This is a genomic window from Providencia sp. PROV109 (genome assembly GCF_033681625.1).
GTDB lineage: Bacteria > Pseudomonadota > Gammaproteobacteria > Enterobacterales > Enterobacteriaceae > Providencia > Providencia hangzhouensis.
In genome coordinates this window covers 173,014-230,684 of record NZ_CP096320.1, presented here as the reverse complement: position 1 = coordinate 230,684, position 57,671 = coordinate 173,014, and the positions used below count along the sequence as shown (strand labels likewise).

The window sequence follows — 57,671 nt, the reverse complement described above, 5'->3', positions numbered from 1 at the left end:
TTGTAGATACCAACTACTTTCTGAACCTCTTCCCCGTAGACGTTCACGTCATTAGTCTCACGAGCTACGCGGATCGTTTCTAATTTGCGTGGAATGCATGGACCACCTTGTGACATGACATACTCAAAAAAGTCACCGTCATCAGCCGCCGCGCGAACACGCTCCGCGATATCACCAAGGCTGTCAGCAATAGAAACTCCGCGCAATCGACGACACTCGCGATACGCACCTTTGGATGGGAGTTTGTAGAATTTGAATTGGGGGATACGCCATGTTGAAGCCCACGCAGTTACCGCCGCAGCCATGCTTTTTAAGTCCTTGCCGGTTTCATGATCAATTTCACCGTCAAGGGCGTAACCGTCGATATTTTTAGCGATATACTTCGCAATATATCCAACAGCTCCACCGCGGTTCATATGCTTACATTCGAATCGGAATTTTTGTGCCCCTGCTTCGTTCCCGTCCTCTTTCAAAGCTCGCTTGCGCATAACATCAATCGCTTCCGCGCGTTTCGCTTTATCAACAAATAGCAACATGTGCCAATGCGGTGTCCCGTCATGATGTGGCTCGACAACACGGACACCGTAAATATTGATATTTTTATCATTGAACGCTGAGCGAATACGTGACCAAACTTTGACTAAATAGCGCTGCCCGTCCTTTGGCGTAAAAGCCTCATCTTTCCACTTGTGATTGAGCACCGCGTAAAAATCATCTTTACCGGTTTCCTTGTTTTTTTCTTTGCGCTGCTTTGTCGGATGGTATTTGGACGGGCAAGTTAATGTAATAAACATGCCGATATCGCCACGCTCTTTCGCTACGCGTTCAATGCCCGCCATCTGAGCCATTAACTCCATGCGACGTATTTCAGGGTTCGAAATACTCGCCATGACTTTCTCAAACAGATCAAACCGCTCGCCCGTTTCAACATCTTGAATATCCATACCTTGCAGATATTGCATATTAGATAAACGCTGAGCTTGTACCTCGCGAATAGCTTGCTTACTAGCATAAGGCTGGCGATTTACACACACGTCCATATTCGCAATCATGATCGCCTCAATCCATTGGGTACGGTGAGCTTTCAGCTTTCTATGCCAAAAGTCTGCGTCAACTAAGCGTTGTACAGCCGCAATTACTTGGCGCGTGGTTAAGTTTTGCTTCCCTTTCCTGCGCTTTCTATTTTTCAAAACTTTCAAATAGCTTTGATAGTGAAAAGGACACACATGTAAACCATTGGAAAGCTCAGCTAAACGCCCATAAATCAGCGTTTGTGATGCATCTTCATAGATAACCTCACGATCACCGCCATTTTCCTCAGTCAACTTATCGCAATAGATTTCATAGAGACTAAAAAAACCACTGGAAATATGTTCTGCCAGTTTTTTAATTGGCTTGTCATACAGATCAAACAGTCGGTTAAACTGGCTAATTTCAGGTGTAAAACGAGTGGATAGCGTCAATAGCGCTTTTGTATCTAACTCATAGCGTGAATTAACAGCTGTAATGCGAGGGTAGATTTTTTTGTAAAAGTCAGAACGCAAATACTCATACGCTTTATATTGCCCTGACTCTTTAATAAGGTTCTCATAGTGCTTTTGAATACGGTAACGCAAGATGCGCGGTAAAGTTTCTACTTCACCTAAAATCGCTTGCGCATGAATTAATTGTTCATGCGATAGAGATTTTCCCAAAGCATCTATATCAGCTTTGTAATAATTATTTTCTTTGGGCTTATTCCACGAATACGGAAAATCCATATCAGCGGAATAAGTTAATCCCTGTTGCGTGAAATCCAATACCTTAGACATTAAGCGCCCCGCCCAATGTTTCTGGTCTTAATAAATTAATGGCTGTTTCACAACGACGAGAAATGACATCAACAGTCTGGCGGTAAACATCCAGTGTCTTGATGCCTTTCCCTTTTACTCTCATGACATGATATGAGGTCAGCTCAATCGCAATAAACCACGGATCAGAGCTACAACAGACCAACTCATAACAACGAGTTTTATTATTGATTTGCAGTAAGCGCCACTGAACATTTTTAGAATCATCGACATGGCGCTGAATCGCAAAGCGAGTACCGCTAATGTATACGCCATCTTTAGGGTCAAGCATCATGACTCAACCCCTGCCAAAACTGCGATAATTTCAGTTGCCGATTTACGATTTCCGTTCGCTGAAATTTTTCTCGGTGCTTCTATCTCATGGACAGTAAAGCCAAGATCAAGATACAGCTCTTTTGCTGCAAGAGAATTAGATACGGTAATAGGATTACCTTGACTGTCATTAATATCTTTTAATGCAACAGCCAACGCTTCTTGGTCTGCATCAGAAAAACCGGCAGTATGATAACGAGTGAAACTATCCCCCATATAAGGTGGATCGCAATAAACACCATCACCAAAATCAACGAGTGATAATGTATCTTGCCATTCAAGATTCAATATTCTAGTTTTGGTGAGATAGGCTTTATTACAGAAACTATCAATTTCATTTTTAGGGAAATAAGGTGCCTTGTAGTTACCAAAAGGAACATTGAATTTGCCTTGTTGGTTATAACGGCATAACCCATTAAAACAATGCCTATTTAAATACAAAAATAAACTAGCTTGTCTAACCTGAGACATGCTTGATTTTGGGCTATTAAACTCATTTCTAAGCCGATAATAATCGATATCATTATTATTTTGCTTAAAAAAAGTTGAGGCTTCAAATATGACTCCATCTGGTACAAATGCTAGTGCTTCATAAAAATTAATTAAATCGGGATTAACATCAGCAATTAAATACTCCGCATAATCAGTATTCATCATTACTGCGCATGAGCCAGCAAATGGCTCAACCAAGCGGCTTGCTTTAGGCAAATGATGGCGTAGCTGCTCCATAATGCCAACTTTAGAACCAGCCCACTTGAGGGTAGTTTTATTAGATTTAGCCACGAAAATTATCCTCAATTCGAATAATTGAAAAAGAAATCATCACAAATTCAGGTAATGGCTTTAGTTCAGGATAAACATCGTTAATCTTTGTGATGTCAGTAATTAAGCATGAAATAGCATTACCCGTGTAACTGGCATATGGTTTATTGATTGAATTGAATTCACGTAAAAACAGCTCGTCACCCACCTGAAAATCTCTATCAGCACGGCGAAATTCTGCTGTTTTCAAACCATCTTGAACCAATCGAAAGTAACGAGGTGCAAGCTTAAGCTCATGTCTTCTTTTCACCGTCACACGCTCCGATAATGTTTGCTTTTAAGCTCAAAAATCGCTTGGCAATCAACGCAACGAGTACAGCCCATTGAGGCTATGCGACGCTGTTCAGGAATTGGTTTATCGCAATCTTCACACTCAAAAGCAGAAGCACTAACAACACGGCTTGTAACTGCTTTAATTTGCTGCTCTCGCATCAACATTTCGTGCTCACTTGCGCGGTCAATCTCTTTAGACATGATTCAGCTCCGCAGCTTGATTTTCTAAATGCTCAGCGTCACCCATCAGCAAATGAAAAATTTCAACATGGGTCATTTTTTCTTTTAACACTTTGTAAGCTAAAGAACGCTGGCGAGCAGCAAAGCCGTCAACAAGCGTTTTTCGCTCATCTTCTCGGTTGGCTTTGATGTTTTCTGCAACTGGGGTAAACACTGGATCAGGAAATTTCTTCATATTCATTACCTATATTCAGGTTGTAAAAAGTCCTGACAAATTAATGTCATTATTTTTATTGGTTAATTAAATTAGATTGGCATTGCTATTTGATTCGGAATTAATGCATTTAATGCCTTTATTTGATTGAGTGCTGTAATAAGTTGCTTTTGCTCGGCAACATTTAAATCATCAAATTTCATTTCTCTTTTTTCACTTAATTTCGCAAGATGAAAAATCATATTTAATATTCTTTCGTCTTGTTCTCTTAAATAATCAATGAAACCTGATAGCTGTTGATTATTCGGCTCTTCTTTACGACATTTTAATAATTCTGTTTTCATTTCCGCAGCTCTATTTAGTGCCGCAGTGCGTTCTTCTATCGTTCCCCCATCATTAAAGTATCTGTCATATGATTTTCTTTTTTTGCAATGAGCGCTAGACAAGCTTGATTGAAAGCTAATAATTTTGGCTGTATCTACTTTTTCGCCGTGATTATGTTTTTCTTTCATTGCTGCGCTGCCCATAATCAAACCCCGTAAAGGCTGTCGATGTAATTAGTTGCTTGAGACATCGAATCAAATAACCCGAAAGAATTATCATCACGTTGAACATGAAAGCGAGTTACTGGATTCAGCGCCTTCGCCGGTAACATAACTATTTGAAAGTTACGATACTTAAAGCTATGTGTTGAAACCTGTATGACTCCCATATTACAAACCCAACCATAAAAGCCATGCATCACGCTGTTCTTTCGGTCGATTTGAGTGAGCCTCATCCATACCTTTATTAAAAGCAGTGATACTAATCCAAACCTCCCCAGCTCGACTTTCCGGCTTTGTTGGATCTCTAAATTCGATCACTGGCAATTTTCCACTTTTAACCATGGAGTCAACCGCGCCCTTACTTTTACCAATCATCTCGGCAAACTTAGCTACAGGCACAGCGTTAACCGGATATTTTACATTGATTTGCTCTTTGTTCATTTGCTACCCTCGTTAGATCAAACCCTTTAAAACTGTTTATCTCTGGTTTTGAGGGGTTTTCACGCCCTCAATGGTTTTAATTTTAAAACCATTGAGGGAAATATAGTCTGGACATTGGAACCTGTCAATGAATATTTCTCAGAAGATAAGAGCCATTAGGCAAGCCGAAGGATTAACTCAAATTAAATTTTGCGAGCTACTGCAACTTCCACTAAGTACATTAAAAAATTATGAAGGAGGACACTCCAACCCTGCCTTAAATACCATTCTTCAAATAACCAACCATCCACGATTTGAAAAATACACGCTATGGTTACTGAATGACAAAGTAGCGCCAGAAGCGGGTCAAATAGCACCGGCTCTCGCACACTGTGGGCAAGAGAAAGAAACCTCACCCCGCTCAGAAAAGAAAACTGGTTAGACGTTCTATATCTATATTCTGATTACTGCTGGTCACAGTCAGTCAGTTACATCGGAGGGCTTACTTATGGCAATTAAGAAGCTCAATGATGGTCGATACGAAGTGGACATTCGCCCTAACGGAAGCAAAGGGGCTAGATTAAGAAGGATTTTTGCTCGCAAATCAGAGGCATTAACTTTTGAAAGATATGCAATAGTCAACGCCCAAGATTATGCTGAAAACGCAACACTATCAGGACGATTGAGACTAGACGCTATTCTCGATAAATGGTGGTTATACCACGGACAAACATTAGAGAATGGCGAAATTGAAAGAATGCAGTTACGAAAAACAATTAAGCTATTGGGAAACCCCACTCTGAATCAACTAGGCAAACAAACCCTACTTGAACACAGGGGGAATAGACTGATGAGTGGTATCAAAGCGACAACAATAAATCGGGATATGTACCGTTTATCTGGCATGTTTTCTGCGCTTGAAACCCTAGAATTGCTTGATTATAAAAACCCACTAAATGGATTACCTCCATTAAAAGAGGAAACTCCTGAAATTATTTTTCTTAGTGAGGAACAAATTATTTCTTTGCTAAATGAGTTCACTGGTGATTACAAGCTTTTCGCTCTCCTTTGTTTAAGTACCGGTGCAAGGTGGGGTGAGGGTGCAGCATTACACAGTGAGCAAGTTCAGAATGGAAGAGTAACATTTTTGAAAACAAAAAATGGCAAGAAGCGGATTATCCCGATATCTGACAAACTGTCTGAACAAATTAAGACTAAAGATTCAGGTCCGCTATTTGACATAAATTACGAGACTTTCAGGCTTGCATTACGAAATTTGTTCCCTGAACTCCCTAGGGGTCAAGCTACTCACGTTTTGCGGCATACGTTTGCTAGTCACTTTGTTATGAATGGTGGGAATATTGTTGCTCTTAAAGAAATTCTTGGTCATGCAAGCATTAATCAGACAATGGTATATGCTCACTTAGCGCCAGATTACTTAGAGTTAGCAATAAAACTCAACCCGTTAAATGACATAAAAATTTAATTGTCTTGAGGTGGGCGACCGTCCACATTCCGTCCACCTCTAAAAGCTTTTATGAACTTTTATAATCATTTAACAAGTTATAACTTGTTGTTTTTTAATGATTTGATTTGTAAGTCATTGAAAAAAAAGCCCCTAAAAGGGGCTATAAAGACAGGGATGGTGTCTATGGCAAGGAAAAACTTCACTTATTGCTACTTCACTACTTACTATGGAACTCAGGATATAAAATTAACTAACTTGCATTACTACAGGTACTAACAACTAAACTTATTGAAACTGCATCGCTTGAAATTCCGCCATTTTATGCTGATTCATTTCTTGTTGGTGAATGTGTTCAAGCTCTGTTTTCTGTTCTGGCGTTAACAACTGGTACAATTCATGGTGAATTCGAGCCATTTCAACACGTTGTTCCAGTTCTTTTTGCATTCGCTTTTCAAGCTCTTCACGAACCGCTTTGTCATCAAAGCTATCCGCTATAATTAATTTATGCAGCGCTTCACGTTCTTTAACTAAAGCAATGTTATCAACATGATAATAGCGCTGTGTTGCCATTAAATCGCGTAATTGCTGGCGCTGTTTTTCATTTAACGTGATACCATTAAACATAAAGGTACTAGCACGTTCTTCACTGCTAAATAATTCATGATGTTGAAAGGGCACAACCGCATTGCCTGACGGCGTAGTAGTTGGCTCAGACTGCATCTGTAACATCAAAGGTGTTGAACTTTCATTTGCAGCACTTTGTGGCTCTTCTGCAAAAGCAACCGCTGGCCCGAACACAAACGCAGAAGCTAAAACTAACATTGCGGTTTTATGTACTGTATTATGTACTTTGCTATGTGTTGTTCTCAGCATTTGACACCTTGTCTCCGAACTGTGCTCGTGATTCAATGTGAACAAATATACACCTGTGGCTGCAAACTAGCGTCAGAGCATGTAAAAGAACGTAAAGTCATGGAATCGTACAGATTGTTATCGTATTTTGGCAGTTGGAGGACTTAAAAAATGCATAAAATCCTATTAGTTGATGACGACCGTGAACTCACGTCGCTATTAAAAGAACTGCTGGAAATGGAAGGTTTCAATGTTGTCATCGCCTATGATGGTGAACAGGCATTACAGCAAATTGACTCATCCATTGACCTGTTACTACTTGATGTCATGATGCCGAAAAAAAATGGTATTGAGACATTAAAAGAACTGCGCCAAATCCATCAGACCCCCGTAATCATGTTAACGGCTCGCGGTAGTGAGCTAGATAAAGTTCTGGGCCTAGAATTAGGTGCAGACGACTATCTACCTAAACCGTTCAATGACCGTGAACTGGTCGCGCGTATTCGTGCTTTATTACGCCGCTCTAACTGGAGCGAACAAACCCAAGGCGACAATAGCAATACCCCTGTTTTACAAGTTGATAAACTGCAACTTAACCCAGGCCGCCAAGAAGCCAGCTTTGATGATGAAATTTTGGACTTAACAGGTACCGAATTTACGTTGTTATATCTGCTCGCACAGCACCTAGGCCAAGTTGTTTCTCGTGAACACCTTAGCCAAGAAGTACTTGGGAAGCGCTTAACACCGTTTGACCGTGCTATTGATATGCATATTTCAAACTTACGCCGCAAACTGCCAGAGCGCACTGATGGCCAGCCGTGGTTTAAAACTCTACGTGGCCGCGGATACTTAATGGTTTCTGCCACATGATCAACAGCTTAACCGCAAGGATCTTTGCGATCTTCTGGTTTACCCTCGCGCTAGTATTAATGCTAGTGCTGATGGTTCCCAAGCTCGACTCTCGGCAAATCACCGTCCTTATGGAGAGTGAACAACGCCAAGGGGAGATGCTTGAACAACATATTGAAGCCGAACTCGCACAAGCTCCGCTCAATGACCTTCTTTGGTGGCGGCGAATTTCTAACGCCATCAAAAAATGGGCACCACCCGGCCAACGGTTGATTATCGTCACCAGTGAAGGCCGTGTGATTGGTGCTATGCCAAGTGAAATGCAGGTGATACGTAACTTTATTGGCCAGTCCGATAACGCAGATCACCCGAAAAAGAAAAAATATGGACGAGCTGAAATCCTCGGGCCATTCTCCATTCGCGATGGGGAAGACCACTACCAGCTATATTTAGTTCGCCCAGCAAGCAGCCCGCAATCTGACTTTATTAACTTATTGTTTGATAGGCCTTTCTTATTACTGATTGCCACAATGCTGATCAGTGCTCCGTTATTATTATGGTTATCTTGGAGTCTCGCCCGCCCTGCTCGTAAATTAAAAATGGCCGCGGACGATGTAGCGAAAGGAAATTTACGTCCACACCCAGAACTAGAAGCCGGCCCACAAGAGTTCTTGTCTGCTGGGAATAGCTTTAACCAGATGATCAGCTCACTTGATGGTATGGTTAGCGCACAGCAACGCTTAATCTCTGATATTTCTCATGAATTACGAACTCCATTGACACGTTTGCAGTTAGCAACAGCCTTATTGCGCCGTCGCCATGGGGAAAGTAAAGAGTTAGAACGCATCGAAACCGAGACCCATCGCCTAGATAGCATGATTAACGATTTGCTGGTGCTATCTCGTAGCCAGCACAAAAACGAGATCTTGCGTGAAAATATCAAAGCCGATGAACTTTGGGGCGATATCTTAGATGACGCTAGCTTTGAAGCCGAACAAATGAACAAAACCCTCGAGGTCACTTCTAACCCCGGACCTTGGCCGCTATATTGCAACCCTTCTGCTGTCGGGAGTGCTTTTGAAAATATTGTGCGTAACGCACTACGCTATTCGCACACGCATATTGCCGTTGATTTCAAAGAAGAAAATAACGGTATTTTAATCACTGTCGATGATGATGGCCCTGGTGTTAGCCCTGCTGACCGTGAGCACATTTTCCGCCCGTTCTACCGCACGGATGAAGCTCGGGACAGGGAGACCGGTGGGACTGGTTTAGGTCTTGCAATTGTTGAAACCGCGATAACACAACATAAAGGTTGGGTGAAGGCTGATGATAGCCCATTAGGTGGTTTAAGGTTACAAATCTGGCTACCTGAACACGGCCGGTAAATTAATTTTATTCATACAAATAAACCCCCTTATTTTCATTCTCAATATGGGGGTTTATTTTTTTCAGTTAACTTATACCTATTAATAGGGAATAGTCCTATATTGCATCTAGAAACAACAATCCCCAAATACCTAACCAATATAAAACTCTATTTTGCTATTTTTCACACGCAAAAAAAAGAATAATAGAAAAGAATTTTTGAAATTAGCAACGTACTAGCCTAGTAAAAAGCATATCGCTTTACATCTTAAGATGTTACTAATTCCTATACCTAACATATTAATCTGATATTCTGTTATTACTTAGTTAAAGTGTGATAGCTGAGTTAATAGAAAGCACAGAAGCCCAACTCAATGCAAATTAAGATACTTATAATGTGGCGGATAATAATCATATTTTAACTCTATTTATAGGTTTTCATTTATTAACCTGTTCAGTATTAGGCGAACTCAACTTCAAATGGATTTATCAATGAAAAATTTCAAGCTCACTAAGCTAGCAATACTTGCTGTGCTCGGAACCATCAGTGCACAAAGCATTGCAGGGGGATTAGTTCTACCAGATAACAACTTACGCAGTGACCTTGCTTGGCTTTCTGAACGTAACGTTATTCAAATTAGCTTATCTACTTGGCCACTGTCCCAAGAAGAAATCACACGTTCTTTAAATAATGCAAATATTACTAATAGCGAACAAGAAGCCATTATTCAGCGCATTAAAAAGAACCTTGACCGTAAGAAAAACAGTGTTCAACTAGAAACTCACCTTGCATCTAGCCACAACTCAATGCCACAAGGCTTTGCTCAAAGTGAATATAGTGATATTCGCTATACCGTTTCAGGCAATTACAGTACTGACGATATAGACTTAAACCTCACCGCGAATGGCGAACGTGCTTTACGTGTTGAAAATGGTTCTGATTACAACCTCAATGGTTCATACGGTGGTGTAAAAATTTGGAACCAGTGGGTAACTTTTGGTGAGATCCCACAATGGTGGGGCCCCGGCCACGACGGCAGCTTAATTCGAACTGATGCCGCACGCCCTATGACCGGTTTCTTAATTCAGCGTGCAGACCAAAGCCCATTTGAAACACCATGGCTTTCTTGGATTGGTTCATGGCAATATCAGTTAACAGCTGCACAATTCAAACAGTATGATCCCAAAAATACTAAACTGATTGGCCTGCGCATGACCATGAACCCAACTGATTTCTTCGAACTCGGTGGTTCACGCGTGGTCATGTGGGGAGGCGATGGCCGCCCTAATAACTGGGATTCCTTCTGGGATGCCATGGGCGGGAAAGATAATACAGGCGACAAAAACAAAGACCCAGGTAACCAGTTAGCCGGTTTAGACTTCAAACTGAAACTTTACCCATTAATCGACCTACCCGTCAGTTTCTATGGCCAAATGGTGGGTGAAGACGAGGCTAACCTCTTCCCATCGAAAAACGCCTTTATGGGTGGTATCGAAGGCTACCACACCTTATGGGGCCAGCCACTAAATTGGTATATTGAAGGCGCGAACACCCATACAGAGTGGAATAAAGATAACGTCATGTATCGCCACTTTATCTATACTGAAGGCTACTATCAGCAAGGTGCATCACTAGGCCACGCAATGGGCGGTGACGGGCGCATGCTCACGACCAAAGTGGAATACACTCTCGATGATGACAACCGTGTTAGCACCCGCCTCATGTATGCGAAAGTGAATAAATCTAACTTTGATGGCAACAAGTTATTCCCTAAATCAGAAACCATCAAAGGTGTTGATTTCGGTTGGTGGCATAACTTTGACTATGACATCAGCACTGACGCGAAGGTTTGGGTATCTAAAACTGATTACGAAACACGCAATGACTTAGGTGCAGCCGTTACAGTAAACGTGCCGTTTAAGTGGTAATTGGCACACATTGAGTATATTTAATCGAAAACGGGTTATGTTTTGGCATAATCCGTTTTTTTATCCAAAAAAATTGTCATTCTAGTCAAAAATATATTACACATATAATTTCTACCGATAGCCAAGTGAATTAATATAATCAATTAAGCATTTTATTAATCTATTACTACTCTAAATTAGGATAAATATGGAGATATAAGCATCTCGTTTTTATTAAACCCACACTAAAAGCAATGATATACAAGGAATAACTTAACTTAAATATATAATCACATACAAGGCGTAAGAATAGGATTATAACCTGATAATTTAAAATAATTTATTGTATTGCTACTCCCCTTAGGACTATTCCCTAACACTATCACAGTGATAGTCAGTAACTAGCTTTAATGGTATTATTAAGCGCTTTTTACTTGACCAAATAAATGCTGAGGCATACCCTTTGGCGGTAAAAAAACAATAAGCTTTGCTTATCAATTGAGCAAATTAGCAAAAAATGCAATGTTTTCAATTAATAAGTATGCATTTACAAATTCAATGGTGCTCTGGGACCCGACAACCCAGTGCGGTAGCTATGGGTGTTAACCACCTTTATACTGATTTTTTAGCTAAAAAGAATCAATATAACAAGGTTAAAATTATTTTTATGTAAACTCTTTTATAAAAAGACCTCATGAATATATTTTATTTTCCTTATCTTAATTATTATATAAAATGTTCTCTTATAAAACACAATTACAATCCTTATTTGTTAGATTATTTGTCTCTGCAATTGGTTTTTTGGTTAGTATCATAATAGTTAGACTTTATAGTAAAGAGATTGTCTCCGATTATTTTTTATATGTAAGTTTCGGTAATCTTTGCGCTCAAATACTCACTTTTGGCTGTACACCGACAATAAATAAACTAGCATCTGAGGGAGTATCTTTTAAAAAAATAATATATAAATATATAACTCAATACAAACCTTACTTTATATTTTTCGTAGTATCATTGTTGATTATTTCTTCTTTATATAGTCAATTAAAATTATTAAGTTTAGCAGTTGTTTCTATATTATTATTTGCACTTCTCATTCAGAGTGAAATTCTAAAAGGCCGAGGAGACTATTTATACTCACAATTATTTACAGGAGCCATTTCAAATATTTTATTCCTAATGATATCCATTTTTTTAAATAAAAATTTCAATATAACCATACATGAATTAATATTAATATGGTGTATATCCCTTATATTTTCAAACTTATTATGTATACTTGTCAACAGTAAATACAATCAGAATAAAGATATCAGAGGTAATCTTTTTGATAAGAATAAAACCCAAAAAATATATATATCTATGGTAATAGTGTACTGTTTTTCTCAAATAGATTTATGGGTTGTAGCATCTTTTTTTGACGAGAATATTATAGCTCAATATGCATTGAGTACTAGACTAGCACTATTATTAACATTTCCATTAATGGCAGCTAGAAATATAACAGCGTCCAAAATACCCATATATATAAATAAAGACAAAGCCATATTACAACAAGAAATTTCCAAATCTTGTCTTTTTTCTTTTTGCATAAGTACATTAGTCCTTTTATTTATTATATTTTTTGGAAAATTTATAATTCAAGCTATTTATAGTTCTGAGTATGATCTGGTTTTTTACTTATTGCTGATATTTGCAGTTGGTCAACTAATTAATTCATTAACAGGTCCATGTGATCAATTGCTAACTCATACAAACCAAGAGTATATCTATCTAAAACTTACAATTTTTAGTTTTATTTTGTTATTATTCTTTATATTAACCCTTTATATTTTAGATTGTAAAAATATTTACTATTATGCATTTTCAGTTTCTTTTGTAATTATAATACAAAACATATTAATATCTTTTTATGTGTATAAAAGGTTGCATATAATATCTTTGCCTTTGAGAATGAAATATGAAAATAGATAACTTACTAGCACAGAAATTCGGCTCTAATAAAGTCCTGGTTTATCCTAAAATAGAAGATGTAGAAAAATATAATACTTACCTAAGATTACTTTACACCGAAAATGTTAAGTCTATGTCAATTAGAGAACTCATATTGGTTCTATTTAATATAAAATTACAATATGATACATTTCATTTCCATTGGATAGGTATAAGTGATACCAAGTCATTTATTGCTACAATAATCGTACTATTAGTTGCTCTAAAATTTAGATTATATCAAAAAACTGTTATTTGGACTCTACATAATAAATACCCACATAAAAAAAAGTTTTACAGACTTAACCGTTATATTGATAAATTTGCTGCCAAAATAAGTAGTTATCTACATGTTCATGGATGCAGCGCTATAAATATAATGAGTGAGATTTTATATCAAAAAAAAGATAAGTTCTTTATTTACCAGCATCCTAATTATAATGTGAAAAAATTTAGTAAAGAAGAATTAGAGCAAGAAAGAGAAAAAATCGGATTAGAAAAAAATGACTATGTAATAATAATACCAGGCATAGTTCATGAGTATAAAAGAATATTTGAAACATTAACATTTATATCCAAATTAGATTGCAAAATAATTATTCTAGGTAAAGATCGGTGTGAATCCACTAATTATAAAGATAAAATAAAATCACTTATTGATAGAAATAACAAAATCATATGGATTGACCGATTTGTTTCTGATTACGAAATGGATCTGTATCATCAAATCAGTAATCTTGCAGTTTTTAATTATGAAGACATACTAACATCAGGAAGTGTAATAAGGTCTTTAAACTGTCAAACAATCACCTTAGCTCCAAACCAAGGATGTTTAAAAGATATAAAAGATATAAATCTATATCTTTTTGATAATGAAACAGAAATACCCACGATAATTAATAAAATCAGGTCTAAGAATGCGATTTAATATTTTCAAACCCAAGACTTTATTATCGATAGGAATAATAATATATATTTTTTTACCATTTTTCTTTCACCTATTATATGAAGATAACCAATTTCAATATTCTTTTTCAATTTCAGATTTTTATGTTTACTTTCCTATACTGTGTTATTCCTTTGCATTGGTACTAATTCGGCTTAATTTTAAATTACCAAAAATTAAAATCAAAGAAAGAGCAGCAAATAACAATATCCTACTTTATTTAACACTTCCAACTTTATTTTTTTGCTACCTCTTATTTTGGAAAATTAATGAAACCTTTGGATACTATAACGAATCTCAAATTTTAGAAAATATAATTAATTATAGAATAATTGTTGAACGTGACTCAGCATTAATAATCATGACAAGAAATTTCATTACCACTTTACTAATTTTCATTTCAACAACTAGCTGGTACTGTTATTCCACCAGCAAGAAAAAAATATTTAGAGTATATATAATACTGTCACTTTCTTTATTTTTATATATTTCTATTTTAAGTGGACGTCGTATTGATTTAGTCAACTTAATATTACTTTCTTCATATTTCTTATCCTTTAATGCTTTATTTAATGGTAAAAAACTAGGCCTCAGGTTAGATATTGCTGCTATATTCAGCATAATATTCATAAGCCTAGTTTCATGGTATTCATATTTTCGTCAATCAAAAGAAGTTTCATCTTCAATAGGTGACTTAATTTATGAGTTTGTTCGTAGATTTGATGGGGTATATCCTAACTTTTATTATTTATACAATAGCCCATTAGCCTATGATTGGTTTTATGGAGTAACTTATATAAGGTCATTCCTTAATATTTTACCTAGGAATTTATTCCCTTGGAAACATGAAAATTTGCAAATGTATTTTAATGACCACCTCCGGTTATGGGATAATAGTGGAATGGATTTTGGTAACTTTGGAGAAGTATGGGTTAACTTTGGCCCTTTCTCATTAATAATGCTTCCTATTATTATCTATACTTTCAAATATTTTCTAGAATCAATATACCAGGGAGTAGTTAAAAAAAACTATGTTAGCATTTGTATCTATTCATATATAATATATAGTATACTTTATTTTTTTTCATCTCCTATCGACTCAACTAATTTCATGTTTATAATAATAAATTTATTTATAACCTATATACTAGCCAAGCTATTTTCATCAAAAAAAAATAACCATGAATAACATTTTATTAGTAATACCCACATACTATCCAGCTATTAAATATGGTGGGCCTATATTTTCCACATTAAATACTTCTGAAGAGATAAACAAATTAAACAATATAAAATTATCGGTAGTAACAACTAATGCAAATAAAAATGAAAGATTAGACATTATAACTAACCAATGGATAAAAATTAATAATACTGACATTAAATATTACAATGACTCTATTATAGATAAGTTATCATTTCCACTTATGTTTAACATATGGAAAGATATAAAAAAAAATGACATCATACACATTCAATCTATATTCAACACTCCAACACCGATTTCGCTATTTTATTCAAGGGTCTTAAAAAAGCCTATTGTTTTATCTCCAAGAGGTAGTCTAGGTGATTGGTGTTTATCTAATGGTCGAGGTTCTTTTATAAAAAAAGCTTGGATTAACCTTTTGATAAAACCATTTTCTAATCATATAACTTGGCATGCTACATCAAACCAAGAAAAAAAGGAAATCTTAACATTATTCCCTAATGCTAGAATAAAAATAATACCTAATGGTGTAGATTTAAATGAATATAAAAAAAAACCAGCTATACCATATAATCAGTGGAAAAAAAAATACAATATAAACGAAAAAGATAAAATCATTATTTCCATGGGGCGCATTGAAAAGAAAAAAGGCTTTGATATTTTAATTAAATCATTTCATAACGTCATCTCTAAAAAAAACAATCTAACTTTGCTAATTGCAGGGCCAGATCATGGAGAACAAAAAAAACTAATGGAATTAGTTAAAACACTTGAATTAACAGAAAAAGTTCATTTTGTTGGAATGTTATCTGGGGATGATAAGCTATGTTTTCTTAAGTATGCAGATGTTTTTGTTTTACCATCATATAATGAAAACTTTGGTAATGTTTATCTAGAAAGTTTAGCATCTGGAACACCTATCATAGCAAGCAAAAATACACCGTGGTCTGAAGTAGAAAAAAATCAATGTGGCTTGTGGGTTAATAATAGCATTGAGGAAACAACTCAAGCGATAATTAATATTTTAGATAGTGACTTAAAATTTTTAAGTCATAATAGTATTCATTTTTCTAATAAGTATTCTTGGAACCAAGTAGCAATTGAATTTAAAGATCTTTTTAACTCAATGAAGGGTGATAATGAATAAATTATCTGTAATTATACTTACATACAATGAAGAAAAACATATTGAAAGGTGTATTAAATCGTTAAAAGAGTTCGCTCATGAAATATTTATTATTGACTCATTTTCTACAGATAATACCGCCGAATTAGCTAAAAAATTAGGAGCTATAGTTTATAAAAATGAGTGGCCTGGAAATCATGCTGCTCAGTTTCAGTGGGGGCTAGACAATTGTCCCATCGAAACAGATTGGATTATGAAAATGGATGCCGATGAATATGTTACAAATGAGTTATCCCTTGAAATAAAATCATCCTTATCACAAATATCAAATGATGTATCTGGAATTTATATTAAACGCCGGGTTTTTTTCATGGGAAAATGGATTAAGCATGGAGGATACTACCCTACATGGCTGCTCAGAGTTTGGCGTTACACTGATGGACACATGGAACAGCGCTGGATGGACGAACATATTAAATTAACCCGTGGTTCTGTTATTAAATTTAAACATGATATAGTAGATGATAATTTGAACAGCCTGACTTGGTGGATTGAAAAGCACAATAACTATGCAACTAGAGAAGCAGCTGACACTTTAAATATAATCTACCAATTTTCTTCATCTTGTGGTATCTCACCTAAATTATGTGGAACTCAGGAACAAAGAAAACGCTTTCTAAAATTACAATATGTAAAATTACCTCTGTTTATCAGACCTATTCTTTATTTTTTCTATAGATACATAATTAAACTAGGTTTTTTAGATGGAAAAAGGGGGTTAATATGGCATCTTTTACAAGGATTCTGGTATAGACTTTTAGTAGACTGTAAAGTTTTTGATATTAAAAGAAGAACCCCAAAAGTCACATCTAAAAACTTAAAAATAATCTTAAAAAAAATATACGGAATTGATTGGAAAAATGATTAAATTATCAGAATATAATTCATCATATAAGCACGGCAATATAATTAAAAGGTTATTATGGCTATTTTTAAGCCTAATATTCTTTGAAAATAGCTTACCATTCCCAACTAAATTTAAAGTTATTATTCTAAAGCTATTTGGCTCTAAAATTTCAAAGAACATCGTCATCAAACCTAATGTCAAAATAAAATATCCTTGGAATTTAGAGATTGGGGCATATTCATGGATTGGTGAATATGTATGGATTGATAACTTAGCCCATGTAAAAATTGGCTCTAATTGCTGTATTTCACAAGGAGCTTATTTATTAACAGGTAATCATGATTATAAAAAAAGTACTTTTGACCTAATAATAAAAAATATTGAAATAAAAGAGGGTGCTTGGGTTGGAGCAAAAGCAATTGTTTGCCCTGGTGTTACAATAAATAAATACGCGATTCTATCTGTAGGCTCAGTCGCTAATGCTGATTTAACAGAAAACTATATTTATCAAGGCAATCCTGCCATATTAAAAAAAGTAAGAGTATTAGAATGAAAATAGCACTAATTACAGGAATCACAGGCCAAGATGGCTCTTATTTGGCAGAGCTTCTTTTAGAAAAAGGGTATGAAGTTCATGGTATTATCAGAAGAGCCTCATCTTTCAATACAGAGCGCATTGATACCACAATATCTAAATCAGATAATATTCATCTACACTATGGTGACTTAACTGATTCCTCCAATCTTATTCGCCTAATTAAAGATATTCAGCCAAATGAAATTTATAATCTTGGGGCAATGTCGCATGTAGCCGTTTCATTTGAATCGCCAGAATACGCTGCTGATGTCGATGCAATGGGAGCTCGAAGCAATTCGCATAAATGGATTAGAGAAAAAAACCCGCTTTTACCAAGCTTCAACATCTGAGCTCTATGGTGAAGTTCAAGAAGTACCACAAAATGAAAAAACTCCTTTCCACCCTCGCTCGCCATATGCTGTAGCGAAAATGTATGCTTATTGGATCACGGTAAATTATCGTGAATCATATGGTATGTATGCTTGTAATGGAATTTTATTCAACCATGAATCCCCGCGCCGTGGTGAAACGTTCGTTACACGTAAAATCACTCGTACTATTGCCAACATTTCACAAGGCTTAGAGCAGTGCCTATATTTAGGTAATATGGATGCTTTACGTGATTGGGGACATGCAAAAGATTACGTTCGTATGCAATGGATGATGTTACAGCAAGACCATGCTGATGATTTTGTTATCGCGACAGGTAAACAAATTTCTGTTCGTGAATTTGTACGTATGTCCGCTAAAGAAGCTGGAATTGAGCTTTCATTTAGTGGCACTGGCGTAGATGAAATTGCAACCGTTACTAGTGTAAATAAAGCACTAGCGCCGAATGTGAATGTTGGTGACATTATAGTTCGTGTTAGCCCTAAATTCTTTCGCCCAGCTGAAGTTGAAACCCTTTTAGGCGATCCATCGAAAGCAAAAGAAAAATTAGGCTGGTTCCCCAAAATAACAGTTGAAGAAATGTGTGCTGAAATGGTTAATGCTGATATAGCAAAAGCTAAACAGCATGCTTTATTAAAGCAACATGGCTTTGATGTTTGTATTTCTCTTGAAAATACAAACAGCTTTTCAAAAGCAAAAAAGAAATTAGATCTTAAAGCTCATGGCTTAATTGGTGAATAAAAATGAAAACAGTGTTTGTTGCTGGCCATAATGGCATGGTTGGCTCAGCAATAGTTAGGCAATTACAAAACCGTAACGATATTGAGCTAATCACAAAATCACGTCAGGAATTAGATCTAACAAGTCAGTTAGCTGTTGATAATTTCTTTGCTCAAAATGATATTGACGAAGTCTATTTAGCTGCTGCTAAAGTGGGCGGTATTCATGCGAATAATACTTATCCCGCAGATTTTATTTATGAAAATTTAATTATGGAATGTAATATTATTCATTCAGCTCATAAATATAATGTTCAGCACTTACTATTCTTAGGCTCATCTTGTATTTATCCAAAGTTAGCAGTACAACCGATGTCTGAAGATGCCCTGTTAACGGGTATCCTTGAATCAACCAATGAACCTTATGCAATTGCAAAAATTGCTGGTATCAAACTTTGTGAATCATATAACCGACAATACGGACGTGATTATCGCAGCGTTATGCCAACCAACCTATATGGTGAAAACGATAATTTCCATCCAGAAAACTCACATGTTATCCCAGCGTTAATGCGCCGTTTCCATGAAGCTAAGCTTAATAATGACGAAGAAGTCGTTGTTTGGGGTACAGGAACCCCCATGCGCGAGTTTCTTTATGTCGATGACATGGCTGCAGCTTCAGTTTATGTTATGGAGTTAAACAAGGAAACACACCAAGCAAATACCCAACCAATGTTATCTCATATTAATGTTGGTACAGGAATTGACTGTACTATTCGTGAAATGGCTGAAACTATGGCTAAAGTTGTTGGTTTCAAGGGAAATGTTGTTTTTGACAGTACTAAACCTGATGGCACACCAAGAAAGTTAATGGATGTCTCTCGTCTGAAAAGCCTAGGCTGGGCATATTCAGTCGATCTTGAAAATGGATTAAATAAAACCTATCAATGGTTCCTGCAAAATCAACATAATTTTCGTAAATAGTGGATTGAATAAATATGGCGCAACGACTAGCATTAAATACATTTAAAACTATCGTTGCATCTACCCCTTTAGTTTCTATTGATCTGGTCATTTGTAACTCACAGAACCAAGCATTGTTAGGGCTACGAAATAATCGCCCCGCTCAAGGTTATTGGTTTGTACCAGGAGGGCGTATTTGCAAGGATGAAACTTTTGATATGGCTTTTAAGCGTTTAACGTTTGAAGAGCTTAGCTTCGGCTATAATATTAATGATGCTACATTTATTGGTCATTACCAGCATCTCTATCAGGATAATTTTTCAGAGGATAATTTCTCTACTCATTATGTTGTCTTGGGATATTTAATAAAAGAAGATATCAACCTCAATAAGTTACCGTTAGAACAACATAGAAACTATCAGTGGTGGAATATTGATGAGCTTCTTAACTCTCCAAAAGTTCACGATAATACAAAAGCCTATTTTATCAATAACCATTTAAATTTACGGTAAATTATTATGTTATTGCCTGTTATTATGGCGGGAGGCTCAGGTAGCCGTTTATGGCCTCTTTCTCGTAGCCTATACCCAAAACAATTTATTAGCTTAACTAGTAAGAAAACTATGTTGCAAGAAACTGTTTCACGGTTAAAAACGTTACAGCATCAGCCGCCTGTATTTATTTGTAACGAAGAACATCGTTTCATTGTTGCAGAACAATTACGACAGGAAAATGTGCAACACAGTGGTATCATTTTAGAGCCCATTGGTCGAAATACAGCTCCCGCTATTGCACTCGCTGCGATTAGGGCAATACAGAATGGAAGTGACCCTTTATTATTAGTTTTAGCTGCGGATCATGTAATTCAAAATCAAACAGAGTTTACTCATACGATAGAAAAAGCCATTGAGCCTGCCGAAAAAGGAGCTTTAATTACGTTTGGTATCATACCTACAGCGCCTGAAACAGGCTACGGCTATATTAAGAAAGGTACACCAATTAATAATTCAACCTATAAAGTTGAACGTTTCGTTGAAAAACCTGATTTTGCCACTGCAAAAAAGTACCTTTCTAACGATGAATACCTGTGGAATAGTGGCATGTTTCTCTTTAAAGCATCATGTTACCTCAATGAATTGAAAAAACATTGTCCAGATATTTTAAAGGTATGTGAACAAGCAATACATAGTTCTCATAATGATTTAGACTTTATTCGTATACAACAAGATATTTTTACCATGTGTCCTGATAACTCAATTGACTATGCTGTTATGGAAAAAGCAAGCAATGTTCATGTAATACCTATGGATGCAGGTTGGAGCGATGTTGGCTCCTTCAGCTCACTTTGGGAGGTTTCCCCCAAAGATACGCAATCTAATGTGATTATTGGTGACGTTTTAACTGAAAATACAACAAATAGTTATATCTACTCCCAAAATAAGCTCGTATCTACTGTTGGAGTTGATAATTTAGTAATAGTAGAAACTAAAGATGCAGTATTAGTCGCCAATAAAAACAACGTTCAAGATGTAAAGAGTATTGTCAGTCAGTTGAAAAATGCAGGTCGTTCTGAATGTGAACAACACCGAGAAGCCTACCGTCCATGGGGAACTCATGATGATATTGCTGAAGGTCAACGGTTTCATGTTAAACACCTAAAAGTAAAACCTAGTGAAAAAACCGCCTTGCAAATGCATTATCATCGTGCTGAGCATTGGGTGGTAGTACAAGGCACCGCACAAGTTACCAATGGTGATAAAACATTTATACTCAGTGAAAATGAGTCAACCTACATCCCTATTGGCTCCCCTCACCGAATAGAAAACCCTGGTAAAATCGACTTACATCTAATTGAGGTTCGCTCCGGTAATTATCTTCAAGAAGACGACATTATTAGGTTAGAAGAATATGGCGCTAAAGATAAATGAAAATATCAATCATCACAGCCACCTATAATAGTAGTAAAACTATCATAGATACCATTCAATCTTTAGAGCAGCAGACCTACTCAAATATTGAATATATAATTATTGATGGAGCATCTAAAGATAATACTCTTGATATAATAAAAAAACATAGCTCTAAAGTTTCTAAGATAATATCTGAGCCAGACAATGGAATATACGATGCACTGAATAAAGGTATATCTGTGTCTACTGGTGATATCATTGGCTTTCTTCATTCAGACGATGTTTTCGCATACCCAAACGCAATTGAAGACCTTGTAACTACCTTAGTTAATGATCAATCTCAAGCTATATACGCAGATTTAGAGTATGTATCAAAAGAAAATACAGAAAGTATTGTTAGACGCTGGATCTCTGGCAATTATAAACATGAAAACTTAAAAAAAGGTTGGATGCCACCCCATCCAACTTTCTTTATGAAAAAAGAGCTATATAACGAACACGGTACTTTTGATCTTAACTTTAAAATATCTGCCGATTATGATTCATTATTACGCTATTTATGGATACATAATATTTCTGTATCTTATTTACCAAAAGTAGTGACTAAAATGCGAGTTGGTGGTGAAAGTAACCGAAGCTTTTTAAACATTCTAAGAAAAACAAAAGAAGACATTTTAGCACTCAGAAAAAATAATATTTTTTGGGTATATCCCTTACTTATGAAAAATATTTCTAAGTTACCTCAATTCATTAAGAAATAGTAAATATGTTATCTACCCTTAATACAATTAAAAACTCTGGAATACAATTTGGTACTAGTGGAGCCCGTGGTTTAGTTACTCAATTTACTAATGAATCTTGCGCTGCATTTACCCATGCATTTATTAATAGTATCAAAGGTAAATTCGATTTTAGCCAAATGGCCATTGCAATAGATAATCGCCCAAGTAGCGAGTTTATTGCAATTGCTTGTGTCGAAGCAATAAAACTGCAAGGAATAGAACCTCTATATTATGGTGTGATTCCAACGCCTGCCCTTGCATATACTGCAATGAAAAATAATATTCCTTGTATTATGGTAACAGGGAGCCATATCCCATTTGATAGAAATGGGCTAAAGTTTTATCGGCCAGATGGTGAAATCACTAAAATTGATGAGGTTGCGATTTTAAATAATAACTCACAATTTGAAATACCAGATGTTACTCCACAGACCTTATCAATAAATACACTAGCTGTAGATGAATATCTAAATCGCTATTTATCTATTTTTAATCAAGATTTATTAGCTGGTAAACGTATTGGTATTTATGAACATTCTAGTGCTGGACGTGATATATACCCAGTTTTATTCAAAAAGCTTGGGGCTGAAGTTATTTCTCTAGAACGTAGTGACCAATTTGTTCCAATTGATACTGAAGCTGTGTCTGAAGAAGACAAGGTAAAAGCAAAAAATTGGTCAAAATTACACAAACTTGATGCTATTTTTTCTACTGATGGGGATGGCGACCGTCCGCTTGTTGCAGATGAAAACGGTGACTGGCTACGCGGGGATATATTAGGTTTGTTATGTGCATTAGAGATGAACATAGAAGCACTAGCAGTCCCTGTTAGCTGCAATACGATCATTTCATCTCATAAATCTTTTAAGTGTGTAAAACAAACTAAAATTGGCTCCCCTTATGTTATTGAAGCATTTGCTGATTTAACTAGAAGCTATAAAAAAATTGCAGGATTTGAAGCTAACGGCGGTTTCCTTTTAGGATCTAACATTGAAATAAATGGTAAACGATTATCAGCTCTACCAACTCGAGATGCTGTGTTACCATTCTTAATGCTATTATCTGCCGCCAAAGAAAAAGGAATTGCTAAATTAGTTAATTCATTACCACAACGCATTACCTTTAGCGATAGAATACAAAACTTCGCAACAGAAAAAAGTAAAGCTATCATTGAGAAAGCGCAAGAAAACCCAACACTCTTATTGCAGCATCTAGGCTTTGGTGATGAGCAACTACTAGATTTGAATACAATTGATGGACTAAGAATGACATTATCAAATGGTAATATTATTCATTTAAGGCCATCAGGTAACGCCCCTGAATTAAGGTGCTATGCCGAAGCAAGCGATCATCAGACAGCGCAGTCAATTGTGCAACTATCTTTAAAAAATATTCAAACCTTCTCTGAAAATTAATCTACTTGGTTCTCATATGAAAATAGCAATCGCAGGAACCGGCTACGTCGGCCTATCTAACGCCATGTTGCTGTCACAAAACCACGAAGTGGTTGCGGTGGACATCATCCCTGAAAAAGTGGCGATGTTAAACAACCATCAATCACCCATTGTTGATGCAGAAATTGAACAGTTTTTAACGGAAAAGACCCTCAATTTCCGTGCCACAGAAGATAAAACTGAAGCTTACACCGGTGCACAATACGTCATTGTCGCAACGCCAACCGACTATGACCCAAAAACCAATTACTTCAATACAAGATCGGTTGAGTCTGTTATTCATGATGTGAATGAAATTAACCCGCAAGTGACGATTATCGTGAAATCCACTATTCCAGTGGGCTTTACCGCGCGCTTACGTGAAGAGTTTGGTTATACCAACGTGATTTTCTCCCCTGAATTTTTACGTGAGGGGCGTGCCTTGTGGGATAACTTGCATCCTTCTCGTATCGTGGTGGGAGAGCGCTCAAAGCGCGCAAAAATTTTTTCTGATTTGCTGCTGGAAGGCGCAATTAAGAAAGATGTGCCCGTGTTATTTACCGATGGAACCGAAGCCGAAGCCATTAAACTGTTTGCCAACACTTATTTAGCCATGCGTGTGGCGTACTTTAATGAGCTCGATACCTACGCAGAAAGTCGCGGTTTAAATGCACGCCAAATTATTGAGGGAGTCTCTTTAGACCCACGTATTGGTAGCCATTATAACAACCCATCATTCGGTTACGGTGGTTATTGTTTACCGAAAGATACTAAGCAACTGCTAGCTAACTACGATGACGTGCCAAATAACCTGATTAACGCCATTGTGGAATCAAATCGCACCCGTAAAGACTTTATTTCCGATGCGATTATCGCTAAAGCACCATGCAAAGTCGGTGTTTATCGCTTAGTCATGAAAGCGGGCTCTGATAACTTCCGCGCCTCTGCGGTACAAGGTGTGATGAAGCGCATCAAGGCCAAGGGCATCGAAGTGGTGGTGTATGAGCCGGTTTTAAAAGAAGAAGAGTTTTTCCGTTCGAAGGTTATCCGTGATCTCGACACTTTCAAAGCACAAAGCGACATTATTCTAGCCAACCGTATGGTGCCTGAGCTGGAAGATGTGGCAGAGAAAGTCTATACCCGAGATTTATTTGGTAATGACTAACTTCTAACTATTACCACAGCATTTTTGCCAAATTACGAGCATCAATATAAACTACTTCCGTTGTCATATTATGTATAAGTGGGAATGATGATTTACATCATCACTTATACCTTATCTAATCATTTTTTATCATAGGATGGTACCGTGTTTAGGAAGCGTTTCCCACTTACACTACTAGCAATAAGTATTTTATTAACCGGCTGCACCGTCACCCCCGGTGCCTATATGTCAACCTCTGGCAAAAATGTGGTTGATACAGGTGACCGTGACATTACCAAGCTGGTTGATATCTACCCGATTTCACCAAAATTACTAGATGACATGTACACAGCTCCAACCATTGCCAAACCGAACTCGCAGTTAGAGAAACAGCTAACCAATTATGAATACCGTGTGGGTGCAGGTGATGTATTAACCATTACGGTTTGGGACCACCCTGAATTGACTATCCCTGCGGGTTCTTACCGTAGTGCGCAGGACTCCGGTAACTGGGTACATTCCGATGGCACCATCTACTACCCGTATATTGGTAAAGTCAAAGTGATCGGTAAAACGGTCACTGAAATCCGTACCCTGATCAGCAACCGTTTAGCCACTTATATTGAATCCCCACAAGTGGATGTCAGTATCGCAGCCTTCCGCTCGCAAAAAATGTATGTTTCGGGTGAAGTGGCGAAACCAGGTACCTTGCCAATTACCAACGTCCCACTGACTATCTTAGAAGCCTTTAATAATGCAGGCGGCTTAACCGAAAAAGCCGATTGGGATAATGTGGTGCTTACCCGTAATGGCAAAGAAATCAAAGTATCATTACAAGATTTGGTTCAGTATGGGGATTTAACCCAAAACTACCTGATGCTACCGGGTGATGTGCTGTATGTGCCACGTAATGATAGCCAGAAAGTGTTTGTGATGGGTGAAGTCGGTCAACCAACGACCTTAACCATTGACCGTGCGGGTATGAGTATAACTGAAGCCTTAAGCAAAGCGAGTGGGATAGACCAAACAACCGCTAATGCAACGGGTGTATTTGTTATCCGCCCAATTAAAAACCAACCAGCAGAAGATAAAGAACTGGAAGCCTTACTACCGAAAAAAATGGCCGCGGTATATCAGCTAGACTTATCGGATGCCACATCACTTGTGATGGGTACTGAATTTAAACTGCAGCCTTATGACTTAGTGTATGTTACCGCAGCCCCTGTGGTACGTTGGAACCGCCTAATCACTCAGTTATTACCAACTATCGCTTCATATAATCAGTTAACCGAAGGTACCAAGCGTATTCACGACTGGTAATCCATATGTTTAATAATATTCTCGTTGTTTGTATGGGAAATATCTGTCGCTCTCCTACGGGGGAGCGTTTATTGCAACAGCATTTTCCCGAAAAAACTGTTCATTCGGCGGGTATTATCGCTAAAAATGATATGCCTGCTTATGACAGTGCCATCCGGATTGCCGAACAACATCAGCTTTCCCTTGAAAACCATCAATCACGTCGGTTAACTAGCGAAATATGCCATAAAGCAGACTTAATCCTAGTGATGGAAAACGATCATATTGCTAAAATCCACCAGCAGTTTCCTGAAACTCGCGGTAAAGTGATGTTATTTGGGCAATGGATTAATAAAACTGAAATCCCTGACCCGCACAAACGCAGCGATGAAATGTTTGAACATGTTTACCAGTTGATGGAAAAAGCCGCGATTGCTTGGCAAGGCAAAATTTAATTTTATTTATTGGATGACTTAACATTTAACCTATTATGAACACAACAAAAAATAGCTCCCCTGCCTCAGATGAAATCGATCTGCTCGCTCTGTTTAAAGTTTTGAAATCCAACACCATTAAAATTGGGTTTTTTACTGTTATTTTTGCGGCTATCGCCATTGCATACAGTTTATTAGCAACCCCCATATACCAAGCGAATGCGACCTTACAGTATGACAAATTAGGTCAGGTCTCGTTACTCGACCAAATGAGTGATGTCATGCCATTTGGTAACAGCAATAACCAAGTCGACTCTGAAATTGAAGTCATCAAGTCCCGCATGGTGTTAGGTAAAACCGTTGCAGACTTGAACTTAGACACTCAAGCAGCCCCTGAAGGCTTTGTCAGTAAATTACTGGGTGAAGTGGCTCCCGTCCATATTGCCCTATTTCAATTACCTGAAAACTTAATTGGCCAGCCATTGACCCTGACGTATTTGGGGGATAATAATTATTCCCTCAATGTAGATGGCCAAGTCTTGCAAGGTAAAGTCGGTGAAGTGCTCAAACAAGGGGAAATTAACTTATTAATTTCCAGTTTTGCGGCTGAAACTGGCGAAGAGTTTTCGTTAATCAAAAATGCCCGTTATTCCACCATTGAAGACTTACGCAATACCCTAACCATCGCGGAAGTTGGCAAAGGTACCGGTATTATCAGCTTAGCCATTAAAGGGGCGGATCAAGCTGAGAATGTTAAAATTCTTAACAGTGTTATCCAAAACTATGTTGACCAAAATACCGAACGTAAAAAAGAAGTCACCAACAATACACTCGTGTTCTTAGATGGCTATTTACCGACTATTAAAAAGAAATTAGATAATTACGAAAACCAGCTCAATGCATTTCGTAAAAAGAATGAATCCATTGACCTTTCTTTAGAAGCCAAGGCCGCTCTCGACAGTGCATTGCAGGTAGAAGAAAAACTTAATGAATTGACCTTTAAAGAAGTGGAAATTCAGCAGTTATATACCCGTAACCACCCCGCTTATCAGTCCCTGTTAGATAAACGCCAACAGTTGTTACGTGAGAAAGAAAAAATTAGTAAAAATATTCAAAAATTACCGAATACCCAACAAGAAATCGTCCGTTTAACTCGTGATGTTGAAGCAGAACAAGCGATTTACGCTCAATTAGTCGCGAAACAACAAGAGCTCAGCGTATTGAACTCTGGTATTACTGCCGATGTGCGTATTATTGACTCCGCGGAGTCACAACCAAATGCTGTAGCACCAAAAAAATCACTGATTGTTGCTCTTGCCACTATCCTTGGCTTTATTGTCGGCTGCGCGTATGTGATTGCTCGCGAGTTCTTTAATAATAAAATTAAGAGCACGGAAGATATCGATGCATTGGGTGTCAACGTCTACGCCACCATACCTTTCTCTGCCTATGAGAAAAAACTGATTGAGGCAGGCAATAAAAGCCCATTAGCGATAGAAAACCCAGCAGATACCGCGGTTGAAGCTATCCGTTCATTACGTACCAGTGTTTATTTCTCGGTAATGAATCAAGGTAACAACCTGGTGATGGTGACTAGTGCATCGCCAGGTTTGGGGAAAAGTTTTGTTACCTCCAATATGGCGGTGGTACTGGCTAACGCAGGTAAGAAAGTGTTATTAATCGATACCGACTTACGTAAAGGTCGTTTGCACAAAGCCTTTGGCTTAAACAATAAAGCGGGCTTATCTGACTACTTATCACAGCAAAGTTTAGAATCACCCACTATTCATGCTAACGTGATTGAAAATCTTGATGTGATTTGCCGTGGTAAAAATGTTACTCACTCTTCTGAGTTATTAATGGGTGAGCGCTTTAAGCAGTTGCTGGATAAAGTCAAAAACCAATACGACATTGTGGTGATCGATACCACACCAATCTTAGCAATAACGGACTCGGCGATTATTGGTAAATATGTCGGTACTTCATTACTTATTGCTTTCTACGGTGTGAATACCGTGAAAGATGTCGATTTATCACTGAAACGCTTTAAGCAAAATGATATCGAAATTACGGGTGTGATCTTGAATGGTATTGATGCAAGGTCTGACGATTATAACTACCATTACGAATATTAAGACTCAGGAATATTGAGATGAATAATCAACACGTTCTCGTTACTGGTGGTCTTGGCTACATTGGTAGCCATACCTGTGTACAGATGATCCAGCAAGGGATGCAGCCGGTTATTTTAGATAACCTGCATAATGCCAACCTTGAAGTGCTTAACCGTATTGAAGCTATCACAGGTGTTAAGCCGGTCTTTTACCAAGGTGATGTGCGTGATAGCCAAATTTTAGCGTCCATTTTTGCTAATCATCAAATTCATTCCGTCATTCACTTTGCTGGGTTAAAAGCTGTTGGTGAGTCAGTACAGAAACCGATTGAATACTATGATGTTAACGTCAATGGCACACTGGTATTAGTGGAAAGCATGAAAAAAGCCGGTGTTAAAAGCCTGATTTTTAGTTCCTCCGCTACCGTATATGGTGATCCTGAAGAGGTACCATTAACAGAAAATTCCAAAGTCGGTGGAACCACCAATCCATACGGAACCAGTAAGTATATGGTTGAGCGTATCCTTTCGGATTTATATATTGCGGAAGATGATTGGTCACTGACCTTACTGCGTTATTTTAACCCTGTTGGCGCACACCCATCCGGAACCATGGGTGAAGACCCGCAAGGGATTCCGAATAACTTGGCACCGTTTGTTTCCCAAGTCGCTGTAGGCCGCCGCCCACAAGTGATGGTATTTGGTAATGATTACCCAACACCGGATGGTACTGGTGTGCGTGACTATATTCACGTGATGGATTTGGCTGATGGCCATATTGCCGCGCTGAATAAAGTTAGCCAGCAAGCAGGCTTACATGTTTACAATCTTGGTACAGGGACTGGCACAAGTGTGCTGGAAATTATTGCTGCTTTTGAAAAAGCGTCAGGTAAACCAATTAAATATGAGATTGTAGCAAGGCGCCTTGGTGATATTGCGGAATGCTGGTCTAGCCCAGAAAAAGCATTGAAAGATTTAAACTGGAAAGCACAGTATTCTATCCAAGATATGGTCAATGATAGCTGGCGTTGGCAGTCCATGAACCCTAATGGTTATAATCGCTAACCTCAACGAGTTATTTCTATAGACGAGCCTTAATGGCTCGTTTTTTGTTTTCAGGGTACAAATAATTTTTACGGCCGCTATAAAAGTTCCACATGAAAACAAACCCATTTGCGCGTAAACTCTTCCCATCATTTATTATCACAAATATCAGCTTAACGTTATGCCACACATTGTTTTATTCGAACCAGAAATACCGCCAAATACGGGCAATATCATTCGCCTTTGTGCCAATACTGGCTTTGATTTACATCTTATTCACCCTCTTGGGTTTACATGGGATGATAAACGCTTACGCCGTGCAGGGTTGGACTATAGCGAATTTGCCGATATCAAGCATCACCATGATTATTATGCATTTTTGAAAAGTGAAGGGCTGAACCCGGATAATAACCAATCTGAAAGTGGAGCGCGCGTGTTTGCCTTAACCACTAAAGGTAAGCCAAGCCACAGCAATGTCAGCTACCAACAAAATGACTATTTGATGTTTGGCCCTGAAACTCGCGGCTTACCACCTTATGTGCTAGATAACATGCCAATGGAGCAGAAAATTCGTATTCCTATGTTGGCAGATAGCCGCAGTATGAATTTATCCAACTCTGTGGCAGTCGTTGTGTTTGAAGCATGGAGGCAGTTGGGGTATGCAGGGGCGCTGCTAAAGGACTAGACTATAAAAGGAGCTCAGTTTGAGTTCCTTTAGTTTGAATCAATAAAAAAATGCTCTCCACCAATTAATGGGATCAACCTTGCGAGCACACCATCAAGAACCCCCTCATCAGCAACTACCCCAAACTTCATACTTCTATCTTTCCAAGATATTGTTTGAATAAGGTTTGCCGCAGCAACACACGGAGTATCAAGATTATTTATCCTTACTTCTGTTATGTGCCCTCTAATGCTTGTGCTAATAGGACAACAAATTACCAAGCCTGATTTTTTATTATATTCCACACTGGATAAAACGAGTGCAGGCCGATATTTTCCTATTTCTTTTCCTTTCGTTGGGTCAAAATCTAACCAAATAATATCATTTCGCCTTGGTATGTAACTTTTACTCATTCACCAATTTCCATATCATTAATTTGAGCAAGTTCATCTGAATGACTATTATATTCATTCATATTGTCAAGCAAATAAGCTTCAGAAAACATCCTTATCTTCTTTTTGGGAGAAAGAACCAAATTACCGTTATTAACAGAAATATCAAGACGTTGACCAACCTCAATACCTAATTGTTTTAAGATAGCTGATGGGATAACAATGCCTTGGCTATTTCCCCATTTTTTTATAGCAACGCTCATTTCTCTTACCCCATACTTATTTTTGAGTATATTAGCTTCTAAATGTATAAACATTGTATAACCTCATTGAGGTTAAAGCAAATTTTCGGTCAATTTATATACAGATAGGGGAAATCAAAAATGAAAACGATCGAACTAGAACCCTCACAACTCAAATCCCATCCCCATTTTCAAAACCCCAAATACTACCATTAAAGTTTTGATCCATTTCTAAGGACGGTTTATCGCTGGTTGGTTTACCGACAATGCGTGCTGGAACCCCTGCTACCGTGGTGTGTGGTGGAACGGGGTGAAGTACAACAGAACCTGCACCAATTTTTGCACCGCGGCCAATTTCAATATTGCCTAGAATTTTTGCCCCTGCGCCAATCATCACCCCTTCTCTTACTTTAGGATGGCGGTCGCCACAGGTTTTCCCAGTACCGCCTAGCGTGACGGATTGCAAAATTGAGACATCATTTTCGACAATGGCCGTTTCCCCAATCACAATACCCGTTGCGTGGTCAAGCATAATGCCACAACCAATACGGGCGGCTGGGTGGATATCGACACCAAAAGAGACGGAGATTTGATTTTGCAAATAAACCGCCAGCGCTTGGCGGCCTTCTTTCCACAGCCAATTACCGATACGATAGGCTTGCAAGGCGTGGAAACCTTTCAAATACAATAATGGAGTGGAATATTTATCAACGGCGGGGTCACGTAGGCGAACCGCGGCTAAGTCCATTGCTGCAGAGAAAATCATGCCTTCGTCATTGCGATAAGCTTCCTCAACAATTTCACGCACTTCAAGCGCTGGCATAATCGGCGAGCTCAGTTTATTGGCTAGCATATAGCTGAGCGCACTGCCTAAATTGTCGTGCTTTAACAATGTCGCGTTAAAAAAGCTGGCGAGGAGTGGTTCGCAGTCCGCAAGAGACTTCGCTTCATCTTTAATGAAACCCCAAATTCTATCCAGTTCTTCACGCGACATAATCACTCACCTATCTATTTTTATTAATCATGCAGCTTTGGCATATCTGCAATTTCATCTTTCGTCGCACGCCCTAGTAGTGCTTGCGCCGCCTCTAACACATTTTTATGGCGGTAAAGGATTTGATAAATTTGCTCAGTAATTGGCATTTCAACACCTGCCCGCTCAGCCAGTGCGCGAACTTCCTTGGTATTGCGATAGCCTTCAACGACTTGGCCAATCTCTTTTTCTGCATCTTCAACGCTAACGCCATCACCTAGCATCATGCCAAAACGGCGGTTACGGGATTGGTTATCTGTACACGTTAACACAAGGTCACCTAAGCCTGCCATACCCATAAAAGTTGCAGGGTCTGCTCCCAAAGCTGCACCTAAACGGCTCATTTCAGCTAAACCGCGGGTAATCAATGCAGTACGTGCATTCGCACCAAAGCCCATGCCATCAGAAATACCGGCACCAATAGCAATCACGTTTTTTACGGCACCACCCAGTTGCACTCCAACCATGTCAGGGTTCTTATAGACGCGAAAACTCTTGCCACAATGGAATAATTTTTGTAAATCATCACCAAATTGGCTATCGCTTGCCGCCACGGAAATTGCCGTTGGTAAACCTGCGGCTAATTCTTTCGCAAATGTCGGGCCAGAAAGTACTGCCAGCGGAATTTCATTGCCTAATACCTCACGTGCCACTTCTTGCAATAAACGGCCAGTATCCCTTTCTAAGCCCTTAGTCGCCCAAATAATACGGGAGTCTGCGCGTAAGTATGGCTGGATTTGTTTTAGTACATCACCAAAAACATGGCTCGGTACTACAATCAAGATATTGGGGCTCGACTCAACGGCGCGTTTTAAGTCCGTTTCGAGAGATAAACTATCAGGGAAAGAAACACCAGGCAGAAACGCCTGATTACTGCGGTCTTGTTCTAATTGATGAATGTGTTTTGGATCATGGCCCCATAACACAACCTGATGTGCATTACGTGCAAGCGTAATGGCTAAAGCGGTGCCGTACGAGCCGGCACCGATCACTGTCATTGAAGCAGTATTCATTAAGCGTCCTGTTGAGCTTCTGAGTTCTGCGCTTGTTCACCTTGTTGCTGCTGTAAATAGTTCATGAACAGTGCATCAAAGTTAACTGGCGCTAAGTTCAATTGTGGGAATGTACCACGGCCCACTAAGCTAGTGATCGCTTCACGTGCATATGGGAACAGGATGTTCGGGCAGTATGCACCTAAGCAATGTGCCATTTGAGTACCTTCAATGCCTTCGATAGAGAAAACACCCGCCTGCTGCACTTCACACAAGAAAGCTGTTTCTTCACCTAAAGTTGCCGTAGTAGTGACACGTAAAACAACCTCATAAACACCTTCAGACAGCTGAGTTGAAGAAGTATCTAAATCTAATTTAATTTCTGGCTGCCACTCGTGTTGAAAGATGTGTGGTGCATTAGGTGCTTCAAATGAAACGTCTTTTGCATAAATGCGTTGAATTTGAAAAACCATTTCTGAGTTGTTTTGTTCTGACATAGTTTATGTACCTTTAACTTCCATATGAATTTTCCCTGTCATTCTTTGAGCTACAGGGGTGTTCGCTGCATTGCGCTACCCAAGTCACATACTGCGAATATAACTTGGGAGCAAATACATGCTGGATAACTACTTCTTACCACGAGCTAGCGGAAGGTTTTCACCTGCCCAGCCAGAGATCCCTTCTTTCAGGACAAAGACTTTTTCAAAACCGTGTTGTGCCAGCTGTTCAGCAGGTTTACCTGATTCCATACCACTCGCAGAAACGATAATCACTGGTTTCTGTTTGTGTTTTTCTAATTCACCTAAATTATTCTCTTTAATTTCAGACGGTGTTAAGTTAATAGAATCAATAATGTGCCCTTTACGGAAATCATCGCGAGAACGTAAATCGACAACAACCGCCTCTTCTTTATTAATCAGTGTAATCGCTTGTGAACGAGCAATCACTTTCGTTTTAGAGAAAAGGCCTTTAAAGGTCATAACAACCACAGCAACTAATAGCGCTATCCAAACCAGACTCAATAACATGTTCCGGCTTACAAATTGCATGATTTCTTGGATCATGGGGGGCAATCACTCCCGTTAGTTAAAAACGAATATCAAAGGGTTCTGAGTATACCTTTGTGTTGAGCTAATTACAGCCAATTCCCGCAAACTAGCTTATTTTTTTTGCGCTAAGGCACGCAAAATTAACACCGTTCAGTGAAAAATCGCTTTTCTGTTTCGAAGCGGTACGCAAATATTTTATCATAAACGTGCGAAACAGGTCTAAATCGTGCTTCAAATAGGCAGTGAATAAGAAAAAAGTATTGAATACTGGCTATACAAAATAAATCAGTGATAATAAAACTGTGTTATTTGACTTAATATAATTCTGATTCAGGGCAAAAGTCCGAATTTATAAATGTTTTCAATACTATTTGTTAGACAGTGCTGGAAACCATCACTTGCAGATGAAATAATCAGTTATTGCATTTAATTGAGGTGATTTATCACGATGGCCAATACACATCATCGAATGAAAATTTCATTTATTCGTCAGGCTATTAGCGCTCTCTTTGGGTTAGGGTTGCTTGCGCTCGCCCCAACACAAACTGTGTTTGCCAACCAGATCACTGAAAATAAAGGGCAATTACATGATTTACTCAAAAGTATTGCTGAAAAAGAAAAAAGCGTAAAAGAACAACAAGCCAAGCGCTCAGCACTGCTTGAACAACTTAAACAACAAGAGCAAAGCATTTCCGCCGCAGGGCGTAGCCTGCATGAAACTCAAAATCAGCTAAAACAATTAGATAAAGAAATTGTTTCCTTAAATAGCAATATCAAGCAGCTACAAACCAAAAAACAACAACAAGAAAAATTATTAGCTGACCAACTAGACGCTGCCTTCCGGTTAGGTAAACACCAAGGGTTAACCCTCATGTTCAAAGGTGAAGAAGGCCAGCGAGAAGAACGTATTTTGGCCTATTACAGCTATTTAAATCAGGCGCGTGAAAAAAACATTGCCGCATTAGAAGAAACCACTAAAGAGCTACAAGAACAAAAACAACTCGAACAAAAAAAACAAGCCGAACAAAAAACAACGCTGGCTCGCCAGCAACAAGAAAAACGAAAGTTGGATAATGCACGTGCTTCACGGCAAAAAACCTTAAATGCCCTTGAAAGTACATTAAAAGAAGACCAAAAAAATCTTGCTGTTCTAAAACAAAACGAAGCGAGATTACGCGACAAAATTGCTCGCGCCGAACGTGAAGCTAAGGCCAGAGCAGAGCGAGAGGCCAAAGAAGCCGCACGTATTCGCGCACAAGTCGCTGAAAAAGAACGTCAAGCCAAACAGAAAGGCTCAACCTATAAACCGTCAGAGAGCGAACGTTCACTGATGTCTCGTACTGGTGGTTTAGGGCGCCCTGCAGGGCAAGCTATCTGGCCTGTTCGTGGTTCATTACTCCATAACTATGGTGATACCATTTCCAGTGAGTTACGTTGGAAAGGCATGGTTATCGCCGCTAATGAAGGAACGCAAGTCAAAGCCATCTCCGATGGGCGCGTGTTACTGGCTGACTGGTTACAAGGCTATGGGCTCGTTGTCGTCGTTGAACACGGTAAAGGGGATATGAGCCTGTATGGTTATAACCAAAGTGCCTTAGTGAATGTTGGCCAAGAGGTTAGAGCGGGCCAACCTATCGCCTTAGTGGGTAGCAGTGGCGGCCAAGAACGTCCGGCCCTCTATTTTGAAATTCGTAGACAAGGTAAAACCGTAAACCCACGTCCATGGTTAGGCCGATAAATATAGTTAGGGCGATAAATTTTAAATTCAATTAATTAGGATAACGTTATGCTGAAGCACTTACCCATTCGACCACTCATTGTTTTGTCATTATTAATGATGTGTCTACCGGTGAGTGCGGCAAAATTGGCGATTGTGATTGATGATTTTGGTTATCGCGTTAAAGAAGACAACCAAATTCTAGCGTTATCCCCTGCGGTAACTATTGCAATTTTACCGAGCTCTCCCCATGGCCGTGAAGTCGCAGAAAAAGCCCATCAGCAAGGGCGCGATATTCTCATCCATATGCCAATGAAACCATTGAGCAAACAACCGCTAGAGCAAGACACATTAGCTCCATCAATGAGTGCAGAGGAAATTGACCTTATTATTAAAAATGCGATAACCCGAGTTCCTTATGCAAAAGGCATGAATAACCATATGGGGAGCGAGATGACATCAAGCTTACCCGGTATGCAGAACGTGATGCGCAGCCTGTCAAAGTCAAACTTGTTTTTCCTCGATAGCGTAACCATTGGGAATACCCAAGTAGGTAATGCCGCCAAAGAATACGGCGTTCCCACGTTACGTCGCCATATTTTTATTGATAACCACCAATCGGAAGAAGAAACCCGCACTCAGTTGAATAAAGCCGTTGCTTACGCGCGTAAACACGGCAGTGCGGTTGCCATTGGTCATCCACACCCCTCTACCGTTCGAGCCTTGCAAAAATACCTTGCCCAACTTCCTGCTGATGTTGAATTAGTTGCCGTTAGTGCTCTGCTGAGCCCTCAATCTTCAACTAAACAACCAACATCATTAAGAATGCTATCTGAAGAAGCGAAAAAGACACCGACACAACCTCAAACTAAGCAAGCAGTACAAGATGAAATAAAAACACCACTAACCAAAGATGCTACTGTTGTGCAACCCGAAGCGGCTAGCCAATCAGAAAATGTGATTATTCCGCAAGAACTCGGTATATGTGAGTTTACATTACCACCTTCTAAGCCACAGGGGATTGATTTTATTATGTTTGTGGTTGAGAGTATTTATAACGATAAGGCTTTACAACCTTTGTTGGTACAGGGCGATAGAGCCCAAAAGCGCCCGCTTTTCAAGCAACAGCAGTAGATCATTTTCGGTTCCCCCTCTTGGTTCAAAAAAGCCAAAAAGGGGAATGGATATGATAAAAATTTAATCCCAGTTTAAAATCACTTTACCAGATTGGCCTGAACGCATGATATCAAAGCCTTTTTGGAACTCATCAATCGAGAATTGATGGGTAATTATCGGTGATAAATCCAAACCAGATTGAATGAGTGTCGCCATTTTATACCATGTTTCAAACATCTCACGGCCGTAAATTCCCTTAATAAACAGTCCTTTGAATATTACTTGGCTCCAATCTGTTGCCATCGAAGCAGGGGGAATCCCTAATAGTGCAATTCTGCCACCGTGGTTCATGGTGTCTAACATGGTCTGAAAAGCTGCTGGTGAACCAGAAACTTCCAGTGCAACATCAAAACCTTCTTTCATCCCCAACTCATTCATCACGTCTTTTAAATTTTCACGACTGACGTTCACTGCACGGGAAACACCCATTTTTTTCGCCAATTCAAGTCGATAGTCATTCACATCCGTGATAACAACATGGCGGGCCCCCACATGTCGGCACACTGCAGCCGCCATGATACCTATAGGGCCAGCACCTGAAACCAGCACATCTTCCCCCACTAAATCAAAGGAAAGAGCCGTATGAACTGCGTTGCCAAATGGGTCAAAAATAGCCGCTATTTCATCAGGGATATTATCGGGAATTTTAAAAGCATTAAATGCAGGGATCACCAGATATTCAGCAAAACACCCTTCTCGGTTAACCCCCACCCCAATCGTATTGCGGCAAAGATGAGTACGGCCACCACGGCAGTTTCGACAGTGGCCGCAAGTAATATGCCCTTCCCCTGACACTCGGTCACCAATTTTAAAACCTTTGACTTCCTGCCCAATCGCAACAATTTCCCCTATATATTCATGACCGACAACCATTGGGACAGGAATGGTTTTCTGAGACCATTCATCCCAGTTATAGATATGTACATCCGTACCGCAAATCGCAGTTTTACGAATTTTGATCATCACATCATTGTGCCCGAGTTCCGGTTTCGGAACATCTGTCATCCATATACCTGGTTCAGCTTTCAGTTTGGACAGTGCTTTCATAAAAGACCTTTTATTTGATTATTTTTAGTTTTCTACCAATGCGGGTGAATGCTTCAACAGCGTGTAAAATATCCTCCTCACTATGTGCTGCAGACATCTGAGTACGAATACGTGCCTGGCCTTGTGGTACAACAGGGTAGAAAAAGCCCGTGACATAAATACCTTCATCGAGTAGCTCTTTCGCAAAAATTTGGGCGAGTTTGGCATCACCTAACATAACAGGGATGATGGCGTGGTCAGCACCAGCGAGGGTAAAACCCGCTGTGGTCATTTTTTCTCTAAATAACACGGCATTACGCCATAATTTTTCACGTAATGAATGTCCTTCTTTCATCATATCAATCACTTTGATTGATGCGGCAACAATCGCAGGGGCGAGAGAATTCGAAAACAAATAAGGACGAGAACGCTGACGCAGCCATTCAACTACCTCTTTTTTCGCTGCCGTATAACCACCAGATGCGCCGCCAAGGGCTTTACCTAATGTCCCCGTGATAATATCGATACGCCCCATCACATCGCAGTACTCATGGCTACCACGACCATTTTCCCCAACAAAACCAACAGCATGTGAGTCATCCACCATCACCAACGCTTGGTATTCATCCGCAAGGTCACAAATGGATTTTAAATCAGCGATAACGCCATCCATTGAGAACACGCCATCTGTCGCGATTAAAATATGACGAGCCCCTGCTGTTTTGGCTTCCTCTAAACGTGCTTTTAATTCCACCATATTGTTATTGTTGTAGCGGTAGCGTTTTGCCTTGCTTAACCTAACCCCATCAATAATGGATGCATGATTTAATGCATCTGAAATAATGGCATCTTCCGCGCCTAACAAGGTTTCAAACAGCCCACCATTTGCATCAAAACAGGATGAATAGAGAATGGCATCTTCCATGCCCAGAAAATCCGCCAGTTTGCGCTCTAAAATTTTGTGGTTATCTTGCGTTCCACAAATAAAGCGTACCGATGCCATACCAAAACCATGGCTATCCATTCCTTGTTTAGCAGCTTCGATGAGTGCAGGATGGTTAGCAAGACCAAGGTAATTATTTGCACAGAAGTTAATAACCCGCTGGCCACCTACAATTTCAATGTCAGCATCTTGTGAAGTCGTAATAATGCGTTCATTTTTAAATAACCCATCGGCTTCAATTTGTAGCAATTGTTCTTGAATCTGCTGATAAAATCTTTCTGGCATGATTTATTCCTGTATAGAGACTATTAATAGAGTTTAATAATAGTCTCTATGTGTGGCGATATTCACAGCATAAATAAGTCAAGTTTGTAGCCAAGATCACGATATTTACCTTGTTCTCATTTAAGTGTCAGCTCAATTCTCTTCTATCAATGCTACCGTCTGCGCCAAGAGATGTTATTATAGTCACCAATTACGATTCTATTTTCTTAACCCATTTGAGGTATACCCAATGATCATAGTCACTGGTGGAGCTGGTTTTATTGGCAGCAATATTATTAAAGCCCTAAACGCAATCGGCCGTACAGATATCTTAGTCGTTGATAATCTGAAAGACGGCACTAAATTCGCTAACCTTGTTGACCTTGATATTGCGGATTATGCAGATAAAGAAGATTTTATTGGCAGCATCATTGCGGGTGATGATTTCGGTGATGTCGATGCGGTATTCCATGAAGGCGCTTGCTCGTCAACCACGGAGTGGGATGGCAAATATATGATGGACAATAACTATCAGTATTCGAAAGAGTTACTACACTATTGTTTAGATCGCGAAATCCCATTCTTGTATGCTTCTTCCGCTGCAACCTATGGTGGCCGTAGCGATAACTTTATTGAAGAGCGTCAATTTGAAAAACCATTAAATGTCTATGGCTATTCAAAATTCCAATTTGACCAATATGTGCGTGAAATTTTGCCAGAAGCGGACTCACAAGTCTGTGGTTTCCGCTATTTCAATGTCTATGGGCCAAATGAAGACCATAAAGGCAGCATGGCAAGCGTTGCTTATCACTTAAATAAACAAATTAATGAAGGGCAAAACCCAAAACTGTTCGAAGGTAGCGATACTTTCCGCCGTGACTTTATTTATGTGGGTGATGTGGCTGCGGTCAATTTATGGTTCTGGGAAAATAATGTTTCCGGTATTTTTAACTGCGGTACAGGACGTGCGGAATCTTTCCAAGCCGTTGCTGATGCTGTCACTGAATTCCACAAAGATAAAAATGTGGCCATCGAATACATTGAATTCCCTGAAAAATTAAAAGGTCGCTACCAAAGCTTCACACAAGCTGACCTCACTAAGCTACGTGCCGCCGGCTATACTGCCCCCTTTAAAACGGTTGCAGAAGGTGTCACCGAATATATGCATTTGCTCAATAAAGACGCGTAACGCTTATTTCTGAAAAATCATTTATGAAAATATTGGTGATCGGCCCTTCATGGGTAGGGGATATGATGATGTCACAAAGCCTTTATCGCACGATCAAGGCTTTACATCCCCATGCACAGATTGACGTGATGGCGCCACAATGGTGCCGTCCTTTACTCGCCAAAATGCCTGAAGTTAGCGAAGCCATTCCTATGCCTCTCGGGCATGGCGCACTGGAAATTGGTGAACGTCGTCGATTAGGTAAAAGTTTGCAGGTAAATGGCTATGATCAAGCGATTGTGTTACCAAACTCATTAAAATCTGCACTTGTGCCCTTCTTTGCAAAGATCCCCAAAAGAACGGGGTGGCGTGGCGAAATGCGCTATGGCCTACTCAATGATATTCGCCCATTAAATAAAGAAGCGTTTCCTTTAATGGTGCAACGATACGTTGCGCTTGCTTATGATAAGCAAGCTATTCAATCAGCTTCCGATATTCCGACCCCCATTTTACCGCCTAAACTAGTTACGGTGCCGCAAGAAGTCACTGAAACCCTGCAAACCTTTGGGGTTGATGGTTCTCGCCCTATTATTGGTTTTTGCCCAGGGGCAGAGTTCGGCCCCGCCAAGCGCTGGCCTCACTACCACTACGCTTCTCTTGCTCAAACACTGATTAGCCAAAAAGGCTATCAGGTGCTACTATTTGGTTCGCAAAAAGACCATGAAGCCGGTGAAGCTATTCGTTTAGAGCTGACCGATGATGCTAAATTGCATTGCCATAATTTTTCAGGGAAAACATCGTTAGAACAAGCCGTTAATCTAATCGATGCCTGCCATGCCGTTGTCAGTAATGATTCGGGTTTGATGCATGTCGCAGCAGCACTCGGTAAACCGCTTGTCGCCTTATATGGCCCAAGTAGCCCTGATTTCACCCCGCCATTATCAGATAAAGCAGAAGTGATCCGCTTAATTACCGGGTATCACAAAGTGCGTAAAGGGGATGGTGAAAGTGGTTATCACCAAAGTTTGATTGATATCCAACCCCAATTAGTTATCGATGCATTAGCTCGGTTAAATATAGGTATTGAATGATGAGAGTATTATTAGTCAAAACATCTTCAATGGGGGATGTTTTACACTCATTACCTGCACTGACCGATGCACAACAAGCTATACCCGATATTCAATTCGATTGGGTCGTTGAGGAAGGCTTCGCGCAAATCCCAACATGGCACAGTGCCGTTAACCAAGTGATCCCTGTGGCCATTCGCCGCTGGCGAAAAAATTGGTTTTCTGCCCCGATCAGAGCCGAACGTGCAGAGTTTCGCAAGAAATTACAAGCAACACATTATGACGCGATTATTGATGCGCAAGGGTTATTAAAGAGCGCTTTTCTTGTCACCCGCTTAGCTCATGGCGATAAACATGGTTATGATCGCCATAGTATTCGCGAGCCATTAGCCAGCTTCTTTTATGACCATTGTTATGCTGTCAGTAAGCAACAACATGCCGTTGAACGTATTCGCCAGTTATTTGCCAAAAGCCTTGGTTATACCTGCCCAACACAGCAAGGCGATTACGCAATTGCTCGCCACTTTTTACAGTCAAAAGAAGAGCATCAAAGCCCTTATGTCATTTTCCTGCACTCAACTACCCGTGATGATAAACACTGGCCTGAAGAAAATTGGCGAGAGCTCATTGGACTGATGGCTGAAAGTGGCATCAAAATCAAACTACCGTGGGGAGCACCTCATGAGCAGCAACGTGCAGAACGATTAGCAAAAGGCTTTGACTTTGTTAAGGTCTTACCTAAACTTACCTTAGCGGAAGTCGCACAACAAATTGCTAATGCTAAAGCCGTCGTTTCTGTCGATACTGGACTTAGCCATTTAACCGCGGCACTTGATAAACCTAATTTTACCCTGTTTGGCCCCACTGACCCCGGCTTGATTGGGGGATATGGGCAAGGGCAGCATACGATTAAATCTCCGAGTAACCATATCGAGGATATAAGTGCTACATACACTTATGAACAGTTGAAACATTTTCTATAGAAAGGTATCTTAGCTACTCAAACTTTTTAATCTTTTACCACATCATTTACGTAGGCAACATTTTTCGTCTACCCAATACCAGACATTAATTATAATGAATAATTCAATTACAATCATAACGGCATTTTTTGACATCGGTAGAGGAAATTGGAATAGAAAAAATGGTCGCCCAAATTCACTAGAATGTACAAATGAAACTTACTTTAAATATTTTAATAGGTTAGCAAAACTTGATAACGATATGATTATCTTTACAACTTCAGATTTACAAGAAGAAATTCTCTCCATGAGAAAAGGTAAAGTAACTCATATAATCACAATTAATCTTGATAAAAAATTTAAGTTTATTCTAAAAAAAATTGCACAAATTCAAAATAGCGATGAATTTAAAAAACTAATTAAGCCTAAATTACTACGTGCACCTGAATACTGGTCGCCACAGTATGTTTTGATTAATAACCTAAAACCTTTTTTTGTCAAAAAAGCGATTGATCTAGACCTTGTTGATAGTGAATTCGCGGCATGGGTAGACTTTGGATATATACGAAACAATGGAAGTATTTATGGTATAACTGAGTGGCATCATTCTTTTAATCCTAATAAGATCCATTTGTTTTCTATACAAAATACACTAGCTCTAACAGATAAAAATGCAATATTAGAAACTATTCTAAATAATAATCCACATATAATTGGTGGTGTATTAGTGGCCAGTAAAGAAAAATGGCCAGAGTTTTATAAAACTGTATTTGAAACTCAAAAAGAATTTTTATCTTCAGGCATTGTTGATGATGACCAAGGTATATTCTTAACCTGCGCTAGTAAATACCCAGACATTTTCCAATTAAATTACTTAGGGTATATGAAATGGCGTGATGTATTTAGATTATTCAACCATGGTTCAAAATACAACCGTTTTATACGTTTGGCTATATCGTTAAAATTAATTCGGTAAATATGTCTAATATGTAAGAATAGGCCTTTAAAAAGGCTCTATTCTCAACTAGAAATTACTTCTCTGGCGCAATAAACCCAAAGCACATAGTTTCAGGTTCTGCATCTGGTTCAGAACGATAAATCACATCCTCTTTTTCTATCGTAAACTGTGGCCAGAACTTACGAACCTTAGCGAAGTTTTCATGGGCGCAATCATCATATTTCTTGCCCAGCAATAACGCCCCATGTTGGCGAATTTCAGCTTCTGTAATATCACGGTTGTACACATTTGGCGGCATATGTTTTTCCATTGACCATGGCTGGATCACATGTGGCCTGTCCTTACCATAAATAATAAACCATTGATATTGATTATCTTCTCCGCCAACATATTTTACTGGCGTACCATAACGCTGATACCAACGTTGCTCACCGTCTGCTATCAAGGTTTTTACACCAATAAATTTTTGCCCTGCTCCACGGATATTCGCAGCCTGAACCGTGATATAACCAACCACCACTAAAACACCAAAAATGGCAAAACCAACCAATGACTTCTTAAACGGTTTTCTTGGCATCACGGTTATTGAGCCAACAAATAAAGGCGCACTAATAGCCATAAATGGCTGCAACCATTCAGTTATTCGACCACCATCGTGGAAAGAGAACCAGCCATAGATCACCACCAGTGGAAAAAGAAGAATAAAGTTAGCCAAACGATTAGGTAATGCTTTCGGCCATCCTAACTTTCCACCACTGCAATAAACAATAATCGCAGCAATGACTAACGGATAAAACACGCTAAGTGCTGCTTGTGTGGTATGAAGATTAAACCCAGGGTCGATTTGTGAGTCCACCCATTTGAAAGCCGAAAAGTCCGTTGCCATCAACCAAAAGAAATTTGGTAATACCAAAGCAAACCACAAAGCGATCGCAAGGTAAAAAACAGGTTGACGATAGCTTTGGCGAACCTGTTTCACAAATAGGGTTAATAAGAAAACAGACCCAACTAATGCTAACGTTGAATATTTCCCCATCGTTGCAAGAGCTGAAAATAAAGCAAACGGCAACCACCATGCAGGGTTATCATCAACAGCACGTAAAAAGAAATAAATAACCCAAGGCCATAATGTCACTAAAATATAGTTATCATTATAAGGAATGATATCGAAATTAATAACACCTGATAAATTCAACATTAGCATTGCAAACCAAGCGAGGTCGCGGCGCCCAGTTAAACGGAAGGCTAGTTTCCACACACCAAGTAAACCGAATGCGATACCCGCAAAGTGGCTAAAGTACCAATAAAAACTATAGGAGATATCAAGATAAATTGCCGGCCACATCATAACGCCAACAAACCATGGGTTTTTAGGTGATCCCCACTCCCCGTTCATCCCCCAATTTACCGCTTCTACTGTGTCATAAGGTACGGTTGGGTCGAAATAAAAACTCGCTAAGATCCAAGCTATGGCATAGCTTATGACCCATACATAAACATATTTATTTGAAATTGATTGATTAATGGCTGGCATATAGTCTTAGAAAGATAAGCAAAAGTTCCAACATTCCATTTGGATACTACTCTAATAGTAATAAACCAAATCGAATGACTCTATAATAAACGAGGCAGTGTACTATAGTTTAAATGCAATACTAGGATGTGCCAGAAAATATTCACAATCTATTGTTGTAATGTTCAAGTTAATATTCAAAAAAAGACATTACTTGGCATTATTGCTCTCGCGGAGGCAAATAGGGTTGCAATAGTTTTAATAATCTTTGAAGGGCACCTTGGTTCTCATGAAGAACTTCGGCGGCATGACGTCCATAATATAACCGGTAATCTTCATCAGAAAGCAAACTCGTCACGGCTTGAGCCATCGATTCACTATCTGTCACCGTAATTAAGCCATCTGCTTGAGTCAGTTTTCCGCAAATATCTTTAAAATTAAATGTGTGAGGCCCCATTAATACGGGTAGCGCATGGGCTGCCGCTTCGAGCGGGTTATGCCCCCCAGTCTCTACCAAGCTTCCCCCAACAAAGGCAATATCCGCAATTCCATATAGCAACATCAATTCGCCCATGGTATCGCCAATCACCACTTGGACATCTGCAGTAGGGATCGTATTGGCACTACGACGAATAAACGTTAAACCAGCTTTTTGAGTTAGTTCTTCCGCTTTTGCAAAGCGTTCAGGGTGACGCGGTACTAAAATTAATAATAGATCAGGAAATCGTTTTAATAACTGTTGATGTGTTTCTAAAACAATGGCTTCCTCACCCTCATGAGTGCTGGTCGCTATCCAAACTGGGCGATGTGCTGCCCATTGGCGGCGTAAAGTTATTGCCCTGACAGCTAATTCAGGCGTTACAGAGATATCAAACTTCAGGCTCCCTGTTACACTCAATTGCATCCGCCGCAACCCTAATTGAACGAAACGTTCACCATCTTCCTGATGTTGTGCTGCGACCATAGTGACATTACGCAGCATACGTTTCACAAAGCTACCGAGCTTTTGATACCCAGCAGCAGAGCGCTCAGAAAGTCTCGCATTCGCAATAACCAATGGAATTTTACGTTTATACAATTGGTTAATCATGTTTGGCCATAATTCAGTTTCCATAATGATCACAAGTTTTGGGTCGACTTGTTTCAGGAAACGGCGCATTGAACCAGGGAGGTCATAAGGTAAATAGACGTGGTCGACATCATCACCAAACGCAGAAAGAACACGCTCTGAGCCAGTTGGCGTCATTGTTGTTACTGTAATTGGCAAAGACGGATAGTGATGGCGAAGTGCACGGACTAATGGAACCGCTGCGAGGGTTTCCCCGACAGAAACTGAATGTAATAAAATGCCTTGAGGTTTTACTTTTCCTGCACAAAAGCCGTAACGTTCGCCCCAACGTTTACGATACGCAGGCGCTTTACGGCTGCGCAGCAATAGGCGAACCCATATAAATGGCTGGATAAGATAAAGAAGTACCTGATATAAACGCAGCAATAACATTCGATCTGATTCACTTACCAAAATTGGCGCTATCTTACCATAAAGCTCAGATAAAAGTGTGCAGAATATGCACCTAAAAATAGCAGTAAAATCTTATCTACAGTTGCAACCATGCTAGATAGCCGATAATGTTAACGCTTATTCATGCTATTTTTTCGAATAGAAAATACAAACAACGAGATACTATCGCCATGAAACATAAGGCTATTTACCCTGGTACGTTTGACCCTGTGACATCAGGACATGTTGATATTGTTACCCGAGCAGCAGCAATGTTTGACCATGTCTTGTTGGCTATTGCAAATAGCCAACGAAAAAACCCGATGTTTTCCCTTGATGAGCGCGTTGCCCTTGCTAAAGAAGTAACTTCTCACCTTGATAATGTTGAAGTTGTTGGGTTTTCTGAATTGATGGCTAATTTTGCACAAAAAAATGGCGCTAATATTCTTATTCGTGGCGTTCGTTCTGTGGCTGATTTCGAATATGAGTGGCAATTAGCGAATATGAACCGCCATTTTGTTCCTGACTTGGAAACCGTATTTTTATTACCATCGCAAAGTTTGTCCTTTGTTTCTTCTTCTTTAATCAAAGATGTTGCCCTTCACGATGGTGATATTTCGTCTTTCCTACCCCCAGTGGTTGCTGAGGCAATGTTAAAGAAACTCAATAAAAAATAGTAAAAGCGCACTATTTTTGACACTGCGGACAAAAGAAAGTACTGCGTTGCCCCTGTTTAATGCTTTCTATTGGCGTACCACACATTGAGCAGGGTTCCCCCTTTTTCCCATAGACAAACAATTCTTGGGCAAAGTAACCCGGCTTACCATCCGACTGTAAAAAATCTTTTAGTGTCGTGCCGCCTTGCTCAATGGAGCGTTGTAACACCTTTTTGATCTGTTGCACGAGTTCAGTAATTTCAGCCAGTGTTAATGTATTAGTGATTTTTTCAGGTGATATTTTCGTCGCAAATAATGCTTCATTGGCATAAATATTACCCACACCAACAACCACTTTGTTATCCATTAACCACGGTTTAACGGCCACTTTTTTCTTTTGCGCTAATTCATAAAGATATTGGGGATTAAAGGCATCTGATAATGGCTCAGGTCCTAAGTGTGCAAGTACCGAACTGTTTTCTAAATCATCACACCAGAGCCATGCGCCAAAACGACGAGGGTCCGTATAGCGCAGCACTTTGCCATCCCGCATAACTAAATCTACATGGTCATGTTTTTCTTCAGGTAATTCTTCGGTCAAAATACGCACACTACCAGACATTCCCAAGTGAACAATAATCCAGCCTGTTTGCAATTCAATCAGTAGATATTTGGCCCGACGTTGGACACTCAGAACCGCTTCATCTGATAAGCTTTTAATTTGTTCACTGACCGGCCAACGTAATCGACTGTTGCGTACAACTGCGTAAGAGATTGTATTTCCGACTAAATGTGGTTCTATTCCACGGCGGCTGGTTTCAACTTCTGGTAGTTCTGGCATATATCTCTACTTACAATACTAATTCATGATAAACTATTTTTTAAGCCGTTAAAAAATACGGCAACCACTCATAATACTGATACATAGAGACTCTTTTATCAACTGGATATAGATATGTTTTCTGAACGCTCAAATATATTATCTAAAAAAATAAAGTATGATTATAGTCACCCAGAACAAGATAGTATGAATATTATCTATGGGGTAACACAAAATTTTCTACTCGGTGCATTTGTATCAATGCAATCTGTCATAAAATTCAACCCGAATATACAATTGCATTTTCATTTTTTTGTTGAGAAAATTTCCGATAACTATCTAAAAAAATTAGAAAAAACGGCTAAAACATATAATATTGCTATTGATGTTTATATTATTAATAACACAAAACTAACATTCTTACCTATTTCAGAGCGTTGGCCTTATGCTACATTCTATAGAGTTATAGGCTTTGATATTCTGGCAGCTGATTATAAAACAGCGCTATATTTAGATGCCGATGTGATTTGCAAAGGCAACTTGTCTGAAATTGCCTCGCTAAACTTACATGAGTACTACTTCGCTATTGTTTCTGATTTACCTACGTTGCAAGAAAGAGCTAAAAAATTAGATATTGTTAGAAAATCTAATTATTTTAACTCCGGTGTTATGCTTGCCAATTTAGATAGCTGGAAAAAAAATAATCTCATGGAGAATTTTGTATCTGAAATTAGTAAAAATAAAGATAATTCTTTATTTCCAGATCAAGATATCCTTAACATGATATCTGATGGCCATAACCTTTATTTGGATAAAAATTATAATTTTCTTTACGGAATGGATGACGAACCTAAAATTAAAAACAGTGAATATTATAAAAAAAAACTTACCGATGATGTAAAGTTAATTCACTATGTTGGGGTGTCTAAACCATGGCATGAATGGGTTAATTATCAGTCTGCAAAGTTTTTTAGAAATGTATATAACGATTCAATATGGTCATCATTGCCTTTAGAAAAAGCACTTACCGCAAAACAGTGGAAAAAAAAGTCGTCTCATGAGCGTTGGCAGTCTAAGTATTTTTCAAGCTTAATTAGTCACTTAAATTACATTATTGTAAAATTAAAGAAAAAACTAAAATAATGATTATTAGCTATTTGCCTAATATCCTCTATTTACAGATATCCAAAGATATCTGTAAATAGAGTTGAAATTAACCTTTTAACTTATTTTTTAAATATACCAAATAAAATTTAATCGCTGTTCCATAACGTTTTTTGTGCCAAGCTTCACGGCAGTAAACTCTATTATCACTATTTTTCATTCTAGTTGAATAGCTTCTTAGTTCTGTATCTTTCCAGGGTGTTAAATGCTTATAAAATATAAACAAATTCTGAGATAACCCTTCATGTTCCTTAAACCATGGTTTCCTACCGCCTGTAAAATGCAGGATTTTAGGTATAGATGATTTTGAATAAAAGTATTTTTCTTTTTCATCTAAATCCATCCATGTGTATAAATAGTTCCATGAATGATCTAGTTTTACAATATGGTTCTCTAAGACTTTATTTAGTGCATCTTGGTCATAATAAATTAATGAGTCACCTTTTTCACTAATTAGCTGATTGATTTTATTTTCAACGTCAAAATCTAGCCAGTTATTGACGTTGATATATAAGAATCCAGCATTAAAATAATAGTTACTTTTTAACCCCAACCTTTTAGTGTTTTTATTATCAATATCATTTGGTGTATCTGATGAAACAGCACAAATATGGTTAGTAATATCTACATGATTAATCTCACTCAGATCAGAAAAGCATAGTGTATCAATATCCAAGTAAATAAAATTATTAACTTTACCATGTAGCATACGTGGCACAATTAGTCTCATATATGTAGACATATTAAGATGTTTTATACTAAACTTTTGATCATACTTTCGCATAACATCGTTATCGATATGATAAAAAATAATATTTGCCTTAATCTCCCTTAGCATATTAAGATTTTTTTGGCTCACATTGAAAAGAAATAAATGAAAGTATACATCATTATTAAGGTTATTAAGTGAAACAGATACAAGAGAGACAGCTAAATACTCAACGTAATTATCATCCGCACAGTAAGCAATATCAATTCGCCTCATTATTACAATCCTTTTCTTTCAGTTCTTTCTTTAATTATCAATGCATTACGTCTTGCTTTTTTAAGAAATTTATTATGTGACCGAAAAATAGACTTTAAATCAGTATTAAAATATTTTATCAAGAATCGATATATATCCCTAGATGTTAACCCTATATTCATAGAAGAAAAATATAGCCCAATTAGATCTTTATCTCTCCAACGCTTTGGTACTTGGCTTCTTATTTGAGCTCGATGTAAATCAATAATATACATTTTAATGTCTGTACTGATTTGATCAGTATTTTCATCCAATAAAAAGTGACATAAATAACAATCACGGTGATTCAATCCTGATGCATGCATTGCTGAAACAATTGATGCTAGTTTCAAAATAAGATTGAACTTTTCTTGAAATGTTGGGGGGTTAACTAACCATTTTTTGCAATAGTCTTCTAGACTAATCGTTGGATTCAAGTCTTTAGTAATTAAAAAAGACTCTCTAGTTAGCGGATTTATACCTCGTACACCAATAGCATAAGCATTCATTGTATCTATATTATTTTTCTCTAAGTGCTTTATTGCATCCCACTCTTGACGCGCATCTAATACAGGAAACCGAAAACTCAGAATATTTTTTAATATTTCAGAAATAGTAATACCATAGTGTTGTTTAATAAAGAAAGACTCATTTCCTACATAAAATTGTAGTGTCCTTCTATTTTTTACTTGGCGATAGACCTCCCCAGTAATCCTATTCACTTCATAGAAGGGATTCTTGCCTTCCCAGAGTTGGTCAAAGGGTGACTTACACTTTATCATTTACATATTCCTCAATAAAATCAACAACACGAGAGGGTAAACTATACAAATCATAGCTATTGGCAAATTTAATCGCATTATCTTTCATTTTTTCTAAATTCGAAGAATCAGTAAGAATTTCATTTAACTTTAGATTGAAATCAGATTGAGAAAAGGGTGAAGAAAGCACACTACCGCAGTGAGCTTTCATAATATAAGGAGCATATCCACACACATCACTCGCGATAAGAGGAACTCCAGCAACGATCGCTTCAATCAGAACAATTCCGGCAGCTTCTTGTCTTGCTGGATGTAATAATAAATCTGTAGCAGCAAGAAATACATGTATATCATCTCTAGGGCCTAAAAAGTGAACTTGTTCCTGAATATTAAGCTTTCCAGCTAACTCCTGAAATTTTTCTATTTTGTCTTGCCCAATGATGTAATAGACAATATTTTTTCTGACATTTTCAGGTAAGCTAGCAATAGCGATTAGGCTTCTATCCACCCCTTTGCGGAAATAATCTGAGCCAATTTGTACAATTATTTTTTGTTCCTGTACTAATTGATGTTCTTTTTTGAATGTTTCTTTCAGTACTTTCGATTGTTCACTCCATTTACGATCCAATGAAATCCCTGGAGGTAATAGTTTAAAACGTTCTTCTTGAGTTTTATATATTTTTTTAAAATCAATCACTTGATTTTCTGTTAACATTAATAGCTTAGTACTACTTTTTGGTGAGAATACCGACGCCTCAAATTTAATATAATGTCTATACCTTGGTAATAATTTGGTTAATGCTCCTCGTTTTTTGCTTGCAAAACAGACATCTGCCGCATAATAAATATCAAGGTTGGGCATTTTATTAAAACCCAATACACAATCTACATTCCGAGATAATAAATCCTTTTGTACCCATTCTGAATACTTTTTATTCCGAGTATGATTAGTTAAACCTTTCTTAGGTACCCGCACAAGATCAATGCCTAAAGGTATAGGTCCTTCCCAAAACATTGTGTACACAATAACGCTATAGTTTCGTCTTAGACATTCCTCTACAACATGCAAGAAATCCCGCTGTAATCCACCATAAGGAAAGAACTTATAGAGACAGAATGCAATTTTCATAGACTACCTTACTTTTTTCTTGGGATTCATCCAGTATTTTATCTTCGACACATAAAAATCAATTTTTGCATATTTCAGTTTTCTTATATTAAGATCGGCAGAAAAATTATATTTTTCTGCTATAAATATAATTTTTCTAGCCATACTATAGAACTCAGCATTATAGGCATAGTAACCGTTAGATTTTCTAATGTATTTTCTAATCAGCATCATTACTTTAACTAAGTAAATAATAAATAGCTTTATTTCTTCAGGGTTAGCATGTGTATCAATGAAGTGTAATGCCTTGTTTAAGGCGAAATAAAGGTCATCAATGTCACTTATCTTCACATTTTGTGTAATAGATTTACTCGTTTGAATATAGTGATATAATACACACGGTATATGTTTGATACTTTTCGCATTAATAAAAATGTAAGGAAGTAAAATAACATCTTCATAACGGCGAGAAACTTCAAATCTTTTATCTTTGAACAGTTTTCTTTGATAAACTCGACTAACGAGATGCCAGTATGATGCAGTAAAAACACCTTCAAGTTTAGAGCCGTCTTGGCTAGACTCCATTACTTTGTTTTGATAGGTAAAATTGAAACTAATAATATCATACTCAAAGCTAGATAAAATAGGTAGCAATACTTCAAAATAATTTGAAGTTACCATATCATCACTATCAATAAAACCAATATAGTGACCTGTTGCATGTTCAAGTCCTGTGTTTCTCGCAGCGGATACACCTAAATTTTTTTGATGAGTAATAACTTTGACTTGCCTAATTTTTCCACTCTTTGCTACCACTTCATTGATATAAGCCAATGTGCAATCAGTAGAGCCATCATTCACAATGATAAACTCTACATTACTAGGCGTCTGTTTTAATAACTTATCTAATAACATCATTATGCTATTTTCACGGTTATAAACAGGAATAATTATACTAAAAATATAATCTTTATTATCATGAACCATATTATTTATTGCCTATATTCTGTTTATATGAGCAAAGGCTAATAATGATAAAACAAGTCCCCCACATAACAATCATATTTCGCCCATAAAAAACCATATCACTCGTTCCATATGCTACAGTGGCTAATGCAAACATAAATTCATAGATATTTTTATTTCTATAAGCTCGATATAAAAGTAAGCCAATTAGCAATAAATAAGTAACCGCTCCGAAAATACCTCTTATAGAATAAGCATCAATAAGATCATTATGCAGGTTCACATTGGCAAACATCAGAGATGACTGTAAGATAGGTTTATTTTGAGCTAACTCTTGCATCCCTTGTAATCTTGATTCTAAAGACTGTCCCAATAAGTGATTGTTTCCTGTTTTTATACCAATTTCACTCATTGAAAATCTAGCCCCAAGGGAAGAATTACTATCATTGTGGGAATATTTCGTCAAATCATTTAGTGCATCATTTACACGTACAGTAAGTATATTTTTACTAAAAATAGCAATAGAGATTAGGGAAAGTAAAAAAAATAATAGTATTATTTTCTTATTATTAACTTTCTTAAACTCAAATGAGAAAAAGATAAATAACAAAACAGGCATGACTAATATTGCAGCTCTAGTCCCCGTCAACAAGACACAATAAAACAAGCTGAAAAAAATAAGTAGCCTAATGAAAATATTTAATTTGGGTAATGCTAGGGCCGCTATAGATAAAAATGTCAGTATGTACGCAGTACCTGTTGCAGGCATATTTATACTTAATCTTCCTGATATCAGTAAGTTATTAGGGTAAGTAAATACGGCTAAACCACATAGTACTAATACTACTAAATATATCAAAACCGAGACTTTTTTAATTTTAAGGCTAAATGAGTTCAATGCTAAAACAATGATAGAAATTGCTAGTGTAATTTTACCTGCATCTTTATATGACCGGTATGTTGATAAAAATTCACTTGAATTTCCTTGTTGTGTATATGCCCATATCAGCATCACTCCACCAAACATAAAAAATGCAAGTGCAAGAAAATTGATTTCAATTTTTTTTCGATTTTTTAAAAGGCTATATAAGCTACATATCGCAATAATATAAAGTATTTTCTCAACAAACTTAGGATTAAAAACATACATAGGGATACAAAAAAGTAGCAGTACGAACAATATGTCTGCAACTTTAATATGCTGTAGTCTATTTCCAATCATTAAAATACTCATATAGAAATACTCATCGGCAACATTTTCTCTGTGGCTTTAATTACATCAGAAGCTGGAATAATGGATAAATACTTTTTATCGCGATCTAGCTCTTCTCTCGGTGGCATAGCTTCATAATCACCCGCCCAAAATTGAACTACATTATCGCTCCAAGGCCGCCAAAAAATATGATTTGTCGCACCGAAAAGGCATACTATTGGCGTTTTAACTGCAGCAGCAATGTGCATTGGTGCAGAATCAACACCAATAAATAAAGCGGCATGAGCAATCAATGCGCCTAGCTCAGGAAATGAAGTTTTCCCTGCAAGTTCAGTAACAGGCTTTGTTTGGCAGCCATTTGCAATCTCATTGATACATTCCAAATCTTCTTTACTCGGCCCCGAAGTTAAAACCACTTGATAACCACGAGACTGCAATGCATCTATTACCGCTGAGAATTTTTCATTATCCCAACATTTAAAGATTTGACGGGCAGTCGGCTGGATCACAACATAACTACTGTGTACTCCAAGTTCGAACAAGCTCTTATTGATAGTGTCCCAATCTTGCTCTCTATATGCCATTTTAGTTTCATAGCATAATGTTTTTAAGTTCAATGGTTTTAGAATCGATAGATTGTTAGTGACGACATTATCGCCTTCTACATCAACTAGATGGGTAAAACTATTATGCCAATATTTGGAGTCTCTATGGGCAATCCGCTCGCTTATCTTCATTTTAGCCGGAATGCATCTTACCAAAGCTGCCACCATCCATTGGTCTGCTAGATTAACAACTAAATCATATTTATTTTGACGCAGCTTTAGCAGTAACTTAATAAAATTACAGGCTTTACTCAGCCCACCACTTTTTTTCCCTGACATACCGTACAACGTGTTAATTTCAGCATTTTCAGAGAGAATGGGGATTGTATCCTGATAAAGCAAAACATCAATTTCAGCATCAGGATATTGGTGTTTTAATGAGCTGATAACCGGTGTTGTCAGCAACATGTCCCCATGAAACCTCATCTTGATCACAAGAATTTTTTTAAACTGTTTTTTCACCAGGCACTCTTAGTCAAGTCTATATGTAAAAGACGATAGTCATTCGACAACAAATATCATTATTAATTCAATGAATACTTACTATGTTACTACTTTCATAATCATGGTCATAGCTTCGAATGCACATATCAGCGACAACCCAAATTTTAGATAAAAAAAAACTCAGCCGAAGCTGAGTTTTTAACGCAGAAAGCAAAATTATTTGATTTTTGCTTCTTTGTAGATCACATGCTTACGAACAACTGGATCGAATTTTTTCAGTTCCAGTTTTTCTGGCATTGTGCGCTTGTTCTTCGTAGTGGTATAGAAATGACCTGTACCTTCAGAAGAGACTAGCTTGATTTTCTCGCGAATACCTTTAGCCATTTTTTAGCTCCTTAGTACTTCTCACCACGGGTACGCAGTTCAGCAAGAACAGCATCAATACCCTTTTTATCGATAACACGCATACCTTTAGCAGATACACGCAGTGTTACGAAACGTTTCTCAGACTCAACCCAGAAACGGTGAGAGTGCAGGTTTGGCAAAAAACGACGTTTGGTCGCGTTTAATGCGTGTGAACGGTTGTTGCCGCTCATTGGACGCTTGCCAGTAACTTGGCAGACTCGTGACATGTCTATTCTCCAAAAATCTAATCAGCTCGAGCTTTTTTGTTCTGGGTATGGCCGCCTCGTCAGGCTTAGGAGCCCATCTCAGCAAACTTTCATTGACTGAAAAAACCGTTGATACCTAAATAAAGATTTACTTTACTAAAACGTAAAAATTTACTGAGATAGGCCCTTCTCGCCAAACCCAAGATCCTTAAAGGTGGCGTAGTATACGCTTTCCATCGTTTTCACTCAAGCCCAACACAAAGAAAGTTGTCATTTTTTAGGCAAAAAAATAATTTTATAACCATCCTCGCTCCACAAATGACACACATTGCTTATGCCCAACGACAAAATGGTCAAGCAATTTAATCCCCATAATAGTACAAGCACGTTGGATACGCTCTGTCACTTGCCTGTCTGCTACGCTTGGTTCCGGATTACCTGATGGATGGTTATGGGCGAGTATAATCCCGTTTGCATTCATTTTTATGGCAAAGCGAATGATTTCTCTGGGATGAACTTCAACTTTGTTCAAAGTACCTTTAAACAACTCTTCATGACAAATAATTTGATTTTTATTATTTAAAAATATCACGACAAAAACTTCACGCTCTTGCCCTGCGAACAAATCCAACAACTTTGCTTTCAACTGTTCAGGCCCAGTCATCACATCTTCATGTAAAAATTGTTCAGAGAAAAAACGGCGAGCTAATTCACTCACAGCCTGTAATTGGGTAAATTTACAACTCCCCATTCCTTTACATTGCTTGAGTTTTTCGTAGTCTGCTTGTAGAAGCAAATATACTGAACCAAACTCCTGTATTAAACGCTTCGCAAGCTGTAAAACGGGTTCGCCTTGGCTCCCTGTACGTAGAAAAATAGCGAGTAGTTCAGCATCAGATAACGCAGCTGCCCCGTATGCGAGTAGCTTTTCCCTTGGTGGTAGGTCTAGATGTTCACTCATCATATTTTTTGTCCCTAAATCCCTTGCTTCCTTTTTATCTAGTCTAAAAAACATTCACAATCACTCTCATAAGGGTTTGCGTAGCGCTTCGCAAAAATAGTACTGTGATGAAAAATCGAGCGCGCCACCTCGCGCTTCTCTGTGGTAATATGCCTCCCATGTTGACCGAATTGGATAAAAATAATGAATCAACTGTCACTATTAGGTAAGCAGATAGTTATTGGTATTAGTGGGGGCATTGCTGCGTACAAAATCCCTGAACTCACCCGCCGTTTGCGCGATAAAGGTGCGATAGTACGCGTTGTGATGACTCAAGGTGCTAAAGCCTTTATTACACCTTTAACCTTGCAAGCCGTTTCAGGGCATCCCGTTTCTGATGACCTGCTAGACCCTGCTGCTGAGGCTGCTATGGGCCATATTGAACTGGCTAAATGGGCAGATCTCATTATTCTAGCACCGGCTACTGCGGATTTAATTGCTCGCCTCAGTGCAGGAATGGCAAATGACTTACTCACAACAGTTTGCCTTGCTTCCGCAGCACCGATTGCACTTGTGCCAGCAATGAACCAACAAATGTACCGAGCAAAAGCAACCCAAGAAAATTTAATCAAATTGCAACAACGTCAATGTATGATTTGGGGG

General features: G+C 38.3%; 60 protein-coding genes and 1 pseudogene (2 of these 61 only partly in view). 32 read left to right on the top strand and 29 right to left on the bottom strand.

The genetic code is table 11. The annotated features are described in order from the left end of the window. The 8 genes from M1F25_RS01070 to M1F25_RS01035 form a co-directional block, all read right to left on the bottom strand. Positions 1-1,811: the 5' portion of a replication endonuclease gene (locus M1F25_RS01070; RefSeq protein ID WP_181489063.1), read on the bottom strand. The gene continues 616 nt to the left of window position 1, outside the view; only the first 1,811 of its 2,427 coding nucleotides appear in the window; the start codon lies at positions 1,809-1,811; its stop codon lies beyond the left edge, outside the window. Continuing rightward, a complete protein-coding gene (locus M1F25_RS01065) occupies positions 1,804-2,124 on the bottom strand; it encodes a DUF5405 family protein (RefSeq protein ID WP_006816227.1) in 321 nt (106 codons plus the stop codon). Before M1F25_RS01065 ends, M1F25_RS01070 begins: the two co-directional genes overlap by 8 nt. Then, entirely contained in the window at positions 2,121-2,945 is an 825-nt protein-coding gene (locus M1F25_RS01060; protein ID WP_181489061.1) for a DNA adenine methylase, read from the bottom strand. Before M1F25_RS01060 ends, M1F25_RS01065 begins: the two co-directional genes overlap by 4 nt. Then, on the bottom strand, positions 2,938-3,234 hold the full coding sequence (locus tag M1F25_RS01055) for a DUF3850 domain-containing protein (RefSeq protein ID WP_039855885.1): 297 nt from the start codon (positions 3,232-3,234) through the stop codon (positions 2,938-2,940). The genes M1F25_RS01060 and M1F25_RS01055 overlap by 8 nt, the downstream gene beginning before the upstream one ends. Positions 3,235-3,236: 2 nt before the next feature. Further along, positions 3,237-3,458: a TraR/DksA family transcriptional regulator gene (locus tag M1F25_RS01050; protein ID WP_006816224.1), complete on the bottom strand. Its 222-nt coding sequence runs from the start codon at positions 3,456-3,458 to the stop codon at positions 3,237-3,239. Further along, the gene (locus M1F25_RS01045; RefSeq protein WP_232368709.1) at positions 3,451-3,672 is read right to left on the bottom strand and encodes a DUF2732 family protein; all 222 of its coding nucleotides are present in this window, start codon (positions 3,670-3,672) and stop codon (positions 3,451-3,453) included. The genes M1F25_RS01050 and M1F25_RS01045 overlap by 8 nt, the downstream gene beginning before the upstream one ends. A 71-nt stretch (positions 3,673-3,743) precedes the next feature. Then, positions 3,744-4,178, bottom strand: a complete 435-nt coding sequence (locus M1F25_RS01040) for a DUF5347 family protein (protein ID WP_006816222.1) — start codon at positions 4,176-4,178, stop codon at positions 3,744-3,746. A gap of 186 nt (positions 4,179-4,364) precedes the next feature. Beyond that, entirely contained in the window at positions 4,365-4,637 is a 273-nt protein-coding gene (locus M1F25_RS01035) for a Cox family DNA-binding protein (protein WP_006816220.1), read from the bottom strand. 127 nt (positions 4,638-4,764) lie between these two features. On the opposite strand from M1F25_RS01035, the gene M1F25_RS01030 reads away from it, so the two are divergent. Together M1F25_RS01030 and M1F25_RS01025 are read left to right on the top strand one after the other, a co-directional pair. Continuing rightward, complete coding sequence (locus tag M1F25_RS01030; RefSeq protein ID WP_006816219.1) at positions 4,765-5,058, top strand: helix-turn-helix domain-containing protein; 294 nt, start codon at positions 4,765-4,767, stop codon at positions 5,056-5,058. Positions 5,059-5,124: 66 nt separating this feature from the next. Then, positions 5,125-6,102 (top strand): tyrosine-type recombinase/integrase, encoded by a 978-nt coding sequence (locus M1F25_RS01025; protein ID WP_006816218.1) that lies wholly within the window; start codon positions 5,125-5,127, stop codon positions 6,100-6,102. Positions 6,103-6,369: 267 nt separating this feature from the next. Here the strand turns inward: M1F25_RS01025 and M1F25_RS01020 are convergent, their stop codons facing one another. Next, positions 6,370-6,957 (bottom strand): Spy/CpxP family protein refolding chaperone, encoded by a 588-nt coding sequence (locus M1F25_RS01020; RefSeq protein WP_181489056.1) that lies wholly within the window; start codon positions 6,955-6,957, stop codon positions 6,370-6,372. Between the two features lie 150 nt (positions 6,958-7,107). Here M1F25_RS01020 and cpxR point away from each other — a divergent pair, with 150 nt between their 5' ends. From cpxR to trmL, 21 genes and pseudogenes are all read left to right on the top strand, one after another. Then, the gene (gene cpxR / locus M1F25_RS01015; RefSeq protein ID WP_004265224.1) at positions 7,108-7,806 is read left to right on the top strand and encodes an envelope stress response regulator transcription factor CpxR; all 699 of its coding nucleotides are present in this window, start codon (positions 7,108-7,110) and stop codon (positions 7,804-7,806) included. Beyond that, positions 7,803-9,173, top strand: a complete 1,371-nt coding sequence (gene cpxA, locus M1F25_RS01010) for an envelope stress sensor histidine kinase CpxA (RefSeq protein WP_181489054.1) — start codon at positions 7,803-7,805, stop codon at positions 9,171-9,173. Before cpxR ends, cpxA begins: the two co-directional genes overlap by 4 nt. Positions 9,174-9,645: 472 nt before the next feature. Next, positions 9,646-11,082 carry a capsule assembly Wzi family protein gene (locus M1F25_RS01005; protein WP_140172993.1) on the top strand — a complete coding sequence of 479 codons (1,437 nt, stop codon included), beginning with the start codon at positions 9,646-9,648 and terminating at the stop codon, positions 11,080-11,082. A 714-nt stretch (positions 11,083-11,796) separates the two neighbouring features. Continuing rightward, entirely contained in the window at positions 11,797-13,035 is a 1,239-nt protein-coding gene (locus tag M1F25_RS01000; protein WP_181489052.1) for a hypothetical protein, read from the top strand. Continuing rightward, positions 13,022-13,981 carry a glycosyltransferase gene (locus M1F25_RS00995; protein ID WP_181489050.1) on the top strand — a complete coding sequence of 320 codons (960 nt, stop codon included), beginning with the start codon at positions 13,022-13,024 and terminating at the stop codon, positions 13,979-13,981. Before M1F25_RS01000 ends, M1F25_RS00995 begins: the two co-directional genes overlap by 14 nt. Then, on the top strand, positions 13,971-15,188 hold the full coding sequence (locus M1F25_RS00990; protein ID WP_181489048.1) for an O-antigen polymerase: 1,218 nt from the start codon (positions 13,971-13,973) through the stop codon (positions 15,186-15,188). The genes M1F25_RS00995 and M1F25_RS00990 overlap by 11 nt, the downstream gene beginning before the upstream one ends. Then, positions 15,181-16,353 (top strand): glycosyltransferase, encoded by a 1,173-nt coding sequence (locus M1F25_RS00985; protein WP_181489046.1) that lies wholly within the window; start codon positions 15,181-15,183, stop codon positions 16,351-16,353. The genes M1F25_RS00990 and M1F25_RS00985 overlap by 8 nt, the downstream gene beginning before the upstream one ends. Next, on the top strand, positions 16,346-17,260 hold the full coding sequence (locus M1F25_RS00980; RefSeq protein ID WP_181489044.1) for a glycosyltransferase family 2 protein: 915 nt from the start codon (positions 16,346-16,348) through the stop codon (positions 17,258-17,260). Before M1F25_RS00985 ends, M1F25_RS00980 begins: the two co-directional genes overlap by 8 nt. After that, positions 17,253-17,792 carry a WcaF family extracellular polysaccharide biosynthesis acetyltransferase gene (locus tag M1F25_RS00975; RefSeq protein ID WP_181489042.1) on the top strand — a complete coding sequence of 180 codons (540 nt, stop codon included), beginning with the start codon at positions 17,253-17,255 and terminating at the stop codon, positions 17,790-17,792. The genes M1F25_RS00980 and M1F25_RS00975 overlap by 8 nt, the downstream gene beginning before the upstream one ends. Continuing rightward, positions 17,789-18,878, top strand: a pseudogene (gmd, locus tag M1F25_RS00970) (GDP-mannose 4,6-dehydratase); the annotation flags it as partial. The gene M1F25_RS00975 and the pseudogene gmd, both read left to right, overlap by 4 nt. 65 nt (positions 18,879-18,943) lie before the next feature. Continuing rightward, positions 18,944-19,909, top strand: coding sequence for a GDP-L-fucose synthase (gene fcl, locus M1F25_RS00965; RefSeq protein ID WP_181489671.1), 966 nt, complete (start codon positions 18,944-18,946; stop codon positions 19,907-19,909). 14 nt (positions 19,910-19,923) lie between these two features. After that, positions 19,924-20,400 carry a GDP-mannose mannosyl hydrolase gene (locus M1F25_RS00960; protein ID WP_181489040.1) on the top strand — a complete coding sequence of 159 codons (477 nt, stop codon included), beginning with the start codon at positions 19,924-19,926 and terminating at the stop codon, positions 20,398-20,400. A 6-nt stretch (positions 20,401-20,406) separates the two neighbouring features. Continuing rightward, positions 20,407-21,816, top strand: a complete 1,410-nt coding sequence (locus tag M1F25_RS00955) for a mannose-1-phosphate guanylyltransferase/mannose-6-phosphate isomerase (RefSeq protein WP_181489038.1) — start codon at positions 20,407-20,409, stop codon at positions 21,814-21,816. Continuing rightward, on the top strand, positions 21,813-22,559 hold the full coding sequence (locus M1F25_RS00950) for a glycosyltransferase family 2 protein (RefSeq protein ID WP_181489036.1): 747 nt from the start codon (positions 21,813-21,815) through the stop codon (positions 22,557-22,559). The genes M1F25_RS00955 and M1F25_RS00950 overlap by 4 nt, the downstream gene beginning before the upstream one ends. A gap of 5 nt (positions 22,560-22,564) precedes the next feature. Next, positions 22,565-23,995, top strand: a complete 1,431-nt coding sequence (locus M1F25_RS00945) for a phosphomannomutase (protein WP_181489034.1) — start codon at positions 22,565-22,567, stop codon at positions 23,993-23,995. Positions 23,996-24,011: 16 nt separating this feature from the next. Beyond that, positions 24,012-25,178: a nucleotide sugar dehydrogenase gene (locus M1F25_RS00940; protein ID WP_181489032.1), complete on the top strand. Its 1,167-nt coding sequence runs from the start codon at positions 24,012-24,014 to the stop codon at positions 25,176-25,178. A 144-nt stretch (positions 25,179-25,322) separates the two neighbouring features. Continuing rightward, positions 25,323-26,477: a polysaccharide export protein gene (locus M1F25_RS00935; protein WP_181489030.1), complete on the top strand. Its 1,155-nt coding sequence runs from the start codon at positions 25,323-25,325 to the stop codon at positions 26,475-26,477. A 5-nt stretch (positions 26,478-26,482) separates the two neighbouring features. Next, positions 26,483-26,911, top strand: a complete 429-nt coding sequence (locus tag M1F25_RS00930) for a protein tyrosine phosphatase (RefSeq protein WP_181489028.1) — start codon at positions 26,483-26,485, stop codon at positions 26,909-26,911. Positions 26,912-26,946: 35 nt separating this feature from the next. After that, the gene (locus tag M1F25_RS00925; RefSeq protein WP_181489026.1) at positions 26,947-29,025 is read left to right on the top strand and encodes a polysaccharide biosynthesis tyrosine autokinase; all 2,079 of its coding nucleotides are present in this window, start codon (positions 26,947-26,949) and stop codon (positions 29,023-29,025) included. Positions 29,026-29,042: 17 nt separating this feature from the next. Then, positions 29,043-30,068, top strand: a complete 1,026-nt coding sequence (gene galE / locus M1F25_RS00920; RefSeq protein WP_181489024.1) for a UDP-glucose 4-epimerase GalE — start codon at positions 29,043-29,045, stop codon at positions 30,066-30,068. A 160-nt stretch (positions 30,069-30,228) separates the two neighbouring features. Further along, positions 30,229-30,732 (top strand): tRNA (uridine(34)/cytosine(34)/5-carboxymethylaminomethyluridine(34)-2'-O)-methyltransferase TrmL, encoded by a 504-nt coding sequence (gene trmL, locus M1F25_RS00915; protein ID WP_042846710.1) that lies wholly within the window; start codon positions 30,229-30,231, stop codon positions 30,730-30,732. A 29-nt stretch (positions 30,733-30,761) separates the two neighbouring features. Here trmL and M1F25_RS00910 read toward each other — a convergent pair whose 3' ends face one another. From M1F25_RS00910 to M1F25_RS00885, 6 genes are all read right to left on the bottom strand, one after another. Next, positions 30,762-31,124, bottom strand: coding sequence for a type II toxin-antitoxin system PemK/MazF family toxin (locus M1F25_RS00910; RefSeq protein WP_140172958.1), 363 nt, complete (start codon positions 31,122-31,124; stop codon positions 30,762-30,764). Continuing rightward, entirely contained in the window at positions 31,121-31,420 is a 300-nt protein-coding gene (locus M1F25_RS00905; RefSeq protein WP_227528857.1) for an AbrB/MazE/SpoVT family DNA-binding domain-containing protein, read from the bottom strand. The genes M1F25_RS00910 and M1F25_RS00905 overlap by 4 nt, the downstream gene beginning before the upstream one ends. 97 nt (positions 31,421-31,517) lie before the next feature. Beyond that, positions 31,518-32,339 carry a serine O-acetyltransferase gene (cysE, locus tag M1F25_RS00900; RefSeq protein WP_140172957.1) on the bottom strand — a complete coding sequence of 274 codons (822 nt, stop codon included), beginning with the start codon at positions 32,337-32,339 and terminating at the stop codon, positions 31,518-31,520. Positions 32,340-32,362: 23 nt separating this feature from the next. Next, the gene (gene gpsA, locus M1F25_RS00895) at positions 32,363-33,391 is read right to left on the bottom strand and encodes an NAD(P)H-dependent glycerol-3-phosphate dehydrogenase (RefSeq protein ID WP_110592793.1); all 1,029 of its coding nucleotides are present in this window, start codon (positions 33,389-33,391) and stop codon (positions 32,363-32,365) included. Beyond that, on the bottom strand, positions 33,391-33,867 hold the full coding sequence (gene secB / locus M1F25_RS00890) for a protein-export chaperone SecB (RefSeq protein ID WP_004906947.1): 477 nt from the start codon (positions 33,865-33,867) through the stop codon (positions 33,391-33,393). Before secB ends, gpsA begins: the two co-directional genes overlap by 1 nt. Positions 33,868-33,996: 129 nt before the next feature. After that, positions 33,997-34,434, bottom strand: a complete 438-nt coding sequence (locus tag M1F25_RS00885) for a rhodanese-like domain-containing protein (protein ID WP_004265159.1) — start codon at positions 34,432-34,434, stop codon at positions 33,997-33,999. A gap of 433 nt (positions 34,435-34,867) precedes the next feature. Between M1F25_RS00885 and envC the strand changes: the two genes are divergently transcribed. Both envC and M1F25_RS00875 read left to right on the top strand, forming a co-directional pair. Then, positions 34,868-36,157: a murein hydrolase activator EnvC gene (envC, locus tag M1F25_RS00880; RefSeq protein ID WP_181489022.1), complete on the top strand. Its 1,290-nt coding sequence runs from the start codon at positions 34,868-34,870 to the stop codon at positions 36,155-36,157. A 48-nt stretch (positions 36,158-36,205) separates the two neighbouring features. Next, the gene (locus M1F25_RS00875) at positions 36,206-37,270 is read left to right on the top strand and encodes a divergent polysaccharide deacetylase family protein (RefSeq protein ID WP_181489020.1); all 1,065 of its coding nucleotides are present in this window, start codon (positions 36,206-36,208) and stop codon (positions 37,268-37,270) included. 63 nt (positions 37,271-37,333) lie between these two features. Here the strand turns inward: M1F25_RS00875 and tdh are convergent, their stop codons facing one another. After that, positions 37,334-38,359, bottom strand: a complete 1,026-nt coding sequence (gene tdh / locus M1F25_RS00870; RefSeq protein WP_004265155.1) for an L-threonine 3-dehydrogenase — start codon at positions 38,357-38,359, stop codon at positions 37,334-37,336. Between the two features lie 10 nt (positions 38,360-38,369). Next, complete coding sequence (locus M1F25_RS00865) at positions 38,370-39,566, bottom strand: glycine C-acetyltransferase (RefSeq protein WP_181489018.1); 1,197 nt, start codon at positions 39,564-39,566, stop codon at positions 38,370-38,372. A 229-nt stretch (positions 39,567-39,795) separates the two neighbouring features. On the opposite strand from M1F25_RS00865, the gene rfaD reads away from it, so the two are divergent. The 4 genes from rfaD to M1F25_RS00845 all read left to right on the top strand — a co-directional run bounded on the left by rfaD (position 39,796) and on the right by M1F25_RS00845 (position 43,721). Further along, a complete protein-coding gene (gene rfaD, locus M1F25_RS00860; RefSeq protein WP_004265152.1) occupies positions 39,796-40,734 on the top strand; it encodes an ADP-glyceromanno-heptose 6-epimerase in 939 nt (312 codons plus the stop codon). Positions 40,735-40,757: 23 nt separating this feature from the next. Then, complete coding sequence (gene rfaF, locus M1F25_RS00855; protein WP_181489016.1) at positions 40,758-41,804, top strand: ADP-heptose--LPS heptosyltransferase RfaF; 1,047 nt, start codon at positions 40,758-40,760, stop codon at positions 41,802-41,804. Beyond that, positions 41,804-42,766 (top strand): lipopolysaccharide heptosyltransferase RfaC, encoded by a 963-nt coding sequence (gene rfaC / locus M1F25_RS00850; protein WP_181489670.1) that lies wholly within the window; start codon positions 41,804-41,806, stop codon positions 42,764-42,766. Before rfaF ends, rfaC begins: the two co-directional genes overlap by 1 nt. A 94-nt stretch (positions 42,767-42,860) precedes the next feature. Further along, positions 42,861-43,721, top strand: a complete 861-nt coding sequence (locus M1F25_RS00845; protein WP_140172951.1) for a WlaTC/HtrL family glycosyltransferase — start codon at positions 42,861-42,863, stop codon at positions 43,719-43,721. A 55-nt stretch (positions 43,722-43,776) separates the two neighbouring features. On the opposite strand, the gene M1F25_RS00840 is transcribed toward M1F25_RS00845, so the two are convergent. Beyond that, complete coding sequence (locus M1F25_RS00840; RefSeq protein ID WP_125895036.1) at positions 43,777-45,237, bottom strand: glycosyltransferase family 39 protein; 1,461 nt, start codon at positions 45,235-45,237, stop codon at positions 43,777-43,779. Between the two features lie 199 nt (positions 45,238-45,436). Further along, positions 45,437-46,717, bottom strand: a complete 1,281-nt coding sequence (waaA, locus tag M1F25_RS00835; protein ID WP_004265144.1) for a lipid IV(A) 3-deoxy-D-manno-octulosonic acid transferase — start codon at positions 46,715-46,717, stop codon at positions 45,437-45,439. Between the two features lie 191 nt (positions 46,718-46,908). Here waaA and coaD point away from each other — a divergent pair, with 191 nt between their 5' ends. Continuing rightward, positions 46,909-47,394: a pantetheine-phosphate adenylyltransferase gene (gene coaD, locus M1F25_RS00830; protein WP_036959128.1), complete on the top strand. Its 486-nt coding sequence runs from the start codon at positions 46,909-46,911 to the stop codon at positions 47,392-47,394. A gap of 10 nt (positions 47,395-47,404) precedes the next feature. Here coaD and mutM read toward each other — a convergent pair whose 3' ends face one another. Then, entirely contained in the window at positions 47,405-48,214 is an 810-nt protein-coding gene (gene mutM / locus M1F25_RS00825) for a bifunctional DNA-formamidopyrimidine glycosylase/DNA-(apurinic or apyrimidinic site) lyase (protein ID WP_004265140.1), read from the bottom strand. 114 nt (positions 48,215-48,328) lie between these two features. On the opposite strand from mutM, the gene M1F25_RS00820 reads away from it, so the two are divergent. Next, positions 48,329-49,336, top strand: coding sequence for a glycosyltransferase family 8 protein (locus M1F25_RS00820; RefSeq protein ID WP_181489014.1), 1,008 nt, complete (start codon positions 48,329-48,331; stop codon positions 49,334-49,336). 70 nt (positions 49,337-49,406) lie between these two features. Here the strand turns inward: M1F25_RS00820 and M1F25_RS00815 are convergent, their stop codons facing one another. The 9 genes from M1F25_RS00815 to radC form a co-directional block, all read right to left on the bottom strand. After that, the gene (locus tag M1F25_RS00815) at positions 49,407-50,342 is read right to left on the bottom strand and encodes a glycosyltransferase family 8 protein (RefSeq protein WP_181489012.1); all 936 of its coding nucleotides are present in this window, start codon (positions 50,340-50,342) and stop codon (positions 49,407-49,409) included. Between the two features lie 2 nt (positions 50,343-50,344). Further along, complete coding sequence (rfaP, locus tag M1F25_RS00810) at positions 50,345-51,142, bottom strand: lipopolysaccharide core heptose(I) kinase RfaP (RefSeq protein ID WP_181489010.1); 798 nt, start codon at positions 51,140-51,142, stop codon at positions 50,345-50,347. Beyond that, entirely contained in the window at positions 51,129-52,250 is a 1,122-nt protein-coding gene (locus M1F25_RS00805; protein ID WP_181489008.1) for a glycosyltransferase family 4 protein, read from the bottom strand. The genes rfaP and M1F25_RS00805 overlap by 14 nt, the downstream gene beginning before the upstream one ends. A 3-nt stretch (positions 52,251-52,253) precedes the next feature. Continuing rightward, positions 52,254-53,216, bottom strand: a complete 963-nt coding sequence (locus tag M1F25_RS00800) for a glycosyltransferase family 2 protein (RefSeq protein ID WP_181489006.1) — start codon at positions 53,214-53,216, stop codon at positions 52,254-52,256. Position 53,217: 1 nt separating this feature from the next. After that, positions 53,218-54,429 carry an O-antigen ligase family protein gene (locus tag M1F25_RS00795; RefSeq protein ID WP_181489004.1) on the bottom strand — a complete coding sequence of 404 codons (1,212 nt, stop codon included), beginning with the start codon at positions 54,427-54,429 and terminating at the stop codon, positions 53,218-53,220. Further along, positions 54,426-55,475, bottom strand: a complete 1,050-nt coding sequence (gene rfaQ / locus M1F25_RS00790) for a lipopolysaccharide core heptosyltransferase RfaQ (RefSeq protein WP_181489002.1) — start codon at positions 55,473-55,475, stop codon at positions 54,426-54,428. Before rfaQ ends, M1F25_RS00795 begins: the two co-directional genes overlap by 4 nt. Before the next feature lie 198 nt (positions 55,476-55,673). Continuing rightward, the gene (rpmG, locus tag M1F25_RS00785) at positions 55,674-55,841 is read right to left on the bottom strand and encodes a 50S ribosomal protein L33 (RefSeq protein ID WP_004265124.1); all 168 of its coding nucleotides are present in this window, start codon (positions 55,839-55,841) and stop codon (positions 55,674-55,676) included. A gap of 11 nt (positions 55,842-55,852) precedes the next feature. After that, positions 55,853-56,089 carry a 50S ribosomal protein L28 gene (gene rpmB / locus M1F25_RS00780; protein WP_004265123.1) on the bottom strand — a complete coding sequence of 79 codons (237 nt, stop codon included), beginning with the start codon at positions 56,087-56,089 and terminating at the stop codon, positions 55,853-55,855. A 274-nt stretch (positions 56,090-56,363) separates the two neighbouring features. Continuing rightward, positions 56,364-57,032 carry a RadC family protein gene (gene radC, locus M1F25_RS00775; RefSeq protein WP_004906900.1) on the bottom strand — a complete coding sequence of 223 codons (669 nt, stop codon included), beginning with the start codon at positions 57,030-57,032 and terminating at the stop codon, positions 56,364-56,366. A gap of 180 nt (positions 57,033-57,212) precedes the next feature. On the opposite strand from radC, the gene coaBC reads away from it, so the two are divergent. Further along, a protein-coding gene (coaBC, locus tag M1F25_RS00770; protein WP_140172662.1) for a bifunctional phosphopantothenoylcysteine decarboxylase/phosphopantothenate--cysteine ligase CoaBC crosses the window boundary here: on the top strand, positions 57,213-57,671 show its 5' end (the start). The gene runs 753 nt beyond the window's last position; 459 of the gene's 1,212 nt are visible here — the first part of the coding sequence; it begins with the start codon at positions 57,213-57,215; the stop codon falls past the right edge of the window.

Coding starts and splice junctions, on each gene's coding strand:
- M1F25_RS01065 (WP_006816227.1), bottom strand. CDS start 2,124: ATGATGCTTGACCCTAAAGATGGCGTATACATTAGCGGTACTCGCTTT.
- M1F25_RS01050 (WP_006816224.1), bottom strand. CDS start 3,458: ATGTCTAAAGAGATTGACCGCGCAAGTGAGCACGAAATGTTGATGCGA.
- M1F25_RS01045 (WP_232368709.1), bottom strand. CDS start 3,672: ATGAAGAAATTTCCTGATCCAGTGTTTACCCCAGTTGCAGAAAACATC.
- M1F25_RS01040 (WP_006816222.1), bottom strand. CDS start 4,178: ATGGGCAGCGCAGCAATGAAAGAAAAACATAATCACGGCGAAAAAGTA.
- M1F25_RS01035 (WP_006816220.1), bottom strand. CDS start 4,637: ATGAACAAAGAGCAAATCAATGTAAAATATCCGGTTAACGCTGTGCCT.
- M1F25_RS01030 (WP_006816219.1), top strand. CDS start 4,765: ATGAATATTTCTCAGAAGATAAGAGCCATTAGGCAAGCCGAAGGATTA.
- M1F25_RS01025 (WP_006816218.1), top strand. CDS start 5,125: ATGGCAATTAAGAAGCTCAATGATGGTCGATACGAAGTGGACATTCGC.
- M1F25_RS01020 (WP_181489056.1), bottom strand. CDS start 6,957: ATGCTGAGAACAACACATAGCAAAGTACATAATACAGTACATAAAACC.
- cpxR (WP_004265224.1), top strand. CDS start 7,108: ATGCATAAAATCCTATTAGTTGATGACGACCGTGAACTCACGTCGCTA.
- cpxA (WP_181489054.1), top strand. CDS start 7,803: ATGATCAACAGCTTAACCGCAAGGATCTTTGCGATCTTCTGGTTTACC.
- M1F25_RS01005 (WP_140172993.1), top strand. CDS start 9,646: ATGAAAAATTTCAAGCTCACTAAGCTAGCAATACTTGCTGTGCTCGGA.
- M1F25_RS01000 (WP_181489052.1), top strand. CDS start 11,797: ATGTTCTCTTATAAAACACAATTACAATCCTTATTTGTTAGATTATTT.
- M1F25_RS00995 (WP_181489050.1), top strand. CDS start 13,022: ATGAAAATAGATAACTTACTAGCACAGAAATTCGGCTCTAATAAAGTC.
- M1F25_RS00990 (WP_181489048.1), top strand. CDS start 13,971: ATGCGATTTAATATTTTCAAACCCAAGACTTTATTATCGATAGGAATA.
- M1F25_RS00985 (WP_181489046.1), top strand. CDS start 15,181: ATGAATAACATTTTATTAGTAATACCCACATACTATCCAGCTATTAAA.
- M1F25_RS00980 (WP_181489044.1), top strand. CDS start 16,346: ATGAATAAATTATCTGTAATTATACTTACATACAATGAAGAAAAACAT.
- M1F25_RS00975 (WP_181489042.1), top strand. CDS start 17,253: ATGATTAAATTATCAGAATATAATTCATCATATAAGCACGGCAATATA.
- M1F25_RS00960 (WP_181489040.1), top strand. CDS start 19,924: ATGGCGCAACGACTAGCATTAAATACATTTAAAACTATCGTTGCATCT.
- M1F25_RS00955 (WP_181489038.1), top strand. CDS start 20,407: ATGTTATTGCCTGTTATTATGGCGGGAGGCTCAGGTAGCCGTTTATGG.
- M1F25_RS00950 (WP_181489036.1), top strand. CDS start 21,813: ATGAAAATATCAATCATCACAGCCACCTATAATAGTAGTAAAACTATC.
- M1F25_RS00945 (WP_181489034.1), top strand. CDS start 22,565: ATGTTATCTACCCTTAATACAATTAAAAACTCTGGAATACAATTTGGT.
- M1F25_RS00940 (WP_181489032.1), top strand. CDS start 24,012: ATGAAAATAGCAATCGCAGGAACCGGCTACGTCGGCCTATCTAACGCC.
- M1F25_RS00930 (WP_181489028.1), top strand. CDS start 26,483: ATGTTTAATAATATTCTCGTTGTTTGTATGGGAAATATCTGTCGCTCT.
- M1F25_RS00925 (WP_181489026.1), top strand. CDS start 26,947: ATGAACACAACAAAAAATAGCTCCCCTGCCTCAGATGAAATCGATCTG.
- galE (WP_181489024.1), top strand. CDS start 29,043: ATGAATAATCAACACGTTCTCGTTACTGGTGGTCTTGGCTACATTGGT.
- trmL (WP_042846710.1), top strand. CDS start 30,229: ATGCCACACATTGTTTTATTCGAACCAGAAATACCGCCAAATACGGGC.
- M1F25_RS00910 (WP_140172958.1), bottom strand. CDS start 31,124: ATGAGTAAAAGTTACATACCAAGGCGAAATGATATTATTTGGTTAGAT.
- M1F25_RS00905 (WP_227528857.1), bottom strand. CDS start 31,420: ATGTTTATACATTTAGAAGCTAATATACTCAAAAATAAGTATGGGGTA.
- cysE (WP_140172957.1), bottom strand. CDS start 32,339: ATGTCGCGTGAAGAACTGGATAGAATTTGGGGTTTCATTAAAGATGAA.
- gpsA (WP_110592793.1), bottom strand. CDS start 33,391: ATGAATACTGCTTCAATGACAGTGATCGGTGCCGGCTCGTACGGCACC.
- secB (WP_004906947.1), bottom strand. CDS start 33,867: ATGTCAGAACAAAACAACTCAGAAATGGTTTTTCAAATTCAACGCATT.
- M1F25_RS00885 (WP_004265159.1), bottom strand. CDS start 34,434: ATGATCCAAGAAATCATGCAATTTGTAAGCCGGAACATGTTATTGAGT.
- envC (WP_181489022.1), top strand. CDS start 34,868: ATGGCCAATACACATCATCGAATGAAAATTTCATTTATTCGTCAGGCT.
- M1F25_RS00875 (WP_181489020.1), top strand. CDS start 36,206: ATGCTGAAGCACTTACCCATTCGACCACTCATTGTTTTGTCATTATTA.
- tdh (WP_004265155.1), bottom strand. CDS start 38,359: ATGAAAGCACTGTCCAAACTGAAAGCTGAACCAGGTATATGGATGACA.
- M1F25_RS00865 (WP_181489018.1), bottom strand. CDS start 39,566: ATGCCAGAAAGATTTTATCAGCAGATTCAAGAACAATTGCTACAAATT.
- rfaD (WP_004265152.1), top strand. CDS start 39,796: ATGATCATAGTCACTGGTGGAGCTGGTTTTATTGGCAGCAATATTATT.
- rfaF (WP_181489016.1), top strand. CDS start 40,758: ATGAAAATATTGGTGATCGGCCCTTCATGGGTAGGGGATATGATGATG.
- rfaC (WP_181489670.1), top strand. CDS start 41,804: ATGAGAGTATTATTAGTCAAAACATCTTCAATGGGGGATGTTTTACAC.
- M1F25_RS00845 (WP_140172951.1), top strand. CDS start 42,861: ATGAATAATTCAATTACAATCATAACGGCATTTTTTGACATCGGTAGA.
- M1F25_RS00840 (WP_125895036.1), bottom strand. CDS start 45,237: ATGCCAGCCATTAATCAATCAATTTCAAATAAATATGTTTATGTATGG.
- waaA (WP_004265144.1), bottom strand. CDS start 46,717: ATGTTATTGCTGCGTTTATATCAGGTACTTCTTTATCTTATCCAGCCA.
- coaD (WP_036959128.1), top strand. CDS start 46,909: ATGAAACATAAGGCTATTTACCCTGGTACGTTTGACCCTGTGACATCA.
- mutM (WP_004265140.1), bottom strand. CDS start 48,214: ATGCCAGAACTACCAGAAGTTGAAACCAGCCGCCGTGGAATAGAACCA.
- M1F25_RS00820 (WP_181489014.1), top strand. CDS start 48,329: ATGTTTTCTGAACGCTCAAATATATTATCTAAAAAAATAAAGTATGAT.
- M1F25_RS00815 (WP_181489012.1), bottom strand. CDS start 50,342: ATGAGGCGAATTGATATTGCTTACTGTGCGGATGATAATTACGTTGAG.
- rfaP (WP_181489010.1), bottom strand. CDS start 51,142: ATGATAAAGTGTAAGTCACCCTTTGACCAACTCTGGGAAGGCAAGAAT.
- M1F25_RS00805 (WP_181489008.1), bottom strand. CDS start 52,250: ATGAAAATTGCATTCTGTCTCTATAAGTTCTTTCCTTATGGTGGATTA.
- M1F25_RS00800 (WP_181489006.1), bottom strand. CDS start 53,216: ATGGTTCATGATAATAAAGATTATATTTTTAGTATAATTATTCCTGTT.
- M1F25_RS00795 (WP_181489004.1), bottom strand. CDS start 54,429: ATGAGTATTTTAATGATTGGAAATAGACTACAGCATATTAAAGTTGCA.
- rpmG (WP_004265124.1), bottom strand. CDS start 55,841: ATGGCTAAAGGTATTCGCGAGAAAATCAAGCTAGTCTCTTCTGAAGGT.
- rpmB (WP_004265123.1), bottom strand. CDS start 56,089: ATGTCACGAGTCTGCCAAGTTACTGGCAAGCGTCCAATGAGCGGCAAC.
- radC (WP_004906900.1), bottom strand. CDS start 57,032: ATGATGAGTGAACATCTAGACCTACCACCAAGGGAAAAGCTACTCGCA.